This is a genomic window from Limibacillus sp. (assembly GCA_037379885.1).
Classification (GTDB): Bacteria; Pseudomonadota; Alphaproteobacteria; order Kiloniellales; family CECT-8803; genus JARRJC01.
Window position 1 is genome coordinate 1 of record JARRJC010000010.1, and the last position, 55,800, is coordinate 55,800.

General features: G+C 67.1%; 50 protein-coding genes, 1 other RNA gene and 1 pseudogene (1 of these 52 only partly in view). 26 read left to right on the top strand and 26 right to left on the bottom strand.

Features of this window, described 5'->3' with window-relative positions:
- The 5 genes from P8X75_04945 to P8X75_04965 form a co-directional block, all read left to right on the top strand.
- A partial coding sequence (locus P8X75_04945) for an acyltransferase (protein MEJ1994549.1) occupies positions 1 to 888 on the top strand: 888 nt, incomplete at its 5' end.
- Between the two features lie 80 nt (positions 889 to 968).
- Entirely contained in the window at positions 969 to 2,126 is a 1,158-nt protein-coding gene (locus P8X75_04950; protein ID MEJ1994550.1) for a YbfB/YjiJ family MFS transporter, read from the top strand.
- An 82-nt stretch (positions 2,127 to 2,208) separates the two neighbouring features.
- Complete coding sequence (locus P8X75_04955; GenBank protein MEJ1994551.1) at positions 2,209 to 3,738, top strand: glycosyltransferase family 39 protein; 1,530 nt, start codon at positions 2,209 to 2,211, stop codon at positions 3,736 to 3,738.
- Positions 3,739 to 3,837: 99 nt separating this feature from the next.
- A complete protein-coding gene (locus tag P8X75_04960; protein MEJ1994552.1) occupies positions 3,838 to 5,478 on the top strand; it encodes a FumA C-terminus/TtdB family hydratase beta subunit in 1,641 nt (546 codons plus the stop codon).
- Positions 5,479 to 5,597: 119 nt separating this feature from the next.
- Entirely contained in the window at positions 5,598 to 5,828 is a 231-nt protein-coding gene (locus tag P8X75_04965) for a hypothetical protein (protein MEJ1994553.1), read from the top strand.
- Between the two features lie 13 nt (positions 5,829 to 5,841).
- Here the strand turns inward: P8X75_04965 and P8X75_04970 are convergent, their stop codons facing one another.
- Positions 5,842 to 6,318, bottom strand: coding sequence for a hypothetical protein (locus tag P8X75_04970; protein ID MEJ1994554.1), 477 nt, complete (start codon positions 6,316 to 6,318; stop codon positions 5,842 to 5,844).
- Positions 6,319 to 6,641: 323 nt separating this feature from the next.
- Here P8X75_04970 and P8X75_04975 point away from each other — a divergent pair, with 323 nt between their 5' ends.
- A complete protein-coding gene (locus P8X75_04975) occupies positions 6,642 to 7,829 on the top strand; it encodes an ABC transporter substrate-binding protein (protein ID MEJ1994555.1) in 1,188 nt (395 codons plus the stop codon).
- 23 nt (positions 7,830 to 7,852) lie between these two features.
- Positions 7,853 to 9,547, top strand: a complete 1,695-nt coding sequence (locus tag P8X75_04980) for an ABC transporter permease (GenBank protein ID MEJ1994556.1) — start codon at positions 7,853 to 7,855, stop codon at positions 9,545 to 9,547.
- A gap of 21 nt (positions 9,548 to 9,568) precedes the next feature.
- Here P8X75_04980 and P8X75_04985 read toward each other — a convergent pair whose 3' ends face one another.
- Complete coding sequence (locus tag P8X75_04985; protein MEJ1994557.1) at positions 9,569 to 11,107, bottom strand: long-chain fatty acid--CoA ligase; 1,539 nt, start codon at positions 11,105 to 11,107, stop codon at positions 9,569 to 9,571.
- A gap of 172 nt (positions 11,108 to 11,279) precedes the next feature.
- Between P8X75_04985 and P8X75_04990 the strand changes: the two genes are divergently transcribed.
- Entirely contained in the window at positions 11,280 to 12,413 is a 1,134-nt protein-coding gene (locus P8X75_04990) for a TAXI family TRAP transporter solute-binding subunit (GenBank protein ID MEJ1994558.1), read from the top strand.
- Positions 12,414 to 12,428: 15 nt separating this feature from the next.
- On the opposite strand, the gene P8X75_04995 is transcribed toward P8X75_04990, so the two are convergent.
- On the bottom strand, positions 12,429 to 13,076 hold the full coding sequence (locus P8X75_04995; protein ID MEJ1994559.1) for a glutathione S-transferase family protein: 648 nt from the start codon (positions 13,074 to 13,076) through the stop codon (positions 12,429 to 12,431).
- A gap of 179 nt (positions 13,077 to 13,255) precedes the next feature.
- Here P8X75_04995 and P8X75_05000 point away from each other — a divergent pair, with 179 nt between their 5' ends.
- Entirely contained in the window at positions 13,256 to 14,680 is a 1,425-nt protein-coding gene (locus P8X75_05000; protein MEJ1994560.1) for a leucyl aminopeptidase family protein, read from the top strand.
- A gap of 25 nt (positions 14,681 to 14,705) precedes the next feature.
- Here P8X75_05000 and P8X75_05005 read toward each other — a convergent pair whose 3' ends face one another.
- The 7 genes from P8X75_05005 to P8X75_05035 all read right to left on the bottom strand — a co-directional run bounded on the left by P8X75_05005 (position 14,706) and on the right by P8X75_05035 (position 24,013).
- On the bottom strand, positions 14,706 to 15,635 hold the full coding sequence (locus P8X75_05005) for a glyoxylate/hydroxypyruvate reductase A (protein MEJ1994561.1): 930 nt from the start codon (positions 15,633 to 15,635) through the stop codon (positions 14,706 to 14,708).
- A gap of 29 nt (positions 15,636 to 15,664) precedes the next feature.
- The gene (locus tag P8X75_05010; protein ID MEJ1994562.1) at positions 15,665 to 17,302 is read right to left on the bottom strand and encodes an ABC transporter ATP-binding protein; all 1,638 of its coding nucleotides are present in this window, start codon (positions 17,300 to 17,302) and stop codon (positions 15,665 to 15,667) included.
- A complete protein-coding gene (locus P8X75_05015) occupies positions 17,299 to 18,429 on the bottom strand; it encodes an ABC transporter permease (GenBank protein ID MEJ1994563.1) in 1,131 nt (376 codons plus the stop codon). Before P8X75_05015 ends, P8X75_05010 begins: the two co-directional genes overlap by 4 nt.
- Positions 18,430 to 18,433: 4 nt before the next feature.
- Complete coding sequence (locus tag P8X75_05020; protein ID MEJ1994564.1) at positions 18,434 to 19,546, bottom strand: microcin C ABC transporter permease YejB; 1,113 nt, start codon at positions 19,544 to 19,546, stop codon at positions 18,434 to 18,436.
- A 28-nt stretch (positions 19,547 to 19,574) separates the two neighbouring features.
- Entirely contained in the window at positions 19,575 to 21,473 is a 1,899-nt protein-coding gene (locus P8X75_05025) for an extracellular solute-binding protein (GenBank protein ID MEJ1994565.1), read from the bottom strand.
- 93 nt (positions 21,474 to 21,566) lie between these two features.
- Positions 21,567 to 22,376 carry a histidinol-phosphatase gene (hisN, locus tag P8X75_05030; GenBank protein MEJ1994566.1) on the bottom strand — a complete coding sequence of 270 codons (810 nt, stop codon included), beginning with the start codon at positions 22,374 to 22,376 and terminating at the stop codon, positions 21,567 to 21,569.
- A gap of 26 nt (positions 22,377 to 22,402) precedes the next feature.
- Positions 22,403 to 24,013, bottom strand: coding sequence for a c-type cytochrome (locus P8X75_05035; GenBank protein MEJ1994567.1), 1,611 nt, complete (start codon positions 24,011 to 24,013; stop codon positions 22,403 to 22,405).
- Positions 24,014 to 24,326: 313 nt separating this feature from the next.
- Between P8X75_05035 and P8X75_05040 the strand changes: the two genes are divergently transcribed.
- Both P8X75_05040 and P8X75_05045 read left to right on the top strand, forming a co-directional pair.
- Complete coding sequence (locus P8X75_05040; GenBank protein MEJ1994568.1) at positions 24,327 to 25,085, top strand: 3-deoxy-manno-octulosonate cytidylyltransferase; 759 nt, start codon at positions 24,327 to 24,329, stop codon at positions 25,083 to 25,085.
- 25 nt (positions 25,086 to 25,110) lie between these two features.
- Positions 25,111 to 25,995: a prephenate dehydratase gene (locus P8X75_05045; protein MEJ1994569.1), complete on the top strand. Its 885-nt coding sequence runs from the start codon at positions 25,111 to 25,113 to the stop codon at positions 25,993 to 25,995.
- A 7-nt stretch (positions 25,996 to 26,002) separates the two neighbouring features.
- Here P8X75_05045 and nudC read toward each other — a convergent pair whose 3' ends face one another.
- A complete protein-coding gene (gene nudC, locus P8X75_05050) occupies positions 26,003 to 26,905 on the bottom strand; it encodes an NAD(+) diphosphatase (protein ID MEJ1994570.1) in 903 nt (300 codons plus the stop codon).
- A gap of 137 nt (positions 26,906 to 27,042) precedes the next feature.
- Here nudC and ffs point away from each other — a divergent pair.
- The 9 genes and pseudogenes from ffs to P8X75_05095 all read left to right on the top strand — a co-directional run bounded on the left by ffs (position 27,043) and on the right by P8X75_05095 (position 34,621).
- Positions 27,043 to 27,139, top strand: an RNA gene (gene ffs, locus P8X75_05055) — signal recognition particle sRNA small type.
- A gap of 56 nt (positions 27,140 to 27,195) precedes the next feature.
- Positions 27,196 to 29,076: a DNA polymerase III subunit gamma/tau gene (locus P8X75_05060; protein ID MEJ1994571.1), complete on the top strand. Its 1,881-nt coding sequence runs from the start codon at positions 27,196 to 27,198 to the stop codon at positions 29,074 to 29,076.
- Positions 29,073 to 29,396 carry a YbaB/EbfC family nucleoid-associated protein gene (locus P8X75_05065; GenBank protein MEJ1994572.1) on the top strand — a complete coding sequence of 108 codons (324 nt, stop codon included), beginning with the start codon at positions 29,073 to 29,075 and terminating at the stop codon, positions 29,394 to 29,396. The genes P8X75_05060 and P8X75_05065 overlap by 4 nt, the downstream gene beginning before the upstream one ends.
- Before the next feature lie 18 nt (positions 29,397 to 29,414).
- On the top strand, positions 29,415 to 30,008 hold the full coding sequence (gene recR / locus P8X75_05070; protein ID MEJ1994573.1) for a recombination mediator RecR: 594 nt from the start codon (positions 29,415 to 29,417) through the stop codon (positions 30,006 to 30,008).
- A 121-nt stretch (positions 30,009 to 30,129) separates the two neighbouring features.
- Entirely contained in the window at positions 30,130 to 30,657 is a 528-nt protein-coding gene (locus P8X75_05075; protein MEJ1994574.1) for a hypothetical protein, read from the top strand.
- Positions 30,658 to 30,686: 29 nt separating this feature from the next.
- Positions 30,687 to 31,553, top strand: a complete 867-nt coding sequence (locus tag P8X75_05080) for a DUF4139 domain-containing protein (GenBank protein ID MEJ1994575.1) — start codon at positions 30,687 to 30,689, stop codon at positions 31,551 to 31,553.
- Between the two features lie 139 nt (positions 31,554 to 31,692).
- The gene (locus P8X75_05085) at positions 31,693 to 32,541 is read left to right on the top strand and encodes a chorismate mutase (protein ID MEJ1994576.1); all 849 of its coding nucleotides are present in this window, start codon (positions 31,693 to 31,695) and stop codon (positions 32,539 to 32,541) included.
- 51 nt (positions 32,542 to 32,592) lie between these two features.
- Positions 32,593 to 33,689, top strand: a pseudogene (gene hisC / locus P8X75_05090) (histidinol-phosphate transaminase).
- Positions 33,686 to 34,621 carry a prephenate/arogenate dehydrogenase family protein gene (locus P8X75_05095; protein MEJ1994577.1) on the top strand — a complete coding sequence of 312 codons (936 nt, stop codon included), beginning with the start codon at positions 33,686 to 33,688 and terminating at the stop codon, positions 34,619 to 34,621. The pseudogene hisC and the gene P8X75_05095 overlap by 4 nt, the downstream one beginning before the upstream one ends.
- Before the next feature lie 28 nt (positions 34,622 to 34,649).
- Here the strand turns inward: P8X75_05095 and P8X75_05100 are convergent, their stop codons facing one another.
- Positions 34,650 to 35,699 carry a DUF2125 domain-containing protein gene (locus P8X75_05100; protein ID MEJ1994578.1) on the bottom strand — a complete coding sequence of 350 codons (1,050 nt, stop codon included), beginning with the start codon at positions 35,697 to 35,699 and terminating at the stop codon, positions 34,650 to 34,652.
- Positions 35,700 to 35,817: 118 nt separating this feature from the next.
- Here P8X75_05100 and P8X75_05105 point away from each other — a divergent pair, with 118 nt between their 5' ends.
- Positions 35,818 to 36,429 carry a gamma-glutamylcyclotransferase gene (locus tag P8X75_05105; protein ID MEJ1994579.1) on the top strand — a complete coding sequence of 204 codons (612 nt, stop codon included), beginning with the start codon at positions 35,818 to 35,820 and terminating at the stop codon, positions 36,427 to 36,429.
- Between the two features lie 82 nt (positions 36,430 to 36,511).
- Positions 36,512 to 37,789, top strand: a complete 1,278-nt coding sequence (locus tag P8X75_05110; GenBank protein ID MEJ1994580.1) for a DUF4010 domain-containing protein — start codon at positions 36,512 to 36,514, stop codon at positions 37,787 to 37,789.
- Positions 37,790 to 37,793: 4 nt separating this feature from the next.
- Here P8X75_05110 and P8X75_05115 read toward each other — a convergent pair whose 3' ends face one another.
- The 5 genes from P8X75_05115 to ftsE form a co-directional block, all read right to left on the bottom strand.
- Complete coding sequence (locus P8X75_05115; GenBank protein ID MEJ1994581.1) at positions 37,794 to 40,082, bottom strand: adenosylcobalamin-dependent ribonucleoside-diphosphate reductase; 2,289 nt, start codon at positions 40,080 to 40,082, stop codon at positions 37,794 to 37,796.
- 92 nt (positions 40,083 to 40,174) lie between these two features.
- Positions 40,175 to 40,909, bottom strand: a complete 735-nt coding sequence (locus P8X75_05120) for a lysophospholipid acyltransferase family protein (GenBank protein MEJ1994582.1) — start codon at positions 40,907 to 40,909, stop codon at positions 40,175 to 40,177.
- Between the two features lie 7 nt (positions 40,910 to 40,916).
- Positions 40,917 to 41,558, bottom strand: coding sequence for a YdcF family protein (locus P8X75_05125; GenBank protein MEJ1994583.1), 642 nt, complete (start codon positions 41,556 to 41,558; stop codon positions 40,917 to 40,919).
- A 29-nt stretch (positions 41,559 to 41,587) separates the two neighbouring features.
- Positions 41,588 to 42,475, bottom strand: a complete 888-nt coding sequence (locus P8X75_05130; GenBank protein MEJ1994584.1) for a hypothetical protein — start codon at positions 42,473 to 42,475, stop codon at positions 41,588 to 41,590.
- 10 nt (positions 42,476 to 42,485) lie between these two features.
- On the bottom strand, positions 42,486 to 43,154 hold the full coding sequence (gene ftsE / locus P8X75_05135) for a cell division ATP-binding protein FtsE (GenBank protein ID MEJ1994585.1): 669 nt from the start codon (positions 43,152 to 43,154) through the stop codon (positions 42,486 to 42,488).
- Positions 43,155 to 43,354: 200 nt separating this feature from the next.
- Here ftsE and P8X75_05140 point away from each other — a divergent pair, with 200 nt between their 5' ends.
- On the top strand, positions 43,355 to 44,179 hold the full coding sequence (locus P8X75_05140) for a DUF3426 domain-containing protein (GenBank protein ID MEJ1994586.1): 825 nt from the start codon (positions 43,355 to 43,357) through the stop codon (positions 44,177 to 44,179).
- 27 nt (positions 44,180 to 44,206) lie between these two features.
- On the opposite strand, the gene P8X75_05145 is transcribed toward P8X75_05140, so the two are convergent.
- The 4 genes from P8X75_05145 to argH all read right to left on the bottom strand — a co-directional run bounded on the left by P8X75_05145 (position 44,207) and on the right by argH (position 49,867).
- Positions 44,207 to 46,768 carry a TIGR02302 family protein gene (locus tag P8X75_05145; protein MEJ1994587.1) on the bottom strand — a complete coding sequence of 854 codons (2,562 nt, stop codon included), beginning with the start codon at positions 46,766 to 46,768 and terminating at the stop codon, positions 44,207 to 44,209.
- A gap of 74 nt (positions 46,769 to 46,842) precedes the next feature.
- On the bottom strand, positions 46,843 to 48,147 hold the full coding sequence (gene lysA / locus P8X75_05150) for a diaminopimelate decarboxylase (GenBank protein ID MEJ1994588.1): 1,305 nt from the start codon (positions 48,145 to 48,147) through the stop codon (positions 46,843 to 46,845).
- Positions 48,144 to 48,434 carry a hypothetical protein gene (locus tag P8X75_05155; GenBank protein ID MEJ1994589.1) on the bottom strand — a complete coding sequence of 97 codons (291 nt, stop codon included), beginning with the start codon at positions 48,432 to 48,434 and terminating at the stop codon, positions 48,144 to 48,146. The genes lysA and P8X75_05155 overlap by 4 nt, the downstream gene beginning before the upstream one ends.
- On the bottom strand, positions 48,431 to 49,867 hold the full coding sequence (gene argH / locus P8X75_05160) for an argininosuccinate lyase (GenBank protein ID MEJ1994590.1): 1,437 nt from the start codon (positions 49,865 to 49,867) through the stop codon (positions 48,431 to 48,433). The genes P8X75_05155 and argH overlap by 4 nt, the downstream gene beginning before the upstream one ends.
- A gap of 16 nt (positions 49,868 to 49,883) precedes the next feature.
- Here argH and P8X75_05165 point away from each other — a divergent pair, with 16 nt between their 5' ends.
- Together P8X75_05165 and P8X75_05170 are read left to right on the top strand one after the other, a co-directional pair.
- Positions 49,884 to 50,504, top strand: coding sequence for a TlpA disulfide reductase family protein (locus P8X75_05165; protein MEJ1994591.1), 621 nt, complete (start codon positions 49,884 to 49,886; stop codon positions 50,502 to 50,504).
- Between the two features lie 68 nt (positions 50,505 to 50,572).
- On the top strand, positions 50,573 to 51,208 hold the full coding sequence (locus tag P8X75_05170) for a DUF6134 family protein (GenBank protein ID MEJ1994592.1): 636 nt from the start codon (positions 50,573 to 50,575) through the stop codon (positions 51,206 to 51,208).
- A gap of 3 nt (positions 51,209 to 51,211) precedes the next feature.
- Here the strand turns inward: P8X75_05170 and P8X75_05175 are convergent, their stop codons facing one another.
- Positions 51,212 to 52,240, bottom strand: coding sequence for a permease (locus tag P8X75_05175; GenBank protein MEJ1994593.1), 1,029 nt, complete (start codon positions 52,238 to 52,240; stop codon positions 51,212 to 51,214).
- 64 nt (positions 52,241 to 52,304) lie between these two features.
- The gene (locus P8X75_05180; GenBank protein ID MEJ1994594.1) at positions 52,305 to 52,619 is read right to left on the bottom strand and encodes a metalloregulator ArsR/SmtB family transcription factor; all 315 of its coding nucleotides are present in this window, start codon (positions 52,617 to 52,619) and stop codon (positions 52,305 to 52,307) included.
- Between the two features lie 175 nt (positions 52,620 to 52,794).
- Here P8X75_05180 and P8X75_05185 point away from each other — a divergent pair, with 175 nt between their 5' ends.
- Positions 52,795 to 53,058, top strand: coding sequence for a DUF3892 domain-containing protein (locus P8X75_05185; GenBank protein MEJ1994595.1), 264 nt, complete (start codon positions 52,795 to 52,797; stop codon positions 53,056 to 53,058).
- A gap of 69 nt (positions 53,059 to 53,127) precedes the next feature.
- On the opposite strand, the gene P8X75_05190 is transcribed toward P8X75_05185, so the two are convergent.
- The 3 genes from P8X75_05190 to P8X75_05200 form a co-directional block, all read right to left on the bottom strand.
- Positions 53,128 to 54,021 carry a 3-hydroxybutyryl-CoA dehydrogenase gene (locus P8X75_05190; protein ID MEJ1994596.1) on the bottom strand — a complete coding sequence of 298 codons (894 nt, stop codon included), beginning with the start codon at positions 54,019 to 54,021 and terminating at the stop codon, positions 53,128 to 53,130.
- Between the two features lie 141 nt (positions 54,022 to 54,162).
- Positions 54,163 to 55,107, bottom strand: coding sequence for an FAD-binding protein (locus P8X75_05195; protein MEJ1994597.1), 945 nt, complete (start codon positions 55,105 to 55,107; stop codon positions 54,163 to 54,165).
- Between the two features lie 3 nt (positions 55,108 to 55,110).
- Positions 55,111 to 55,800: the 3' portion of an electron transfer flavoprotein subunit beta/FixA family protein gene (locus tag P8X75_05200; protein MEJ1994598.1), read on the bottom strand. It continues 60 nt past the right edge of the window; 690 of the gene's 750 nt are visible here — the last part of the coding sequence; the start codon falls outside the window, past its right edge — the gene reads right to left on this strand; the stop codon is at positions 55,111 to 55,113.

The window sequence follows — 55,800 nt, forward strand, 5'->3', positions numbered from 1 at the left end:
GTATGCTTCTTCTTCATTAGCGGGTTTCTTGTCGCGGGTCTCTTGAGGGAGACCTATGCCGGTCGCCCGGGGGCCTTTCTTTCGAACCGCTTTCTCCGCATCTTCCCGATCTATTGGGTCTGCCTTCTCTTTGCGCTGCCGATCGCGGGGCAGTTACCTTTCGAAAGCTATGAGATCGGGCGCCTGATGGGCTGGCCCGAGACCTCCGGGCAGTGGCTCTTCAACCTTGTGCTGATCGGCGAGGGCTGGGCCATGCCGAGGGTGATCGGAACGTCATGGTCGCTGGGTGTGGAGTTGGGCTTCTATGCCCTGCTGTTCTTCTTCTACACCCTCTTTCAGCGCTGGCGGATTCTGCTGCTCTTCTTGCTCTTCCTAGCCTCTTTCACCCCGCTTGCCGCTCTATCCGCGGTGCTCCACTTCGGATACGCGTTGGCCTTGGGCGCGCTTTGCTTTGAGGTGAAGCTAGCTCTGCCCCGGGCCGTGGCGGTGGTCTGCGCGCTCCTGCTCGCCGCAGCCATGCTGGTGGCGCCCGCGGCGATGGATCATCAGCGCTACGCACCGGAGTCCGCCGCCTACATGATCCTGGCGCCGCTTCTGCTCTTTGGAGCCTTCTCGCTCTTCACGGAGGTGCGCAGCGACAGCCGCTTCGCCGCCCTTTGCGGATCGATCAGCTATCCCCTGTTCCTGCTGCACATGCCGATCGCGGTTCTGCTGACCTGGCTTGGCATGCCCGAACAGGGCCCTGTCAGCTTCCTCCTCACGTCTCTTTGTTCCCTCGTGGCGTCCTATCTGGTCGTGCTCGCGGTCGAGCGTCCGCTGGTGCCCCTGCGCCGCGCGCTGAGGGAGAGGCGGGCGTCCGCCCGGAACGGCTTGAGCCGGGCCACCTAGGTAAATTCCTCCTCCAACAGGCGCCACTCTCCGGGACGGCCTTCCTGTCGCCGGCGACTTGCGTCTAAGCTGCCTGCGTCATGTCGGAAGCTTCCTCCCCACAAGGGTCGTTGCGCGCGCCGCTCATTCTGGTTCTGGCCGGGATGGCCGCCATGGCCGCCGCCATGGGGGTCGGACGGTTCCTCTACACGCCGGTCTTGCCTTACATGGAAGAGGCCCTGGGTCTGCCCAAGGACGAGGCGGGGCTGATCGCCTCCGCGAACTACCTGGGCTACCTGCTGGGCGCGCTCGCCGCGGCGAAGAGCCTGCTGCCCGGCAGCCGCCGCGCCTGGTTTCTTCTGGCGCTGCTGGTGAGCGCCGCCACCACGGCGGCGATGGGGCTCGTCGATAGCCTGACGCCCTTCCTGATCCTCCGGTTCCTTGGCGGCCTCGCCAGCGCCTTCGTCCTGGTCTTCTCCTCGGCGCTGATCCTGGAGCGCTTGGCCGCCGCCGGACGCCCTCAGCTCTCGGCCGTGCATTTCGGCGGTGTGGGGACCGGCATCGCACTCTCCGCCCTCATGGTCTGGTGGCTGGGTGCGAACGGCGCGGGCTGGCGCGAGCTCTGGTTCGGCGGGGCCGTGCTGACGCTTCTGGCGTTGCTGCTCTGCTGGCGGGCCGTGCCGTCCGCGCCCGAAGCCCCGCCGCCGCCAAAGGGCGCGGGCGGCCTGTCCCGGGCCTTGCGCGCGCTGATCCTCGCTTACGGCCTGTTCGGCTTCGGTTACGTCATCACGGCGACTTTCCTCTCGACGCTGGTGCGCGAGGAGATCGCCGTCGAGGGCGCGGGCGCGCTGGTCTGGGCGGTGGTCGGCCTGACGGCGGCGCCCTCGGTGGCCTTCTGGGCCTGGCTGGCGCGCAGACTGGGGGCGGACAGGGCCTTCTCCCTTGCCTGCCTGGTCGAGGCGGCGGGCGTCGCCCTTTCGGTCGTCGCGGGCGGCCTCCCGGGTCTGGTCCTGTCAGCCGTTCTGCTGGGCGGCACCTTCATGGGCATCACCGCGCTCGGGCTGATCCACGCCCGGCAGCTTTCCAGCGGCGATCCCCGCCGGAGTCTGGCGCTGATGACCGCCGCTTTCGGTCTCGGGCAGATGATCGGGCCGGTATTCGCGGGCTATCTCTACAGCCTGCAAGGGGACTTCACGGCGGCCACCTTGACCGCCACCGGGCTGCTTCTGGTCGCGGCTTTGCTGTTACGCCGTTCGTGATTTTCTGTTAGGAGAACCAAAGACCAAGGGCGCCGAAAGGCGCTGGCGCTTCGTCGCTTCATCGGGGGGAATCGAACGCGGCATGACCATCAAAGCCACCCTGGCGCAGCCCGGCGGCTCGCTGCTGCTTACCTATGCCGGGATTCAGGTCGCGCTCTGGACGCTGGTTCCCGGCCTGACCCACATCAACCCGCCTCTGGACGTGGTCGAGCTCTACGCCTGGGGCAACAACCTCCAGTGGGGCTACGCCAAGCACCCGCCGCTGCCCTCCCTTCTGATCGAGGGAGTCTACTGGCTGACGGGCTCGGCCAGTTGGTCGGCCTATCTTCTAAGCCAGGTCTCCATCGCCCTTACCTTTTGGGCGGTATGGCTGCTGGGCTTGCGGTTGACGACACCCTTCTGGGCGGCGTTGGGCGCCATGTTCCTGGGCGGCCTCACCTACTTTCAGTTCCCCACGCCCGAGTTCAACCACAACGTCCTTCAGATGCCGCTTTGGGCCTGGGCCTTCTATCTGCTGCACCGCTGCTGGCGGGAAGATGGCTTTGGATCCTGGATCGGATTGGCGCTGATCCTCGCCGCCGGCTTCTACACCAAGTACTCGGTTGCGCTGGTCCCCGCCGTGGCGCTGGTCTTCTTCCTGATCGACCCGCTGGGGCGAGAGCGCCTCAAGGGCTGGAAGCCCTGGGCGGCGGGCGCGCTGGCCCTGGCGCTGATCCTGCCGCACCTGATCTGGCTGGTGCAGCACGACTTCGCGCCCTTGACCTATGCCCGCGAGCGGGGTGGAGAGGTGGCGGGTCTCGGCCAGCGTTTCCTCAACCCCCTGGACTTCGCTCTGAACGAGCTGCTGGATCACCTGCCCTTGCTGCTGGCGTTGATCCTGCTGCTTTTCTGGCCGTTCCGGCGCAAGCGCTCCGAGGCGGAGGCGGCGCTTCAGAGGGCCGAGGTCTCCGACCGGCGGTTCCTGCTCTTCTTCGGGCTCGGGCCCCTCGCGCTCATCCTGGCTCTCTCCCTGGCCATGGGGTTCGACCCCAAGTCCGCCTGGGGTGCGCCGCTGTTCTGCCTGAGCGGGCTGCTGGCGATAAGCCTTACGCGGCCAAGACCCCGCGCCGCCGGGGTGCGCGCCGCCGTGGTCTGGCTTTTCGCGGTCACCTTTCTGACGGTCACGGCCTTCGGGCTGCACCACCTTTTCGGCTCCGACCTGCGCGGCAAGGCGACCAAGGGTGTCTTTCCGGGACCCGAGCTGGCCGAACGCCTTTTGGAGAGTCTGCCGGGCGCGCCTGAGATCGTCTCCGGCCCCTATTGGGAGGCTGGCAATCTCTCCCTGAATCTGCCCGGACGGCCCGCTGTCCTGCTTGAAGGGGATCTTGGGCTTTCCCCCTGGATCACGCCCGAGCGGCTGCGTGAGGCGCGGGTTCTGCTGGTCTGGCCGGAAGGGCGGCGGAACCGCTGGATGCCGCCGCTTCTGGCGGAGAGAGCGCCGCTCACCGAGGGACAGGTGAGCCAGCCCTATCCGAGCGCGCCCTCTCTGCCGCCCCTGGTGCTCAACTACGCCTTTTACGGGCCGGAGGAGGCGGCGGCGCCTGCCTCCGGAGAGTCGTCAAACAGCAACTGACATGCTAATTCTGCGCAGGCCGCACGCCTCTCGGTCAGACGAAGCGAGGCGCGCGACCCCGTTTGCAGGAACCTCGATTGCAGGAATAGGAGAAGTCCGTTGAGCGCCGCCTCTGAACAGAAAGACGTTTCGGCCCCCTCGAACTACGAGAAACTTTTCCAGTATGGGCCGGACGAGACCGACTACCGCCTCATCAGCCGCGAGGGTGTCTCGGTCGAAAAGCTGGGAGAGCGGGAATTTCTGGTGGTGCAGCCCGAGGCCATCGCCAAGCTGGCCGAAGAGGCCTATGCGGATATCTCCCACCTTTTCCGTCCGGCGCATCTGGCGCAGCTGCGCCAGATCCTCGACGATCCCGAGGCATCGGACAACGATCACTTCGTGGCGCTGGAGCTTCTGAAGAACGCGGTGATTTCCTCGGCGCGCGAGTTCCCGAGTTGCCAGGACACCGGCACGGCGCTGATGGTCGGCAAGAAGGGCGAGCGCGTGCTGGTCGAGGGCGACGAGCGTGAGGCGGTGTCGCTTGGCGTTGAGCGGACCTACGCCACGCGCAATCTCCGCTTCTCGCAGATGGCGCCCTTGAGCTTCTTTGAAGAAAAGAACACCGGCACCAACCTGCCGGTCCAGATGGACATCGAGGCCGTGCCCGGCTCCGAGTACGAGTTTCTCTTCATCGCCAAGGGCGGCGGGTCGGCCAACAAGACCTTCCTGTTCCAGCAAACCCGCCGCACGCTCGATCCCGAGCGCCTGATGGAGTTCCTCGACGAGAAGATTCGCACCCTGGGGACCGCCGCCTGCCCGCCCTATCACCTGGCGCTGGTGATCGGCGGCCTGTCCGCCGAGCAAACCCTGAAGACCGTCAAGCTCGCCAGCACCAAGGCGCTGGACGGCTTGCCGACCAGCGGTTCGCCGGGCGGGCGCGCCTTCCGCGACCCGGAGCTTGAACAGAAGGTCCTGGAGCTGACCCGCGAGATGGGCATCGGCGCGCAGTTCGGCGGCAAGTACTTCTGCCACGACGTGCGGGTGGTGCGCCTGCCGCGCCACGGCGCTTCGCTTCCCATCGGCATGGCCGTCTCCTGTTCGGCCGACCGTCAGGTAAAGGCGAAGATCACCGCGGAGGGGCTGTTCCTGGAGCGGCTGGAGACCGACCCCTCCAAATACCTCCCGCAGGTGGAGTTCGAGACCGGGGGCGCGACGCGCATCGACCTCGATCAGCCGATGGACCGGATCCGCGCGGAGCTGTCCAAGCTGCCGGTCAAGGCGCCGCTTCTTCTGAGCGGCACCATGATCGTCGCGCGGGACATCGTGCACGCCGAGATTTCAAAACGTCTGGCGGCGGGAGAGGCCCTGCCGGACTACTTCAAGAACCACCCGATCTACTACGCCGGTCCGGCCAAGACGCCCGCCGGCTTCGCCTCCGGGTCCTTCGGGCCGACCACGGCTGCGCGCATGGACCCCTACGTGCCGGAGTTCCAGGCCGCCGGCGGCTCCCATGTCACGATCGCCAAGGGCAACCGCGCCAAGGACGTCGTGCGGAGCTGCAAGGAGCATGGCGGATTCTATCTGGGCTCCATCGGCGGGGCCGCGGCGACGCTGGGCCACGACTCCATCAAGGAGGTGGAGGTCCTGGACTTCCCTGAATTGGGCATGGAAGCGGTCTGGCGCATCCGGGTGGAGGACTTCCCGGCTTTCATCATCATCGATGACAAGGGCGGGGACTTCTTCGCCAAGATGCTGGGCTGAGCAGGCGGCTCCCGGTTTTTCGCGGCTTTAGGTATTTTTTAAAGGCCCGGCCCTGACCTTTGGCTCGCGACGCGTTATCTTTAGGGATGAAGGCTCGACGGTCCAGAGAACGGAAGGCCATGAGCGACCCGCAAAGAAAGGCAGAAGCGAAAGACACCGGCGCCAAGTCCGAGGAGGACCTGTCCTCGGAGTTCTCGCGCGAGCGTGACGCGGACCCCGATGAAGACCTCCAGGGCTGGGCCGACCACGGCTTTCCTGGAGGGTTCCTGGGTATTCTGCTGCTGCTGGGCGGCGCGTTCGGGGCCGGCTATCTGGCCTATTGGCTGGCCGGGCTCTTGATGTACCGCTAGGTCGCGCTGGGGATCAGCGGCACTCTTCGCCGAGCGTGATCAACTCGCGGGCCCTCGCGCTCTCAAGGGACGCAAAGCGCCCGCCGGACTGACTGGGACAGTCGAGCGCCGCGCCGGCTTTCACGACCAGGGCGCCCAACTCTCCCTCGCTCGTGATGCAACGGCCAATGCTCTGGCCCTGGGCATCGCTGCCCAGGAGTTCGCAACGCAGCTCGCGGCCTTCCAATACCTGCTCGGTGTAGACGCGCGCGGTATGGCCGAAGAGTTCGCCCGGCATCGGTGTGTAGACGCCCTCGATCCGGATCGGGATGCCGCCGACGACAATGGTATGACCGTTCACCACCTTCGTCGCCTCACCGATGATGTAGGCGGGCTGATTGGACGTCTGCGCCTTGGCCGCCGGCGCATCCAGCCCCATCAGGGCGGCCACGGCGAGCAGGCCCGCCACGGCCAGGCTTTTGGCGAAGGTGAAGTTCTGCGGTGCCCTCATGAAAGCTCTCCCTCTCTCGTCGGCGTCTCAAACCAGATTGTTATCAAATACATTAAACAGAATAATAATGCGCCGTCACCCCGCTCCACGGTCTCTTTTTGGAGTTTTCTAGCGGTTTTCCGCCCCTTTAGGTCTTTAGAAAGCGTTAGGAGTCGGCCCGCTATAGTCTACGTCAACTCCCAGTAATGTTCGCCGCTGGGGGGACCTTATGCGGGGGGGAGTCCCCCGCGGCCGCCGGCTCTTGTAGCCGGCGGTCTTGTTTCTGGCTGCCGGTCACAGGGGTTCGCCCGGGCGGTCGCACATTCTCCGTTCTGGCACCGGCGCTGGCGCTGATTTCGCTGTTGGTCACCGCGCCGCTTGGCGCGCAGGCCGCGGATCAAAGCTGGCAAGAGATCGTCGCCAAGGCCAAGGGCCAGACGGTCTACTGGAACGCCTGGGGCGGGGACGACCGCATCAACGCCTACATCGCCTGGGCGGGCGCTATGGTGGAGGAGCGCTACGGCGTCGAACTGGAGCATGTGAAGCTCTCCGATACCGCGGACGCCGTGGGCCGCGTTCTGGCCGAGAAGGCCGCCGGCAAGGACAGCGGCGGCAGCGTCGATCTCATCTGGATCAATGGCGAGAACTTCGCGGCCATGAAGCGCGAGGGGCTGCTGCTGGACCCCTGGACCCAGTCGCTGCCGAACTATGCGCTGGTCGATCTGGACGACAAGCCGACCACGCGGGTCGACTTCACCGTGCCGGTCGATAATCTCGAAGCGCCCTGGGGCATGGCGCAGATGGTCTTCATCCACGACAGCGCGCTGGTGCCCGAGCCGCCGCGGTCCATCGGGAAGCTTCTGGCCTGGAGCCAAGAGAACCCCGGACGCTTCAGCTACCCTCAGCCGCCCGACTTCCTGGGCAGCACCTTCCTGAAGCAGGCGCTGATCGAGTTGCTCGACGACCCCTCGATCCTCCAAGAGCCGGTCAACGCGGACTCGGCGGCCATGGCGACCGAGCCGCTCTGGTCCTTCCTGGACGCCCTGCACCCGACGCTCTGGCGTGGCGGTCAGGCCTTCCCGGCGAACGGGCCGGCGATGAAGCAGCTGCTGGGCGATGGGGAGATCGATATCGCCTTTTCCTTCTATCCCGCCGATGCGACCTCCTGGATCCAGCGCGGCGAAGTGTCCGACACGGTCCGGACCTTCATCATGGAGAAGGGCACCATCGGCAACACCCATTTCGTGGCGATCCCCTACAACGCTTCGGCGCCCGAGGGAGCCATGGTGCTGGCCAACTTCCTGATGTCCGCCGAGGCGCAGGCGCGCAAGCAGAACCCGGAATATTGGGGCGACTTCACCGTGCTCGACGTGGCGGAGCTGCCCGCCGAAGAGCGCGCCCGCTTCGAGGCCATCGACCTCGGCGTCGCCACGCTGACGCCCGAGCAGTTGTCGCCGACGCTCCTGGAGCCGCACCCCTCCTGGATGGAGTGGGTGGAGAGCGAGTGGCAGCGCCGCTACCTGGGCACCTGACCCGCCGCGGGGGCGCTTAAGCGATGCTGCGCAGGCTGCCCGCCCTCACCCTCGTCCTGATGCTGGGGCCGGTCCTGGCGGGTCTTCTGGGCACGCTGGCGCCGGCCTTCGGCTTTCTGCCCGCCCTGGGCGGCGAGGCCCTCTCGCTCGATCCCTGGCGCGCGCTCATGACCGCACCCGGTCTCTGGGGCTCGATCCGCCTCAGTCTTTCCACGGGTTTCCTCTCCACCCTGTTGGCCTTGGCCGTGGTGGTCGCCTTCTGCGCCGCCTGGCAGGGAACGCGGCCCTTCCGCTGGTTCCAGCGGCTGCTTTCCCCGCTGCTTTCCGTTCCCCATGTGACCGTCGCCTTCGGTCTGGCCTTCCTGCTGGCGCCTAGCGGCTGGCTCTTGCGTCTTTTCTCGCCCTGGGCGACCGGCCTGGAGCGGCCGCCCGACTACCTGTTTCCTCAAGACGGGTTCGGCCTCGCGCTGGTCCTGGGGCTTCTGCTCAAGGAAGCGCCCTTCCTTTTCCTGATGGTGCTGGCCGCCATGGGACAGGTGGACGCCGAGCGCGCGCACCGCGTGGCGCGTTCGCTCGGCTACCGGCCCATGACCGCCTGGATGAAGGCTGTCTTCCCGCGCATCTATCCGCAGATACGCCTGCCGGTCCTGGCGGTCCTCGCCTACAGCCTCTCCGTGGTCGACATGGCGCTGGTCCTGGGGCCGACGCGCCCGCCGACCCTGGCGGTCCAACTGCTGACCTGGTTCAGCGACGCGGACCTGGCGCTGCGCTTTCAGGCGGCTGCGGGCGCGGTGCTGCAGCTTCTGCTCGTGATCTTCGCCATCGGCCTTTGGCTCGTCTTGGAGCGCCTCGCCGTCACCCTGGGGCGGCGCTGGATCGCGGGGGGCGGGCGCGGCGCTGAACGCGGTCTGGGGGAGGGCTGGCTGCGGTTCCTGGCCGCGGCTCCCACGGTGCTGCTGACGACGGCGGTCTTTCTGGGTCTCGCCTCCCTCCTGGTCTGGTCGCTGGCCGGCCCCTGGCGTTTTCCCGATGCGCTGCCGTCATCCTGGACACTCAAGGTCTGGAGCGGGCAGGGCGCGATGCTGCTTCAGCCCAGCCTCACCACCGCGCTTCTGGCTTTGGGAGCGGCTGCGATCGCCGCCCTGCTCTGCCTCGGCTGCCTGGAGCAGGAGGTGCGCGGCGGCAAGCGGCTGACCACGCGAGCGCTCTGGCTGCTCTACCTGCCGCTCCTGGCCCCGCAGATCGGTTTTCTCTTCGGGTTGCAGGTGCTGTTCGTCTGGCTCGGGCTGGACGGGGTCTGGCCGGGACTGCTGTGGAGTCATCTGGTCTTCGTTCTGCCCTACGTCTTTCTTTCCCTGCGCGACCCCTACCGCGCCTGGGACCCGCGCTACGGGCGCAGCGCGCTATGCCTTGGCGCGTCGCCCTGGCGGGTTTTCTGGCGGATCAAGTTCCCGATGCTGCTGCGCCCGCTGCTGATCGCCAGCGCGGTGGGCTTCGCGGTCAGCGTGGCCCAGTACCTGCCGACCCTCTTCGCTGGGGCTGGACGGTTCCAGACCTTGACGACCGAAGCCGTGGCGCTTTCAGCCGGTGGCAACCGGCGGTTGATCGGTGCCTTCGGGGTGCTTCAGATGCTGCTGCCGCTGGCGGGTTTCGCGCTGGCGCTGGCTCTGCCCGCCTGGCTCTACCGCAACCGCAGAGGCATGGCCACAGAGCACTAGGGGTTAACACTAAGGGCGGCACTAAGCCTCGGAGGTTTCGGCCGCCAGCCGCCGCAGTTCGGTCTTCAGGATCTTGCCGTAGTTGTTCTTGGGCAGCGCCTCCAGGAAGCGGTAGCGCTTGGGCCGCTTGAAGCGCGCGATCTCTTCAAGACAGAGCCGGTCCAACTCCTCTTCGGTCACCGCCGCTCCCGGCTCCCGGGTGACGAAGGCCATGATCTCCTCGCCCCAGTCCGGATGGGGCACGCCGATCACCGAGACCTCTGCGACCCCCGGCGCGCGCAGCAGGACCTCCTCGACCTCGCGCGGGTAGATGTTGGAGCCGCCGGAAATGATGACGTCCTTCGAGCGGTCCTTGAGCGTCAGGTAGCCCTCCTCGTCCAGGGCGCCCATGTCGCCGGTGTGGAGCCATCCGCCGCGCAGGGTCTCCGCCGTGGCCTCGGGATTGTCCCAGTAGCCCAGCATCACCGAGCGTCCGCGCACCAGGATCTCTCCCACCTCGCCGGGCGGCAGCGGGTTGTCCTCCTCATCGGCGATCATGACCTCCACCGCGCTCTGCGCCTGCCCGGCGGAGGCGAGCCGCGCCTCGTGCCGGGGATGACCGGTGGCGGCGTGATCCTCGCGGGTCAGCGAGGTGATGGTCATGGGGCTCTCCCCTTGGCCGTAGATCTGAACGAAGGCCGTGCCGAAACGCGCCATGGCCTTCTTGAGATCGGCCACGTACATGGGCCCGCCGCCGTAGATCACCGTCTTGAGGTTCTCCGTGCGGACCTTCCGTTCCGGCGCCGCGGCGGTCAGGCGCGAGACCATGGTGGGGGCGGCGAAGAAGCAGAGGTTGGGGGTCGTGTCCAGGATGCCGAAGATCTCCTCGGGATCGAACTGACCGCTTTTCGCGATCATCTGGCAGGCGCCCTTGGCGATCATGGGAAAGCAATAGAGGCCGGAGCCGTGGGACATGGGGGCCGCGTGCAGCAGCGTGTCCTCCGGCGTCACCGCGTCCACGTCGATGAAGTAGCAGAGCGTCATGGTCAGCAGGTTCTCGTGACTTAGCATCGCGCCCTTGGGACGGCCCGTCGTGCCGCTGGTGTAAAACAGCCAGGCGAGGTCGTCCGGGGCGCAGGCTGAAGGCTCCATGCCCTGGCCCGCGAAGAGCGCCTCATAGTCCGCAGAGTCCGTGTCGACGAGGCGCTCCAGCGTTGCGATCTCTTCGGGGAAGGAGGCGAGCGCGGCTGCCAGCTCGCGGCTGGCGAAGAGCGCCTTCGCGCCGCTGTGCTCGACCATGTAGGCAAACTCCTTGGCGTGAAGCTTGGCGTTCATGGGGACAGCCGCCAGACCGGCGGTCCAGCAGGCGAACATCACCTCCAGATAGGCGGGGGAATTCTTCATGGCGATGGCGACGCGGTCGCCCGTCTGGAGGCCCAAGTCCTCCCGCAGTCCACGGGCGAGGCGGGCGCTGCGCGACCAGAAGCGCGCATAGTCGCTGTGCAGCTCTTCGCCCAGGCGGATTGCGGGTGCGCCGGGGCGGCGCTGGGCCGATCTGAGCAGAAGCCGTGCGAGGTTCATGGGGTGCCTATCGGATGGCCTGTTCACGTAAATTTGCCAAGGAATCAGTCTAACGGCCCGATCTTTTTACTGCCAGCAGAGGGATAATCGCGCTATCGTCTTCGTAGCAATCATTTATCAGCGATTTATCTATCCGCGATTCACCGCCCGAACGGGGATGCCGGCACAGCCCATGACCTCGCGCTTCATCGCCCTTTTCAGACCCGTCACGCGGCCTCTGCCGCTCCTGGCCCTGGCTCTTTCCTTCTCGCTTTCGGCACTGCTGTATCTGGGTGCGGCCACGGCCCAGGACATACGCTTCATGCGCATCGGGACAGGCTCGACCAGCGGCACCTACTTCCCGATCGGCAGCCTGATCTCCGCGGCGCTTTCAAACCCGCCGGGCAGCCGCCCCTGCGACCAGGGCGGATCCTGCGGCGTACCGGGTTTGATCCTGGTCGCGCAATCGACCAACGGCTCGGTCGCGAACGTGAAGGCGATCCAGGAAGGCACCATTGAATCCGGCTTCTCCCAGGCGGACATCGCCTATTGGGCCTACAGCGGCAAGGGGCGCTTCGAGGGGCAGGAGCCGATGAGCGACCTGCGCGCCATCGCCAACCTTTATCCGGAATCCATGCATCTGGTGGTCGACCAGAACGACGTGATCTTCTCCCCTGCCGATCTGAAGGGAAAACGGGTGTCGCTGGACCGCGAGGGGTCCGGCACGCGGGTCGGCGGACTGCTGGTGCTGGAGGCCTTCGGGCTGTCACCGGACGACGTCCAGATACTGGACCTGCCGCCGGGCGCCGCTGCCGATGCGCTGGCCGCTGACGAGTTGGACGCCTTCTTCCTGATCGCCGGCACGCCCGCCGAGGCGGTGCTTCAACTGGCGGCGGTCAAGCCGGTCTCGTTGCTGCCGATCACCGGCGAAGGCGCCAAGGAACTGATTGCGAAGTACCCCTACTTCACGCCGGACTACATCCCCTCGGGCGTCTATCCCAGCGTGGGCGCGGTCGAGACCTTGAGCGTGGGTGCGCAGTGGCTGGTGAACGCCGATGTGGACGAAGAACTGGTGTATCAGTTGACCCGCGCCCTGTGGCACGAGAACACCCGCAAGCTGCTGGACAGCGGCCATCCCAAGGGCAAGCTGATCCGGCTCGAAACGGCGCTGCTCGGCCTGACGGTGCCGCTGCATCCGGGCGCCGAGCGCTTCTACCGCGAGGCTGGGATCCTGGTGGACGGCAGAACGGCGGCGCAACCGGCCGGCGAAGCGATCCCGCAAAGCGAAGAAGCGGGTGAGGAACAGCCCGCGGAAGCCACGCAGTAGGGCGGCGTCCGGCGGTTAGTGGTCGGGCAGGTCCCACTGCTCCACTTCGGCATCGGCATACCATCGCTGATAGGGCGGATGGCTGCGCAGCGCCTCGCTGTAGGCCTGACTCGCCTCGGGCAGGGTGACGCCATAGGTCAGAAAGCGGCTCACCACCGGCGCGTAGAAGGCGTCGGCCAGCGAAAAGGCGCCCAGGAGGAACGGCCCCAGATGCGCATTGTTCGCCCGGCTCGTCTCCCACAACTCGACGATGCGCGCGATGTCGGCTTCGACGCCGGGCGTCATGCGCGCGGGCTTGTTGCGCTTGCGCATGTCCATGGAGAGCGCGCCGCGCAGGTCGGCGAAGCCGGAGTGCATCTCCGCCACGATCGAACGGCCCCAGGCCCGCAGCTCCCGGTCGTCGGGCCAGAGCTTCGCCTGAGGGAAGACTTCGGCCAGATACTCCCCGATCGCCAGGCTGTCCCAGATCAGAAGCGGACCGTGATAGAGCACCGGAACCCGCATCGTCGGCGACCACTTTGCCATCAGCTCGGGCGTTTCCGGCAGGTCCAGGGGAATGATCTGCTCGTTGAAGGGAACGCCGCAGGCCTCCATGGCCAGCCAGCCGCGAAGCGACCAGGAGGAGTAGTTCTTGTTGCCGATCACCAGGGTGAATTCGCTCATCGTCAGAGTGCCTTTCTCATCGCCGCGCTCGGGTTCCCGACGCCGCCGTAGGGTTCGACCGGAGAGTGTCCTTGTCTTGCAACAGGATGGTGGCAGAATGCACGGGCCATTGGCCGATCATCGCAGGGAGCCAATGGCGCCGCCAAGGCCAATCGCAGGCGCGTGGAGAGAATGCCGACATGACCAAGAACCTGACCGCGAGGGGTGGCGCCGGGACCGTCCCCATCGTTTGCCTGGACGCGGGCGAGATGAAGGAGTGGCTCGCCGAACAGAAGCCGGAGCGCCAGAGCTGGGTCGAGACCACCGGCTTCAAGGCCAAGCCCGGCCGGTTCCTGATGCTGCCTGGCGCACATGGCCAGTTGGACTGCGTGGTCTTCGGCCTTCCGGAGGAGCGGGACGCCTGGCTGCTCGCCTCGCTCGCGCAGCAGCTGCCGTCGGGCCGCTATAGCCTGGAGAGCAACCTCTCGGCGGCGGAGATCGACCAGGCGCTGCTGGGCTGGGCGCTCAGCGGCTACAGCTTCGACCGCTTTCAGTCCAAGAAGGACAGGAAGGAGGAGAAGGGAGCCGTCCTGGTCTGGCCCAAGCGCGCTGACCGCGCGCGGGTCGAGGCGCTCTACGACGCCATCGCCCTGACGCGCGACCTGATCAACACCCCCGCGAACCACATGGGCCCGGCGGAACTTGCCGAGGCCGTGCGCCTGCTCGCCAAGGAACACAAGGCCAAGGTGGAGGTGACCGAGGGCGAGCAGCTCCTGAAGAAGAACTATCCCTCGATCTACGAGGTCGGCAAGGCGAGCACGCGCGCACCGCGCCTGATCGACCTGACCTGGGGCAAGAAGGGCCCGCTGGTGACGCTGGTCGGAAAGGGTGTCTGCTTCGACAGCGGCGGGCTGGACCTGAAGCCCTCGGCCGGCATGCTGCTGATGAAGAAGGACATGGGCGGCTCCGCGCATGTCCTGGGGCTCGCCAGCTTCATCATGGCGCGCAAGCTGCCCTTGCGGCTGCGCGTTCTGATCCCGGCGGTGGAGAATTCCGTCTCGGGCAACGCCTTCCGCCCGCTGGACGTGATCCAGACCCGCAAGGGCATGACGGTCGAGGTCGGCAACACCGACGCCGAAGGGCGGCTGGTGCTCTCCGATGCGCTTACCGAGGCCTGCAGCGCCAAGCCCGACCTGCTGGTCGACTTCGCGACGCTCACCGGTGCGGCGCGGGTCGCGCTCGGCACCGATTTGCCCGCCCTCTTCTGCAACGACGAGGGCCTGGTGGCCTCGCTTCTGGAGCGAGCGGAAGATGAGGGCGACCCGCTCTGGCGTCTGCCCCTGCACAAGCCCTACCGCAAGAAGCTGGAAAGCAAGGTCGCCGACATCAACAACGTCTCGCCCGGCGGCTATGGCGGGGCGATCACGGCGGCGTTGTTCCTTCAGGAGTTCGTCGATCCGGGCGTGCCCTGGGCGCACATCGACCTAATGGCCTGGAACCTCTCGGCCCGTCCGGGGCGGCCCGTGGGGGGTGAAGCCATGGGCCTCAGGACCCTGGCGGCGCACATCGAAAGCCTCTGTGAAGACCCCAAGAAGAAGCGCAACAGCAAATCGAAAAGCGCCTGAGCGCCTGAGCGTCTGGCGCCCGGCCTCAGTATCCCTTGTCGAGATCGACCCGGTGTAGAGGCTCGGCCCCGCTCTGGATGCGGCGGATGTTCTCCACCACGGCCCCCACGGCGGTCACGGGATCGGTCATGGAGGCCACGTGCGGCAGCACGATCACCCTCTCATGCCCCCAGAAGGGACTGTCGGCGGGCAGCGGTTCCTCCCGGAAGACGTCCAGGATCGCGCCGCCGATCTGGCCGGAATCCAGGGCGGCCAACAGGTCCTCCTCGACCACCTGCTTGCCGCGCCCCGCGGAGATGAAGGCAGCACCCTTCGGCAGGCCCGCGAGCAGCTTTGCGTCGATCATGTCCTCGGTCTCCGCCGTCAGGGGCAGGAGGCTCACCAGGATGTCCGTGCGTCCCAGAAACTCGGCCAACTCCTCCTCCCCGGCGTAGGAGGTGACGCCCTCGATCTGCTTGCGGCTGCGGCTCCAGCCGGAAACCGGGAAGCCGAACGTGGTCAGCTTGCGCGCGGCGTCGCCGCCCAGATGCCCCAGGCCCAGAATGCCGATGCGCCGGTTTCCCGTGGAGCGCTGGCTGATCTCCTCCCAATGGCGGGCCAGTTGCTGGTTGCGGTAGTCGATCATGGAGCGGTGGATCATCAGGCAGGCCATGACCACGAACTGGGTCATGCCGGCGGTCAGGCCGGGCTCGACCATGCGGATCACCGGCACGTCGCGGGGCAGCTCCGGGTCGGCCAGGAGATGGTCGATGCCCGCGCCGATGGAGAAGATGCCCTTGAGGTTCGGCAGGCTGGCGAGAAAGCCCGCGGGCGGCTGCCAGACAACGGCGAACTCTATTTCCGATTTGTCGCCCACCTCCGGCCAGAGCCTCAGCTCCTGATCGGGGATCTGCTTGTTGAAGGCAGCGGCCCAAGCGCCGCCCCGGTCGATGTCCGCCTTGAAGAGCAGGGCCATGTCCTTCGGCTCCCTTTCCGCTTTGCTTTCTAGGTGCTGACCACGCCGTCCTCGACGGCTTCCAGGTCGAAGGCGGCCTTCATCAGGGCCTTGGTGTAATCGGCCTCGGGCTGATCGAAGATGCGCGCCGCTGCGCCTTGCTCGACCACCTGACCGTCCTTCATCACGATAACCTCGTCGGCGAGCGCGCGCACCACCCGAAGGTCGTGGCTGATGAAGAGGTAGGCGAGATCGAGGCGCTGCTGGATGTCGCGCAGCAGGTCGACGATCTGCGCCTGCACCGACATGTCCAGGGCCGAGGTCGGCTCGTCCAGGACCAGCAGCTTGGGTTTCAGCACGATGGCCCGCGCGATGGCGATGCGCTGGCGCTGTCCGCCGGAGAACTCGTGGGGATAGCGGTGGCGGCTCTCCGGGTCGAGGCCCACTTCCTTCAACGCCTCCACGATCATGGCTTCGCGCTCGGCGGCGCTGGCGTCGCGGCGGTGGACCAGCAGGCCTTCGCCCACGATCTGTCCGACCGAAAGACGCGGCGACAGGGAGCCGTAGGGGTCCTGGAAGACGATCTGCATCTCACTGCGCAGCGGCCGCAGGTCGGAGGAGGAGACGCCCTGGATGTCCCGGCCCTCGAAGCGGATCGCGCCCTGGCTCGAGATCAGGCGCAGCAGCGCCATGCCGAGCGTGGTCTTGCCGGAGCCGGACTCGCCCACGACCCCCAGGGTATGTCCCGCCTTCAGCTTCAGGGAGATGCCGTCGACCGCCTTCACGTAATCGACGGCGCGTTTCAAGATGCCCTTCCTGATGGGGAAGTGGACCTTGATCTCATCGCCCTCGACGATCAGCGGCGCGTCCTCGCTGCGCGTCGGCGGTTTGCCCTTGGGCTCGGCGGCCAGCAGGCGTTTCGTGTAGGGGTGTTGGGGCGCCTCGAAGATCGTCTTGGCCGAACCGGTCTCGACGGCCTCTCCGCCGGTCATCACCACCACCTTGTCGGCCATCTTGCGGACGATGTTGAGGTCGTGGGTGATGAGCAAGAGCGCCATGCCCAGCTTTTCCTGCAACTCCTTCAGCAGTTTCAGGATCTGCGCCTGGATGGTGACGTCCAGCGCCGTGGTGGGCTCGTCGGCGATCAGCAGGTCGGGCTCGTTGGCGAGCGCCATGGCGATCATGACGCGCTGGCGCTGCCCGCCGGACAGCTCGTGCGGATAGGCCGACAGGCGGCGCGCCGCCTCCGGAATTCCGACCAGCTTCAAAAGCTCCAGCGTGCGCTTGCGCGCGGCGTCCCGGTCCATGCCCTTGTGCAGGATCAGCGTCTCGTTGATCTGCTTTTCGATGGTGTGGAGCGGGTTGAGCGAGGTCATGGGCTCCTGAAAGATCATGGCGATCTTGTCGCCACGGATCTGCCGCAGCTCCTTCTCCGGCGCGCCCACCAGCTCGCGTCCATCGAAGCGGATCGAAGAGCCCTTCGGGTGGTGGGCCAGCGGATAGGGCAGGAGTTGCAGGATCGAGAGCGCGGAGACCGACTTGCCGGAGCCCGACTCGCCCACCAGCGCCAGCGTCTCGCCCTTGTCCAGAGTGAAGCTCAGGTTCTTGACTGCCTCCACCCGGCGCTGGGGCAGGCGGAACTCGACCGAGAGGTTGGAAATCTGGAGCAGCGGTTGGCCCTGGGTCATCGTGCGGCTCCGGTGGCTGGTGCGGGGGTGGGGTCGCTGGCCGCGGTTTCCGGCGGCGGCTCATCGCCCGCGAAGAGTTTCCTGGGGTCGAAGGCGTCGCGCACACCCTCCCCGATGAAGATCAGAAGGCTGAGGAGCACGGCGATGGAGACGAACCCGGTGATACCCAGCCAGGGCGCCTGCAGGTTCGCCTTGCCCTGGGCCAGCAACTCGCCGAGGGAGGCGGAGCCGGGCGGCAAGCCAATGCCCAGGAAGTCCAGCGCCGTCAAGGTGGTGACTGAGCCCGAAAGGATGAAGGGCATGAAGGTGAGCGTCGCGACCATGGCGTTGGGCAGCACGTGGCGGAACATGATGGCGCCGTTACTGACGCCGAGCGCGCGGGCCGCCCGCACATAGTCGAAGTTGCGCACCTTCAGGAACTCCGCGCGCACCACGCCGACCAGTCCCATCCAGGAGAAGAGCAGCATCAGCCCGAGGAGCCACCAGAAGTTCGGTTGGATGAGGCTGGCCAGGATGATCAGCAGATAGAGCACCGGCAGGCCCGACCAGATCTCGATGAAGCGCTGGAACAGCAGGTCGGTCCAGCCGCCGAAGTAACCCTGAACCGCGCCCGCGACCACGCCGATGATCGAGGAGATGATAGTGAGCGTGAAGCCGAAGAGCACCGAGATGCGGAAGCCGTAGATCAGCCGCGCCGTCACGTCGCGCGCCTGATCGTCCGTGCCCAGCCAATGCTCCGCGCTGGGCGGCGAGGGGGCGGGCTGCGGCAGGTCCCAGGCGACGGTGCGGTGGTTGTAGGGGATGAGCGGCTCGATCATCCAGCCCTTCTCCGCGATCAGGGCGCGCACGTAGGGGTCCTTGTAGTCCGCCTCGGTCTCGAACTCGCCGCCGAAGGCGGTCTCCGGATAGGCCTGGACCACCGGCAGGTAGAAGGCCCCGTCGTAGCGCACCAGGATCGGCTTGTCGTTCGCCACGAACTCGGCGAAGAGCGCGATCAGGAAGAGCACCAGGAAGATCCAGAGCGACCAGACCGCGCGCCCGTTGGCGCGGAAGTTGCGCACGCGCCTCTCTGAGATCGGCGAGATCTTGAAGCCAAGGAAACGGGGCTGGGCGACGCTCTTTTCCATGGTCCTAAACCTCCCGCCCTTCGAAGTCGATCCGGGGGTCGATCAGCGTGTACATCAGGTCGCCCACCAGATTCATGATGAGGCCCAGGAGCGAGAAGAAGAACAGCGTGCCGAACATGACCGGATAGTCGCGGTTGAAGGCCGCCTCGAAGCCCAGCAATCCCAGTCCGTCCAGGGAGAAGATGACCTCGATCAGAAGCGCTCCTGTGAAGATCACCGAGATGAAGGCCCCCGGAAAGCCCGCGATCACGATCAGCATGGCGTTGCGGAAGACGTGCCCGTAAAGAACCCGGTTCTGGGTCAGTCCCTTGGCCTTGGCGGTGATCACGTACTGCTGGCCGATCTGGTCCATGAAGGAGTTCTTGGTGAGCATGGTCATGGTGGCGAAACTGCCGACCACCATCGCCGTGATGGGCAGCACGAGATGCCAGAAGTAATCGACGATCCTGGCGGGCCAGGACAGCGTCTCCCAGTCCGGCGAGGTGAGGCCGCGCAGCGGGAACCAATCGAGGTAGCTGCCGCCTGCGAAGAGGATGATCAGCAGGACCGCGAAAAGGAACGACGGGATCGCGTAGCCCACGATGATGAGGCCGGAGGTCCAGACGTCGAAGCGCGTGCCGTCCCGGACCGCCTTGGCGATGCCCAGCGGGATGGAGACCAGATACATCAGCAGGGTCGACCAGAGCCCGAGCGAGATAGAGACCGGCAGCTTGTCGATCACCAGGTCCACGACTGTCTGGTCGCGGAAGAAGGACTCGCCGAAATCGAAGGTCAGGTAGTTGCCGATCATCAGGAAGAAGCGTTCGTGCGGCGGTCTGTCGAAGCCGAACTGCTTTTCCAGCTGGGCGATGAACTCGGGCTCCAGGCCCTGCGCGCCGCGGTAGGCGCTCTCTCCGCCCTCTTGCGAGCTTCCGCCGCCCGCCCCGCCTTCGCCCAGCTCTCCCGTCGCGCTTTGCGTGGCGCGCTGGACGATGCTCTGACCTTCCCCGGTCAACTGCCCGATGAGCTGTTCGACCGGGCCGCCGGGGGCGGCCTGGATCACCACGAAGTTGATCACCATGATCCCGAAAAGTGTCGGGACGATCAGCGCCAGGCGTCGGAGGATATAGGCGAGCATCTGTGTTTTTATGCCTCTCGTTGCTTGCCTACTGGCCGCTGTCGGCGGACTGGGCGGGCAGCTTCAAGCCGCGTGCCTTGTCCGGGACGACCCACCAGGTGTCGAACTGCGTGCCGTTCTTGGGCGTGACCTCCGGCCGGGCGAACTTGTCCCAGTAGAGGATGCGGTCGACCTGAATGTGCCACTGGGGGATCACGTAGTGCCCCCAGAGCAGGACGCGGTCGAGGGCGCGGGTCCGCTGGATGAGGGACTCGCGGTCGGGCGCGGAGATGACCAGTTCGATCAACTCGTCCACGACCGGATCGCTGACGCCCACGTAGTTCCGGCTGCCTTCGCTCTGGGCCGACTCGCTGCCCCAGAAATCCCGCTGCTCATTGCCGGGGGAGTCCGACTGTCCCCAGGAGGCGACGATCATATCGAAGTCGAAGGAACGCACCCGCTTGATGTATTGCGGCGTATCGACGACGCGCGCCTCGGCTTCGATCCCCAGCCGCTTCAGGTTGCGGATGAAGGGTAGGGCGATACGGGAAAAGGCGGGGGAGGCCAGCAGGATCTCGAACTCGAAGGGCTCGCCGGTCTCTTCCTTCACCAGCTTCATGTCGCGCACCACCCAGCCGGCTTCGGCCAGAAGCTCGAAGGCGCGCCTCAGGTTCTCGCGCGGCCAGCCGCTGCCGTCGGTCGAGGGTGCGAAGTAGGGTTCCTCGAAGACCTCGGGCGGCAAGCGGTCGCGGTAGCGCTCCAGGATCTCCAGCTCTTCGCCCTGAGGCAGGCCGGAAGAGGCCAGCTCGGAGTTCGAGAAGTAGCTCTCCGTGCGGCTGTACTGCCCGAAGAAGAGATTCTGGTTGGTCCACTCGAAATCGAAGGCGTAGGCCAGCGCCCGGCGCACCAACGGGTCCTTGAAGGGTTCCCGCCGCGTATTCATGCCCCAGGACTGCATGCCGGTCGGCCGGCTGTTCTCCAGGGCGACCTTCTGAAGCCGCCCGTCGCGTACGGCGGGGACGTCATAGTCTGTCGCCCAGGCCTTGGCCTGGTTCTCCACCCGGTAATCGATCCGTCCGCTCTTCAGCGCTTCGCGCACGATGGTGTCGTCGCGGTAGTAGTCGTAGCGGATGCTGTCGAAGTTATCGCGGCCCACCATCGTCGGATGATCCCAGCCCCAGTAGTCCTCGACCCGCTCGTAGACCACATAGCGCCCTGGCTCGAAGTCGGCGACGCGGTAGGGGCCGCTGGCGGGCGGCGGGTCGAGCGAGGTGGCGCCGAACTCGCGGCCTTCATAGAAATGCTTGGGCAGCACCGTCAGTTGCCCGATGATGAGCGGCAGTTCGCGATTCTCGCTTTCGGAAAAGCTGAACTTGACCCGCCGCTCGCCGGTCTGGACCGCCTCCGTCACCGAGCCGTAGTAGAAGCGGAAGAAGGGGTGCCCTTCGGTCTTCAGGATGTTGAGCGAGAAGATCACGTCCTCGACCGTGATCGGCCTGCCGTCGTGCCAGATGATGTCGTCGCGCAACTCGAATTCAACCCAAGAGCGGTCGTCCGGCCAGATCACCTTCTCACAGAGCAGGCAGTACTCCGTGAAGGCCTCGTCGGCGCTGGAGACCATGAGACTCTGGTGGGTGTTCGCGATACCCGCCGCAGCTTCTCCCTTGATGATGAAGGGATTGAAGGAATCGAAGTTCCCGATGGCGGCCAGTTGTACCTCGCCGCCCTTGGGCGCTTCCGGGTTCACATAGTCGAAGTGCCTGAAATCGGGGCCGTACTTCGGCTCGCCGTGCATGGCGATGGCGTGGGATTCATGGATGACCTGACGACCCGCGCCGGCGTCTGAGCTGGCGACTGTGTTGGCATCCGACTGCGCATGCGCCGCGCCCGCCATGGAGAGCGAGAGCAGCAGCCCTGCGGTCAGCGTGAAAAGGCGAGGTCCGTTCATGAATCCCTTCGGTGAAGCCCTGTCCGTCGTTCGCATTCTTAATGGCTGCTTCGACCCAGCTTAATCTGTGCGCCCCGTCGCGCCGGATCAAGACTATGCGCTGGCACCCAGAATCGAAAGGGCTGCTTCGTGGCAGCGCTGGTCCCCGGCGGCGATGACGCAGTCGCCGCTCTCCAGGCTGACGGGCTCGCCCCGCCAGTTGGTGATGATGCCGCCCGCCTCCGTGATCACGGGAGCCAGGGCCATGAAGTCATAGACGCCGAGCGCCGCCTCGCAGACCAGGTCGATGAAGCCGCTGGCGAGCAGCCCAAAGCCGTAGCAGTCGTTGCCGTAGACGGTGAAACGCGCTTCCGCCGACAGCCGTTCGAAGGCCTCGCGCCGAGGGCCCGAGGCGAACATCTCCGGCGTCGTGGCGGTCAGCACCGCTTGGGAAAGCTCTGCGCAGGCGCGCACCTTGGCGGGCCGTTCGCCCCGCTGGTCGCGGAAGACGGCCCCGCGGCCGGCAAGGCCGATCCAGCGTTCGCGCTTCATGGGCATGTCGATCAGGCCCAGGACCGGCCTGCCGCGATGGGCCAGCGCGATCAGGCTGCCGTAGCCGACATTGCCGGTCACGAACTGCTTGGTGCCGTCGATGGGGTCGATGACCCAGACGAACTCGGCCTCCGGGTCCTTGCTGCCGTGCTCCTCGCCGATCACGCCGTGGTCGGGAAACTGAGATTCCAGCACGGCGCGCACGGCCAGCTCCGCCTCCCTGTCGGCCCGGGTCACGGGGCTCTCGTCTGACTTGCTGTCGACGGTGAGGTCTTGGCGGAAGTAACCGGTGGTGACCTTTCCCGCGGCCTCTGCCGCCGCTTCGGCGGCGGCGCGGCAACGCTCCAGGAATGCGGGGGAGGGCAGGCTCATGCGGGCGCGCCTCGCGAAACTAGGGGTCAGTTGATGCGATAGGGGCGCTCTGCTTGTAGGCGGAAGTAGGCGGCCAGGGCAAGGCGTTCCTCCGGCGCGGCGAACTCAGGATGCGACTGCTCGCAGCGGCCGTAGAAGGCCTGCGGGTTGTTCAGAAGGTCGTCGAAGAGCTGATAGCTCCAATAGCCCAGATGCCGGGGCTCCTCGGCCAGCGCCGCCGAGCAGTCCGAATAGGCATAGTCCTCCAGGCCCGCGATTCGCCGGCCGAGGACCCCAAAAAGATTAGGGCCGATCTTGTCGGCCCCGTTTTCGCTCCAGTCATGGCAGGTGGCGCAGGCTTGCGCCAAGAGTTTTCCCCGGTCGGGTTCCGCCTCCAGAACCCTGGCTTCGATCATCCTTTCACGCTCCATCATCCGGTTCTGCAGGGTGGCGAGTTCGGCCATGTTTTCCATGTGACGCTGAATCTTCTCAGCTTCGGCGAACACCATGGCCGTGCGCTCGGCGCTGCCGACCGGCGGCAGGGCGGCGGCCTTGTCCTCGGCCGCCGTCTCTTGCGCGGGCGCGCTCGGCTCCGGCGCCGCCGCGGCGTTGTCCGGCAGCGGCTCGGGATCGTTGGAGAGGCTGCGCAGGTAGGCGATCAGGTTGGCCAGCTCCTCATCCTTCTTGATGCCGGCGAAGGACATCTTGGTGCCCGGCGCCCAGCCCTTGGGGTCGGACAGGAAGCCCGCCAGGGCCGCATAGTCCCAGGTGCCGCCCTTATCCTTGAGCGCGGAGGAATAGCTGTAGCCCTCGTGGCTGGCGATCTCGCGCCCGACCACGTCCCAGAGACCGGGGCCGACCTTGTTCGGTCCGCCCTCGTCGAAGGAGTGGCAGGCCGCGCACTTCTTGACGACCTTCTCGCCAGCCGCGGCATCGGCGGAGGCCAGGAGCGCGATCACGCCGCTGGCCGGGCCTTCGGCCATCGCGCCGGCGGCGTCCGCCATGCTGTCGGCAGCGCCTTCCACGGCGTCCCCAGCGGCTTCCATCGCGCCCTCCACGGCGTCTCCGGCGGCCTCGGCCATGCCTTCGGCGCTGGCGGTCAAGGCGTTGATCTCGTCCTCGCTGGGCAGCGGTGCCGGGTCGTTGGAGAGACTGCGCAGGTAGGCGATCATGTCGGCGCGGTCCTCCACCTTGGCGATGCCCGCGAAGGACATCTTGGTGCCGGGCGCGTACTCGCCGGGGTTCGCGAGGAAGGCGTTCAGCGCGCTATAGCTCCAAGCCTCGTCCGGGGCGTTCTGCAGCGCGTCGGAGTAGCTGTATCCCTCGTGGCTGGCCATGGCGCGTCCCACGACGCCCCACAGGCCCGGGCCGACCTTGTTGGGGCCGCCCTCCTCGAAGGCGTGGCAGGCGGTGCACTTCTTGGCGAGCGACTCGCCGGACTCCACGCTGGCGGCAGCCAGAAGTGGCAGCACCGGCTCCAGGGCCGGGCCCTCGGCTTCGGCCATTTGCTCGCCGGAAGATTCCATGCCCGCAGGCTTGTAGACGGCTTCTTCCAAATGATCCTCGGACACCAGAAGGTGCGCGATGAAGCCGGACCCCATGGCGATGACGCCGCCGGTAAGGACGGCCGCGGCGATTTTGTTCAACTCGAGGGACATGCTTGCTTTCCCCTGACGGTATTAAGCGAAGGAACTCTAGCTCCGATGGCGCGCGACTTTAGTGCGAGCCGCAAGGATGATCAACTCATTGCCGAGCCGCAAAAGGCCTTTGCCGCGCCTCCTGCGGATCGCTACCCTTCTCCAGCGTCGCTTTCGCAGCCTTTCTACGGGCAGATTAGCGGAGAGGCTTGTCCGCTCCGCGCGTCACAAGGTCGCAGAGACGCTATAAAGGTCGCAGAGCCGGGCTTCCGCCGCAAGCAGGAAGCAAAAGAGGCAGGATCACCCCGCCAAACCGCTTGGAGCCCAGGAAAGCATGAACCGAAGCCCCCTGATCGTGATTCCCGCCCGCATGGCCTCGACCCGCTTGCCCGGCAAGCCGCTGGCCGACATCGCGGGCGCGCCGATGATCGTGCAAGTTTTGCGCCGCGCGCTGGAGGCGGATATCGGCCCCGCCATCGTGGCCGCCGCAGAACCCGAGATCGCCGAGGCCGTGGAGAAGGCCGGCGGGCGCGCGGTCCTGACCGACCCGGAGTTGCCCAGCGGCTCCGACCGGATTCATCAGGCCGTGCAGCGCATCGATCCGGAAGGCCTGCACGAGGTGGTGGTGAATCTCCAGGGCGACCTGCCGACCCTGGAGCCGGAGGCGCTGCGCGCCGTCCTGCTGCCGCTGGTCCACCCGGAGGTGGAGATCGCGACGCTCTGCGCGGAGATCACGGAGCCTGCCGAGCGCGCCAATCCCAACGTGGTTAAGATCGCCACCGCCTTTCCCGACCCGAACGAAGCGGCGCGGGCGCTCTATTTCTCGCGCGCGCCGATCCCCTGGGACCAGGGCGACGCCGCGCTGCCGCTCTATCATCACATCGGCATCTACGCTTACCGCCGCGCCGCGCTGGAACGTTTCGTGGCGTTGCAGCCCTCGCCCCTGGAAAAGCGCGAGCGGCTGGAGCAACTCCGCGCGCTGGAGGCCGGCATGAGGATCGACGCCGCCCTCGTTGACACCGTTCCGCTGGGTGTCGATACTCCCGCCGACCTTGAGCGGGCGCGCCAAATCCTGTCGGCCCGGCCTCAATAGAACCCCCGGATACCGGACCCCCGCCATGGCCGCAGACAGCAAGGCAGAGAGCAAGAAAAAGAAGATCGCCTTCCAGGGCGTGCCCGGCGCCAACTCGGACGTGGCCTGCCGCTCGGTCTTTCCGGATATGGAGCCGCTGGCCTGCGCGTCCTTCGCCGATGCCTTCGCGGCCGTTTCCGAGGGCGAGGCGGCGCTCGGCATGATCCCGATCGACAACTCCTCGGCCGGGCGCGTGGCGGACATCCACCACCTGCTGCCGGAATCCGGCCTGCACATCATCGGCGAGCACTTCCAGAAGATCGAACACCAGCTGGTGGCGCCCAAGGGCGTGGAGCTTTCCGACATCAAGCTGGTGCGCAGCCACGTGCATGCGCTCAGCCAGTGCCGCCGCTTCATCCGCGAACATGGCTGGCAGGCCGTCGTGCACGCCGACACCGCCGGCGCCGCCAAGGACCTGGCGGAGCGCAGGCCGCAAGGCGAAGCGGCGATCGCCAGCGCCCTGGCGGCTGAGATCTACGGTCTGGAGATTCTGGAGCGCAACGTCGAGGACGAGCACAACAACACCACGCGGTTCATCGTGATGGCGCGCGAGCCGATCCATCCCGAGCCGCACGAAGGCCCGGTGATCACCTCCTTCGTGTTCCGGGTGCGCTCGGTCCCGGCGGCGCTCTACAAGTCGCTCGGCGGCTTTGCGACCAACGGGGTCAACATCACCAAGCTTGAGAGCTACATCACCGACGGCTCCTTCACCGTGGCGCAGTTCTACGCGGATATCGAAGGGCACCCGGACGACCGTCTGGTGCGGCTGGCGCTGGAGGAGCTGAGCTTCTTCTCCCGCGAGGTGAAGATCCTGGGGGTGTATCCCGCCTCTCCCTTCCGCAAGCAGAACGCCGCGGGCGGCGGCCTCTAGGGCTTTCTCAGGCTTCTTCCAACCAGGAGAGAATCAACTGGCGGGCGATGGAATCCTCGCGCGGTAGCTGGAAGAGCGCGTCGCCGGGGGACTCCAGGATCGCCTTGCGCTCGAACCACTGCGCGCTTTCCAGTTCGTTGGGATCGACGGTCAGCGGGCCGTAGTCGGCGCGGGCGTGGAAACCCAGCATGATGGAGGAGGGGAAGGGCCAGGGCTGGCTGGAGTGGTAGGTCACGTCCCGCACGCGAATCCCGACCTCCTCGAAGACTTCGCGCGCCACCGCCTCCTCAAGGCTCTCGCCCGGTTCCACGAAGCCGGCGAGCGTGGAATGGCGGCCTTCCGGCCAGGCGGCCTGCCGGCCGAGGACGCAGCGGTCCCCGCCGTCGTGCACCAGCATGATCACCGCCGGATCGGTGCGCGGGAAGTGCGAGGCGCCGCATTCGGGATTCTCGCAGCGGCGCTGATGGCCGGCCATCTCCATGCGGGTGGGATGGCCGCAGACGCCGCAGAAGCGGTGGCGTGCATGCCACCAGGCGAGGCCGCGCGCGTAGGCGAGCACCGAGCCCTCCCAGCGTTCCAGAACCGGACCCACCTGGCGCAGGTCGGCGAACTCGCCCTCCAGGCGCGGCGGCTCCTCGTGATGGCTGAGATCGACGGAGAGGTAGACGGCCCCGCCGCGCCGCCCCAGCAGGATCGGCTCCGCCGACTGCTCGATCAGCACCGAGGCCTCCTGCAGGTCCAGGTAGCGGGCCGTGGGGTTCTCCAGGCTCGCCACCAGATTGCGGTAACGCCAGACCGCGACGACGCGGACCTCTTCGCCGTCCCCGATCTTGTCGAGCCATTGGGGGTCGCGGCGCAGCGGTTCTTCGCGTTCCAGACCGCCTTGGCTGTAGAAGTTGCGTATCGTCATGGGCGCTAAAGTGGCCCAAGCCGCGCGCGCTGGCAATCGGCCTTGCGTTGTGCGGGAATCCGGCTGGGTTCCGGTCCAAGTTTTTGGGGGCTTTACCCTTGCCCCGGACCGCCCTCTTGTGGCTATAGTGCGCCTCGGGAGGCTGGCGGCGGACGGGTCCCTCGCCAACCCGGTCAGGTCCGGAAGGAAGCAGCCGTAACGAGTTCGGCTCGGGTCGTCTGTCCAGCCTCCCACCGTTATTCGGTTCTATACCGTCTCAACCCCGCTCATGAAGGCAGCGCCGAGCCCGGATGGCAGAGACACCAGACGATCGCCCCGGCCAGGGGACTGACGACGCGCCCCAGGCGCCCTACCGCGTTCTCGCGCGGAAGTACCGGCCCGCCACCTTCTCCGAACTGATCGGCCAGGACGCCCTGGTCCGCACCCTGACCAACGCCATCGCGAACCAGCGTCTGGCGCACGCTTTCGTCCTGACCGGCGTACGCGGCGTCGGCAAGACCACGACGGCGCGCATCCTCGCCAAGGCGCTCAATTGCGTTGGGCCGGACGGCAAGGGCGGCGCGACCGTGGAGCCCTGCGGCCAGTGCCAGCACTGCACGGCCATCGCCGCGGACCGCGACGTCGATGTGATCGAGATGGACGCGGCCAGCCGCACCGGCGTCGACGACATGCGCGAACTGCTGGACGGGGTGCGCTACCGCCCGGTGGCCGCGCGCTACAAGGTCTACATCATCGACGAAGTGCACATGCTCTCGACCAACGCCTTCAACGCGCTGTTGAAGACCTTGGAAGAGCCGCCCGAACAGGTGATCTTCGTCTTCGCCACCACCGAGATCCGCAAGGTGCCGGTCACCGTCCTCTCGCGCTGCCAGCGCTTCGACCTGCGCCGGGTCGAGCAGGAGACGCTGGAGCGTCACTTCGCCGGAATCGCGGAGAAGGAGGGGATCGAGGCCGCGCCCGAGGCGCTCGCCATGATCGCCCGCGCCGCCGACGGGTCGGTGCGCGACGGCCTGTCGTTGATGGATCAGGCCATCGCGCTTGCCGGCGGGCGCATCGAGGCGGAGTTGGTCCGCCAGATGCTGGGTCTTGCCGACCGCATACAGATCTTCGACCTTCTGGACCACCTGCTGGCCGGGCGCGTGCAGGAAGCGCTGGAGGTCTTCTCCGACCTGCACGCCAAGGGCGCAGACCCGGCGATCGTGGTGCAGGACCTGCTCGACCTGACCCATTGGCTGACCCGCGCGAAGCTGGTGCCGCAGTCGGCCAACGAGGCCGGACTGCCCGAGGCCGAACGCACGCGGGGCCGGGAGATGGCGGGCAAGCTTTCCATGCAGGCGCTGGCCCGCGCCTGGCAGATTCTACTGAAGGGCTATCAGGAAACCCAGTCGGCGCCCTCACCGCAGAGCGCCGCTGAGATGGTGCTGATCCGCCTGGCGCACGCATCCAACCTGCCGCCGCCCGGCGATCTGATCAAAAGACTGACCGATGGCGAGGGCGCGGCGCCCGCTGCCTCCACGCAGGCCGCGCCCGCGTCCGGCGGCGGAGGCGATGCGAGCGCCCGGCTGGTCTCCCAAAATTCTGGCGGCGGGGCTGGCGGCGGGGAGCGTACCAGGGGCGATGGACCGCAGGCCGCCCGAAGCCAGCCGCAACCCCAGGCCTCGGCGCAAGCGGCGCAACCGCTTTCGCTTTCGAGCTTTGAGGAGGTCGTGGCGCTGGTCGGCGAGCGCAAGGAGGCGGTGCTCGCCTCCCAACTGGCTCAAGAGGTGCATCTGGTCCGCTTCGAGCCGGGGCGCATCGAGCTGCGCCCGACCGAGCGGGCGCCGCGCGATCTGACCGGGCGGCTGGGCCGGCTGCTGACCGAATGGACCGGACGGCGCTGGATGGTCTCCGTTTCCGGCGAGGAGGGACAGCCGACGCTGGCCGACCGCAAGGCCAGCCACGAGGCCGCCGCGCGCGATGCCCTTTTGCAGGAGCCCTTGGTCAAGGCGCTGCTGAACGCTTTCCCAGGCGCGGCGCTGGTCGGCCTCACCGGTGAGGAAGCGCGCGAGGAGCAGTTGCGCGAGGCGCTGAACGAGATGGGGCTGGGCGAAAGCGGTCTCGACGAGATCCCGGACGAGGTGGACCTCGACGCCCTGGAAGCCTTTTTGAACGAGGGAGAAGACCTGGAATGAAGAATCTGGCCAACATGATGAAGCAGGCCCAGGAGATGCAGACCAAGATGGCCGAGATGCAGGAGCAACTCGCCCAGGAAGAGGTCACGGGCGTTTCCGGCGGCGGCATGCTCGAAGTGCGCATGAACGGCAAGGGCGAGATGCGCGGCCTCAAAATCGACCCGTCGCTGGTCGACCCGAACGAGGTCGAGGTGCTGGAGGACCTGATCATGGCCGCGGCGAACGACGCCAAGGCCAAGGTCGAGGAGATGACCCGCGAGAAGATGCGCGAACTGACCGGCGGCCTGAACCTGCCGCCGGGAATGAGCCTGCCCTTCTAGGCGTCTTAAGGTCCCGCCATGGCCGCCCCTGAAATCGAACGTCTGATCCGCCTCTTGGCCCGCTTGCCGGGCCTCGGCCCGCGCTCGGCCCGCAGGGCGGCGCTGACCCTGCTTGAGCGGCGCGAACAGCTTTTGGAGCCTCTTGCCGCCGCGCTCACCGAAACCGCCGACCGGGTGACGGTCTGCGGGCGCTGCGGCAATCTCGACTCCAGCGATCCCTGCGGCGTCTGCCTCGACGTGAAGCGCGACCCCTCGATCCTCTGCGTGGTGGAGGACGTGGCGGATCTCTGGGCGCTGGACCGCTCCGGCGCCTTCGCCGGGCGCTATCACGTTCTGGGCGGCACGCTCTCCGCGCTCGACGGGCGCGGGCCCGAACAGCTGCGCATCGCCCCCCTGGTGGCGCGGGCGAGCGAGCCTGAGGTCAAGGAAGTGATCCTGGCGCTGGGCGCCACGGTCGAAGGACAGACGACCGCCCACTACATCGCCGATCGCCTGACCGCTGCGGAGGTGACCGTCACCTATCTGGCGCACGGCGTCCCGGTGGGCGGCGAGCTGGACTATCTGGACGACGGCACCCTGACCACGGCCCTGAAGGCCCGCCGTCCGGCGTGAGCAGCGCCCGGGGCGCCGGGAATCGCCTTTTGCCCACCACGCTTTTGCCCTATTCCTCCTGGAACCTTCGAAAAGCGATACTACCGAACCCTTTGATGCCTATTAGCCCGGAGGTGCCCCGATGGCCCGTTCGCCGCTCTTTCTCGCCGCCGCCTGTAGCGCGCTGATCGCCGGGAGCGCCCAGGCCGACAGTCCGATGCTGCCCAGCCAGAGTCTGGCCGCGGGCGAGCGCAGTCTTGCGATAACCCTCTACAACCAGGATCTCGCGTTCTTCCACGAGCTGCGCGACGCCGAGCTCCAGCGCGGCCCCAACCGCTTGGCGCTGGAGGGGGTCGCCTCCACGGTCATGCCGCAAAGCCTCTATCTGGAAGCGCCGGGCGTCGCCCTGCTGTCGCAGAGCTATCAGCCCGCGACCCTGTCGCGCGGGTCCCTGGCGGAGGCCTTCCTGGGCGAGAGCGTCGGCGTGCTGCTGCCCAGCGAGGAGCAGGCCGACAGGCTGGAGCGTCACGAAGGCCGGCTGGTCTCGCTGTCCGGCGGCCCGCTGGTCGAGGTCGGCGGTGATCTTCGCCTGGTCCCGTTGGAGATCTGCTGTTCCCGCGCACGCCCGCGGAGCTGCGCGGGGAAGACGCTCTGCTGGTCGACCTGCTGAGCGAGCCGGGCGGCGCGGCGAAGCTCGATATCGGGTACCTGGCGACCGGCTTTTCCTGGCAGGCGGACTATACCGCGCGCTATGACGAGGCCGCTGGGACGCTCTCGGTGGTGGCCCAGGCCAGTCTTTCCAATAACACGCCGGAGAGCTACCGGGGGGCGGCCATCAGTCTGGTGGCCGGAGAGATCAACCGCGCGCGGTCCGGCGTGCCGCTCCAGTCGATGCGCGGCGACGTCATGATGATGTCGGAGGCCGCGGCCGCGCCCATGCCCAAGCAGGAAGCCGCGGGCGACTATTACCGCTACGTCCTGCCCGGGCGCGTCGATCTGCCCTCCCAATCGCTGAAGCAGGTGACTTTTCTGGAGGCCGCGGACGTCCCGGTGGAGCGGAACTACCGGATCGAGGGGCTGATCATGCAGGGCGGCAACAGGGGCCAGGTCGCCGGGCCGGTCAACGCCACCACCCGCCTGATCTTCGACAACTCCGAGGAGGCGGGCTTGGGCCGTCCCCTGCCCGCCGGAACCTGGCGCGTCTACGGCGAGTCGGCAGAGGGCGGCCGTCTTCTGCTGGGCGAGGCGGGCGAGGGCCATACCCCGAAGGACGGAGAGCTGGAACTGGTGCTTGGGCGCTCCTTCGATGTTCGCGGAGAGGCCAAGGTGACCGACTTCAAGCGGCTTTCCAACCGTTCCTACGAGCTATCCCAGGAGGTCACGGTCACCAACGCCAAGGACGAGGCGGTGACGGTCGAGCTGGTCGGCGTCTTCCCGCCTGACCTGCGCGTGCTTTCGACCAGCCTTGAGGTCGAATCGGAAGCGGCCGGGCAGCTTGTTTGGACGCTGCCCGTTCCCGCCGAAGGTGAGGCCAGTTTCAGCTTCCGGATTCTGGTCAACTACTAGGGCCCGCCGCTACCGCTGCTCTAATTCGTCATCGGGAGGCGCACTGCGGCTTTGATTTTGCCGCCGCTTGTGACTATCAATCGAGTCCCTCGTCCACGCAGAATGGGCGCTCACGAAATATGGGACGGATAAGCGGGTCATGAACAAGCCGGACGCATCTTTGGAGGCTCTGCGCGCGCGCATCGACGAGATCGATGCGGCCTTGCACGACCTGTTGATGGAGCGGGCCCGCGTGGTGGAGGGCATCTCCCTGGCCAAGGGGCAGGGCCCTGTCTCCCGGCCCGGTCGGGAAGCCGTGGTGCTTCGCCGCATCGCCGAGCGCCATGGCGGCTCCTTTCCCCTGCCCGCCGCGCTGCGCATCTGGCGGGAGATCATCACGGCCTGCAGCTACATCCAGGGCGGCTTCAAGGTGGCATATTTTTCCGGCGACACCGGGATGGTGGTGCGCGCGCTGACCCGCGACCATTACGGCGTGATGGCTGGCCTGATCCCCTGTGGATCGGCCGCGCAGGTGCTCCAGAAGACCTCCGAGGACCCCAACATCATCGGCGTCCTGCCCTTCCCGGAATCCGGGGAGGCGGGCTGCTGGTGGCCTAATCTGGCCCGCAGCGGCGACAGCACGCCGCGCATCATCGCGCGGCTGCCCTTCGCCAACGCCGCCAAGGAGGGCGTCAGCGAAGCGCTGGCAATCTCTCTGATCGACCCGGAGCCGAGCGGAGACGACAGCAGCTTCCTGGTCCTGGAGTTGACCGAGCCCCTGTCGCGCGGCTCGCTGAAGACCCTGCTTGAGAAGGCCGGGCTCCCGGTGATCGCGTTGCAGAGCGGCGAGGGCAGCGAAGGGCTGCAACTCCTGGAAGTGGCCGGCTTCGTGACCCAGGACGATCCCGGGCTCCGGCGTCTGAAAGATCTGGAGGACAAGCGGATCGGCCAGTGCTGGGCGATCGGCGCGGCTGCCCGTCCCCTGACCCTCGGGGGCAGCGGCGGCTAGTCCGGCCCCGCTCTCAATCGCTCGCGTTACAAGCAAGGAAAGCAAAAGATCATGGCGCTCAAGCCCCGCCCCGGCATTCTCGACGTGAAGCCCTACGTTGGCGGCGAGTCCAAGGCCGAGGGCGCCAACCGTGTGGTGCGTCTGGCCTCCAACGAGAATCCGCTCGGTTGCAGCCCGAAGGCCGCCGAGGCCTACCGCGCGCTGTCCGGGGACCTGCATCGCTACCCCGACGGCGGCGCGGCGGCCCTGCGCGAAACCATCGCGCGCATCCATGGGCTGGAGGCCGGTCGCCTCGTTTGCGGCGCGGGCTCGGACGAGTTGATCGCGCTGCTGATCCGCGCCTACGCGGGCGAGGGCGACGAAGTGCTCTACAGCCGCCACGGTTTCCTGATGTACGACATCGCGGCGCGCACGGCGGGCGCGCGTCCGGTCAGCGCGCCGGAGACGGACCTGCGCGCGGACGTCGACAACCTGCTGGCGGCGGTCAGTCCGCTGACGCGCCTCGTCTTTCTCGCCAACCCGAACAACCCGACCGGCAGCTACCTGCCGGACGCCGAGGTGCGCCGCCTACGCGCCGGGCTGCCGGACGAAACCCTGCTGGTGATCGACGCCGCCTACGCCGAGTACGTGGAGGAGCCGGACTACGAGTCCGGGGCGCGGCTGGTCGAGCAGTTCGACAACGTCGTGATGACCCGCACCTTTTCCAAGATCTACGGGCTGGCGGCGCTGCGCCTGGGCTGGGCCTACTGCCCGCCCGCCGTGGCCGACGTCCTGAACCGTCTGCGCGGCCCCTTCAACGTCGCCCAGGCCGCCCAGGTGGCGGGCGTGCCGCGCTGGAGGATCAGAGCTTCGTCGAGCGGAGCCGGGCGGAAAATGCGCGGTTGCGGGCCTGGACGGCTGAGAAGCTGACCGGACTGGGGCTCACGGTGCATCCCAGCCACGGCAACTTCCTGCTGGTCGAATTCCCGGCCGAGGGCAAGACCGCCGAAGCGGCGCTGGCGGCCGCCAAGGCGCGCGGCGTCCTGCTGCGCGGCATGGCCTCCTACGGCCTGCCCAACTGTCTCAGGGTTTCCATCGGCACCGCCGAGGAGATGGAGATCGCCCTGGAAGCGCTGGCCGCCTTCCTGAAGGACGAGGTGACGGCATGAGCGGCGAGGGCTCCAACCAGCTCTTCGGCACGGTCTGCCTGATCGGCGTCGGGCTGGAGGGCGGGTCGCTCGCCCTCAACATCCGGCGGCACGGCCTTGCGCGGAAGGTGGTCGGCGTGGCGCGCCGGGCGGAGACGATCCAGCGCATCCGCGAGCTTGGCCTGACGGATGAGGTCACGGACGACGTCCGCGCCGCCGCCGCAGAAGCCGACCTGGTGGTCTTCTGCACGCCGATCGGCGCCTACGCCGAGCTCGCCGACAAGCTGCAAGACGTGTTCAAGCCGGGCGCCATCGTCACCGACGTCGGCTCGGTCAAGCAGGCGGCCATCCGCGACATCGGTCCGGCCATACCCGACAACGTACATTTCGTTCCGGGTCACCCCGTAGCGGGCACGGAGCATTCGGGTCCCGATGCGGCCTTCCTCGAGCTCTTCGAGGACCGCTACTGCATCCTGACTCCGCCACCGGGCACCGACGAGGCGGCCATAGCGAAGGTCAGGGCCTTGTGGGAAGCCTGCGGTTCCATGGTCGAGATCATGGAGCCCCACCATCACGACAAGGTGCTGGGCATCACCTCGCACCTGCCGCACCTGATCGCCTACACCATCGTGGCGACGGCGGCGGACCTGGAGGAATCGACGCGCCAGGAGGTGATCCGCTACTCCGCCTCCGGTTTCCGGGACTTCACCCGGATCGCGGCCTCCGACCCGGTCATGTGGCGCGACATCTTCCTCAACAACCGCGAGGCGGTGCTGGAGATCCTGCAGCGCTTCTCGGAGGACCTGACGGCGTTGCAGCGGGCCATCCGCTGGGGCGAGGGGGATACCCTGGAGAAGGTCTTCGCCCGAACCCGCGAGATTCGCCGGGGCGTGCTGGACCTGCATCAGGCCGGCAGCTTCGATCCGCGAGAAAAGAAATCCGAGGACGAGTAGCCGCAGGCGCCCGGCTAGCCGCAGGCGCTCAGCGGCCCAGATCGACCGGGTCCAGCCGGACCAGGGGCATGGGGCCGATCGGCGGGCCGATGGACAGCCAGCCGTCCTGAAGCGTCAGGGGCAGTGAAATCTCCCGCCGTCCATCGGAGGGATCGGTCTTGCCGATGGAAAGCGCCACCGCCTGAACCGTGAAGGCGACGCCGCTGTCGATCTGTCCGCGTCTGGCGAGCCGCTCGACCGTTTCCGGAAGCCCCTTGATCCGCAGAGAGAAGGCGCCCAAAGGGCGATCCTGTTCATCCAGGGTTACGCTGCCGTCGCCGCGCAGGGTGAGCGGCCCCCAATCGAGAGAGAGTTGATCGACATCCAGGATGCCGCCGCTTTCCGCCCAGGCCCGGAGCGCGGCGTTGTCCAGCGCACCGTCCTCGGGCAGCTGCCCGGTCAGCACGCCCGCCAGTTCCAGCAGCGTGACGGTCGGGCCCAGCAGCGGGTCCAGGCCCTCGGGAAGGGTCACTCCCGTCGCGCGCAGGCGGCCCTGCCCATCGACCGGAACATCGTAGCGCGCGGCGTCCTTTGGCGCGGTGACGTCGGCCTCGAGGGTCTGGGCGCTCACCCGCCGTCCGTCATAGGCGGCTTCGGCGTCGCGGGCGCGCAGGGCCAGAGTGGCCGGTCGGCCCCGCTCGTCGTAGGTCAGCACGGCGCGCTTCTCGGCGGCCTGCAACTCCGCCGGTCCTTTGGCAGCGGGCATCGCGGGCCAGAAGAAGCGTTGCAGGCCGAAACCTTCCAGTTCCACCCGGTTCCAGTCGGTCAGCTCGATGGTCGCCGCCAGGGCCTCGCCTTCCCAGCGCCAGCCCTTGGGGTCTTCCAGGTGCGGTTCCCGGAAGAGCCCGGTGACGGCAAGCGGAAAGCCGCTCCGCTCGCGCTCGCTCCATTGCACCTGCCAGCCTTCCTGGCGCCGTTCTTCGGCCCAGCGGTCGACGCCGGCCAGAAGACGGCTGCTCACCTCCAGCCAGGCTGCGACCAGCCCGCCTGTGAGCAGAGCGACCAGGACGACCCCGGCGATGACGAGACGGCGCTTCATCAAGTCTCCCATTGTTGCTTCCACGCCGTCTTCGCGGCGCTGATATTAGGCAGCGACGAGCCTAGACTTTCCGCCGCGGCTTGTCGCGCCCATCTAAGTCTCTATGATCCGCGAGATAATGACCTCAACCGCCAGAAACAAGATCGAAACGCTCGAAGCCCGGCTCGCCGCCGAGGGCATCGAGCGTCCCAAGATTCATCTGCCCGAGGATGATTTCTGGGTCTTCGGCTACGGCTCGCTCATGTGGAACCCGGGTTTTCCGCATCTGGACGTCAAGCCGGCGCGGCTCCACGGTTACCGCCGCCGCTTCTGCGTCTATTCCCATCGCTACCGGGGCACGCCGGAGACGCCCGGCCTGGTTTTGGGCCTGGACCGGGGCGGGTCCTGCTGGGGTCTCGCCTATCAGGTGCCGCAGCGGGAGGGGGAAGAGGTGCTGGCCTACCTCTACGAGCGGGAGATGGTGACGGGCGTCTACATTCCCCGTTGGCTGGACCTCCGGGTCTCCGGCCGGAAGCGGCCGCTAAAGGCGCTCTCCTTCGTGGTGGACCGGGGGCACAAGCAGTACGCGGGTCACCTCAGCGAACAGGAGACCGCGGCCCTGATCTGCCAGGGGGAGGGTCAGCGCGGCGCCTGCGTCGAATACCTCCGCAACACTGTCCGGCATCTGGACGCGCTGGGTCTGCACGACCGCAGCCTGCACCGGCTGCTCAAAGGCGTGGGGCGGAGCTAGGTGATCCACAGCGCCTTGCGCTTACTGACCGCCGCCCGCTAGCCTTATTTCAGATGGCGCTGATATTGAGCGGTTGCCCAGCATGACCTTCGAAGCCGATTTCGATCTTCTGATCCGCCTGACCGTGGCGCTGGCCGTCGGCCTTTTGATCGGCGCGGAGCGGGGCTGGGAGAACCGCAAGCTTGCCGAGGGGATGCGCGCGGCCGGCATCCGCACCTTCGGCCTCGTCTCGCTCTTCGGCGGGCTCTGCGTGCAGTTGGAGGACGCGGCGGGAGACTGGGTGACGGCCGCGGGCTTCGTCGCCCTTGCCGGGCTCGCCTGGTTGGCCTACCGGCAGAAGCTGGAGCAGAAGACCGACCTCAGCGCGACCTCCGGCGTGGCGCTCCTGACCGCTTACGGGCTGGGCGCTCTGGCCGGGGCGGGCGAGTTGGAGGTCGCCGGCGCCGCCGCCGTGGTGGTGACGGTGCTGCTGGGCAGCAAGCCGGAGCTGCACGGTCTTCTGGAGAGAGCCGACAGGTCGGAGATCGCGGCGGTCCTGAAGCTGCTGCTGATCTCCGTGGTTCTGCTGCCGATCCTGCCCGATCAGGGCTATGGCCCCTGGAACGCGCTCAACCCCTACAAGATCTGGTGGATGGTGGTGCTGATCGCCGGGCTCTCCTTCTCCGGCTATCTGGCGGTGCGCGCGCTGGGCTCTGAAAAGGGAGTGCTGCTGACCGCTCTCCTGGGCGGGCTCGCCAGTTCCACGGCGGTGGCTCTCAACCTTGCGCGCCTGGGCCGCAAGCGCAAACAGGGCCAGCGTCTGCTGGCCGCGGGCGTTCTGCTCGCCTCCGGCACCATGTTCGCGCGCATGCTGGTGGTGGCCACGGTGATCGATCCTCAGGTGGCGCTGCGCCTGGGACCGGCCCTGCTCGCCGCCTTGGCCGGCTGTTACGCCGTCGCCTTCGCCGCCTGGCGCGGCGCCAAACCGCAGGAGGGCGACGACAGCCTGCTGCCGCCCAATCCCTTCGAGTTCTGGGTCGCCGTGCAGTTCGGCGCCTTGCTGGCCGCGATCCTTTTACTGTCCCAGGCGCTGCGGGCCTGGCTGGGTTCGGCGGGGCTCTATCTTCTGGCTCTGGTGTCGGGCCTGGCCGATGTCGACGCCATCACGCTTTCCTACAGTTCGCTCGCAGGGGAGGGAGGCACCACCCTGGCGATCGCCGGGCTCGGCATGATGATCGCCGCCGCCTCCAACTCCCTGGTCAAGGCGGGGATGGTCCAGATCATCGCAGGCGGCGTCATGGCGCGCTGGACGGGGGCGGGCTTCGCCGCCGCCCTGATTCTAGGGTTCTCCGTTTACTGGTTGCCGATGCCCTGGCTCTAGAGCGTCAGGAGCAGCGGGAGTGGCCGCATGCGGTACAGAGGTCGCAGCCTTCCTGCTTGATGAGCGCCGCCGAGCCGCAGCGCGGGCACTGCGCGGGGCGTGCGGCGCCTTCGCCCGACGCCACGGCGCGCCGCGCCTCCTCCCCGATCTCGGCCGGTCCTGAGAGGAAGCCGATCTCGATCATGTGCTGCTCGATGACCTCGCCGATCGCGGCCAGGAGGGAGGGTAGGTAGCGCCCCTTCATCCAGGCGCCGCCGCGCGGGTCGAACACGGCCTTCAGCTCCTCCACGACGAAGGCGACGTCGCCGCCCCGGCGGAAGACCGCCGAGATCATGCGGGTCAGCGCCACGGTCCAGGCGTAGTGCTCCATGTTCTTCGAGTTGATGAAGATCTCGAAGGGCCGCCTGCGCCCGTCCTGCACGATGTCGTTCAGGGTGATGTAGATGGCGTGGTCGCTCTCGGGCCATTGAAGCTTGTAGGTCCTGCCGGGCAGCGCTTCGGGCCGGTCGAGCGGCTGGGACATGTAGACCACGCTCTCGTGCGGGCCGCCCTCGCCCGGTTCCTGATCGGCGGCGCTGGAGGGCGGGGTGGACTCGACCTCCAGGACCGCGCCGGTGACCTCGTTGGGCCGATAGGTCGTGCAGCCTTTGCAGCCCATGTCGTAGGCCTGCAGGTAGACCGACTTGAAGCCATCGAAGGAGATGTCCGCGGGCAGGTTAATGGTCTTGGAGACCGAGGAATCGATGTAGCGCTGCACCGTCGCCTGCATGACGAGATGCGCGCTGGGCTCCAGCCGCTGGGCGTCCACGAATGCCTCGGGCAGCGGTTCTTCCTTGCCCTTCAGCCGATGGAACAGTTGCTGGGCGTAGTCCTCCACCTTCTCCTGCTTGCGGCTGCCGTCGGGCAGCAGGATGTTGCGGCGGTAGGAAAAGGCGAAGACCGGCTCCAGGCCGGAGGACACGTTGCCCGCGAGCAGCGAGATGGTGCCGGTCGGCGCGACCGAGGTCACGAGCCCGTTGCGGATGCCCATGCGGGCGATGTCTTGCTTCAGATCTTCGGGCAGGGTCTTCACGCTCTCCGAGGCCAGGAACTTCTCGGAATCGAACAGCGGGAAGGCCCCCTTCTCGGTGGCGAGGTCCACCGAAGCCGCATAGGCCGCGTCGCGGAACACCGTCATCCAGCGCTCGGTCGCCGCGACGGCTTCGCGGCTGCCGTAGGTCAGGCCGCAGAGGATCAGCGCGTCGGCCAGCCCGGTGATGCCGAGGCCGATGCGCCGCTTGGTCTTGGCTTCCTCGGCCTGCTCGGGCAGGGGAAAGCGCGAGACCTCTATGGCGTTGTCGAGCATGCGCACGCCCAGGCGCGTCAGGCGCTCCAGCTCCTCAAGGTCGAGCTCCGCGTCGCCCTCGAAGGGCCGCTTGACCAGCCGCGCGAGATTGACCGAGCCCAGCAGGCAGGCGCCGTAAGGCGGCAGCGGCTGCTCACCGCAGGGGTTGGTCGCGAAGATCTCCTCGGCGTAGGAGAGGTTGTTCATCTGGTTGACGCGGTCGATGAAGATCACGCCGGGCTCGGCGTAGTCGTAGGTGGCCCGCATGATCTTGTCCCAGAGCTCGCGGGCCTTGACGCTGCGGAAGGTCTCTCCATTGAACTGGAGGTCCCAGTCCTTGTCCTCGCGCACCGCCTCGACGAAGGCGTCGGTGACCAGGACCGAGAGATTGAACATGCGCAGGCGGCTGGACTCCTGCTTGGCGGTGATGAAATCCTCGATGTCCGGATGGTCGCAGCGCAGCGTGCCCATCATCGCGCCGCGCCGGTGGCCCGCGCTCATGATGGTGCGGCACATGGAATCCCAGACGTCCATGAAGCTCAAGGGGCCCGAGGCGTCGGCGCCCACCCCCTTCACGGCGGCGCCGCGCGGGCGCAGGGTCGAAAAGTCGTAGCCGATGCCGCCGCCCATCTGGAGCGTCAGGGCGGCTTCGCGCAGGTTGGCGAAGATCTCGCCCATGGAATCGCCGATGCGGCCCATGACGAAGCAGTTGAAGAGCGTCACGTCCCGATCGCTGCCCGCGCCCGCCAGGATGCGCCCGGCGGGCAGGAACTTCAGCGCGGTCATGGCCCCGGCGAAGCGCTCCTCCCAGAGCGCCGGGTCGCGCTCGACGGCGGCCAGCGCCTTGGCGACGCGGGCAAAGGAATCCTCCGGGCCAGCTTCCGTGCTGGCGCCGTCCGCCGCCTTCAGACGGTACTTCATGTCCCAGATCTCGCGGGAGATCGCGGGGAGTTCCAAGGCTTCGCTCATGACTGCTTTCTGCTTGTTACGGCCGCCAGTGTCAGCCCTATAGAATAGGGCGGTAAGCGTTTGAAATCAAGGAATGTTCTATGAACGTTCGCTTAACGCCGCCGGCGGTCTTCGGCCTCGGCCAGGAGTCGTGCGCTGGCCGCCTCGATCTCCCGTTCCAGGCGTTCCATCACGGCATGGCGCTCAAGGCCGGGCGGGATCGGCGGGAGGACCTCCAGAACGATGGTCCCCGGGTTCTTGAGCCAGGCGTTGCGTCCCCAGAAGAGACCTGAGTTGAGAGCGATCGGCACGATCGGCAGGCCCGTCTCCCGGTAGATCGCCGCGACGCCGGGGTGGTAGGGCAGTTTCTTGCCGGGCTCGGTGCGGGTGCCTTCGGGATAGATCACGATGGAGCGCCCCTCCGCTGCGCGCTGCTTGGCCTCCGTCAGCATCGCCTTCAGCGCCTTCGCGCCGGCGGCGCGGTCCACCGCGATCATGCCGGAACCCTTGAGCAGGCGGCCGAACAGCGGGATCCGCGTCAGCTCGACCTTGAGCACGTAGGCCGGATAGAGCTTGGGCGTCAGGTGCGGCAGGACCAGGGTCTCCCAGGCGGACTGGTGCTTGCTGGCGATGATCGCCGGACCGTCTGGCAGGTTCTCCAGCCCCCGGTACTCCGCCTTCACACCGCAGAGCCAGCGCAGCAGGAAGAGCGTCACCGCCGTCCAGATCTTCCCCAGGATATAGGTCGCCCGGTGGTGGAGCAGCAGGCAGGGAAGCCCGCCGATGCTGATGATCGCCGACCAGATGAAGAAGAGGATGGTGAAGAGGAGTGAACCCAGGATACGCATCGCCGCCTCAGCCCGTCAGACCCTGCCAGAAGGCGCGCCAGGAAACGCGCACCCGCGCCACAAGGTACTTGCTGTACTCGGTGACGATAAGAGCGCTCGAACCCGGCCAGAGGTACCAGTTGCGCTGCCGGAAGCCCTGCGGGAAGACCGGGTGGGGCAGGATTTCCACCTGCGGCATGGCCGCGCGGAACAGCAGCAGGCTGCGCGGCATGTGATAGGCCGCCGTGACCAGCCGCAGGGAGGAGAAGCCTTCCTCGGCCATCCAGGCGGCGGTCTCGCTGGCGTTGCCCTCGGTGTCGTCCGCCTCGTAGCCGACAGCGATGCAGCAGGCCAGCTCCTCGGGCGCGTCCTGGGAGAGGCGCAGAAGCGCGCGCACGTCAACGCCACGATAGACGCCGGACACCAGCAGCTTTTCCGCCCGTCCCTCGGCGAGCAGGCGGAAGCCTTCGGAAAGCCGCTCGCTGCCGCCTGTCAGCACCACGATGGCGTCGCTTTCCCGCTCAGGCTCCTCGACGGCTTCGGGCATGGAGGCGACGAAGAGGAACAGACCCGAGAGCCACAACCCCAGCAGCAGAAGCAGCAGCAGAAGCAGGCGCCGCAGCCAGCGCCGCTTCCGGGTTTCCTTGAAAATCGGCTTGTCGCCGGGCATCTCCTGTCCCCTCGGCTCCGGTCAAAGCGTCAGGATAGATCGGTCAGACTTCTAAGCACCGTGCGCCGGGCGGTGACCATGGCGATCACCGCCGTCAGCACCGGCAGGGCGGCCATGAGGCCCCATTCAACGGGGCCGAAGCGCACTTGCGGGAAGATCGCCGTTTCCCCGCCCGCCAGCAGCGTCCCGATCAGCAGCACCACCGGCACGGCGATCAAAAGCCCGATGGCGCCGCCGGTCAATCCCATGGAGAGCGCCTGACGCTGGAACTGCCGGGCGACATAGGCGTCCTTGGCCCCGATGAGGTGCAATAGCTCGATGACCTCGTGATGGATGGCAAGGCCTGTGCGGGTCACGTAGACCACCGCCAGCATGGCCGAGACGCCGACCACGACCAGCAGGCCGAGCGCCAGAAGCTGCAGGCTCCGCAGATTGTTCAGGACCTCCCCCAGCCAGCGCTGATGATCGTCGATCACGGTGCCCGGCGCCGCCTCCTGAAGCTTGATCGAGATGGCCGTCAGGTCGGGATCGGCCTCATCGGACAGGGTGACGGCGATCAGGCTCGGCAGCGGCAGCTCCTGAAGGCTGGAGCCGCTGCCGAGCCAAGGCTCGATCAGCGCGCGGGTTTCCGCCTCGCTCAGCAGTTCGACCTCCTCGACGCCGCCCTGGGCGCGCAGCAGGTCCACCACGCTCTCGACCTGGGCGCGCTGCAGCTGGTCCCTCACGCCGCCTTCGTTGGGCACCTGAACGGTCAGCTTGCCGGTGAAGGCGCTGCGCCAGTCGGTGACCACGGCGTTCATGGAGAGCGCGCCGGCGAGGGCCAGGGCCGCCAGGAACACCATGAAGCCGATCAGGAGCGGCAGGAAGCGCGCGGAGGCGTCCTTCTTGAGCGGCAGGTCGGAGCCCATGAAGATCATCGCTCCCCCCTCACTCCGGCGGGGGCAGGATTTCAAGCCTGCCGTCGCCGAGTTGCATGAGCGGGTGGGGAAAGCGCCGGACCAGGCTCTCGTTGTGGGTCGCCACCACGACGGTCGTGCCGACCTTGTTCAACTCCTCGAACAGGTACATCAGCCGGATCGCCATGCGGTCGTCCACGTTGCCGGTCGGCTCGTCGGCGATGATGAGGTTGGGCCGCGTGATGACGGCGCGGGCGATGGCCACGCGCTGCTGCTCTCCGCCCGAAAGCGTCAGGGGGTCGGCCTCGATCTTGTCGCCCAGCCCGACCCATTCCAGCAGTTCGCGCACGTGGGCCTGCCACTTGGGTTCGCGCTTGCCGGTCACCTTCAAGGGCAGAGCCACGTTCTGAAAGACGTTGAGGTGGGCGAGCAGGCGGAATTCCTGGAACACCACGCCGATGCGCCGGCGCAGGATCGCCATGTCGTCGCGCGGCATGTCCGCGACCTCGCGCCCGAAGAGGCTGATTCGTCCGCGGGTCGGCATCATGGCGAGATACATCAGCTTCAGCAGCGATGACTTGCCCGCGCCGCTGGGACCCACGACGTAGTGGAAGCTGCCCGGCTCCAATTCGAAGGAGACGTCGCTCAGCGTCTCAGCGCCGCTGCCGTAGCGCAAAGCCACCTCATCGAAATGGATCAATCGGTCTCTCCCAAGGGAAGTCGTTCGTCCCGCTCCGCATGACTGTAGCCCCCGCCGGGGGGTTTCGCAAAGTTGCTTGCGGGCTTGTCACAGGAATGCCCCCTTGCGCGCCTTGCACGGCGCGAATCGCCTACCTAAAGTAGGGACCGCCCTTCTCCTGACGCCCCTTTTTGTGTTTGCGCCGGATTGCCGCTGTTCCCATGCTTTTGACCTGCCCAGCCTGCGATACCCAGTACAAGGTCGACGATGGGGCCGTCGCGCCGGGCGGATCGCGCGTGCGCTGTTTCCGGTGCAGCTACACCTGGACCGCCAAGCCGGAAAAACAGGAGGTGGAGCCGGCGCAGGCCGAGGCGGAGTTGACGCCGAAACCCGCAGAGGGCGCGAAATCCGCAGAGGGCGCGAAACCAGAGGGCGCGAAACCAGAGGGCGCAAAGCCTGCGGCCCCGCCTCCCGAGGAGCCTTCGGCGGCGAAGCCCGAAGCGGCGTCCAAGCCCGCCGCCAAACCCGCTGAGAGCGCCGCTCCAGGCGTCAGCGACGACGACCTGCGCGAAAAGCTGCGTCAGGGCGTCGAGGAGGAGGCGGAGCGGTCGCTTTGGCCCTACTACCTTCTGATCCTTGTGCTTTCGATCACCCTGGCCGTGGTGGTCTGGACAAACCGTGAGACCCTGGCGACGGCGCACCCCATCGCGACCAAGGCCTTCAGCCTTTTCGGCTATGACGCGGTCCTGGTGGGAGAGGGCCTGAAGCTGGACTCGATTCGATCGGTCCGGCGGCAGACCGGGGATCAGCGTGAACTGCGTGTCGAGGGTGAGGTCGTGAACGTCTCCGATCAGGTGCGCGCGGTCCCTGCGCTCCGGATCCGTCTGCTCGACGAATCCGGCGCGGAGCTGGCGAGCTGGACCGAACAGCTCCGCGAGGAGAGCTTGCAGCCCGAAGAGCGCGCTCTCTTCTCTTTCTCGCGCGCCAATCCGCCGGAAGAAGCAGCCGACATCGGCATCGACTTCGTGCCGTTGCCCGCGGAATAGCGCCGGGCTCTCTCAGATGCTGAAAAATCAGAAGGGGCGCAGGAGCCGGTCGAGGTAGTTGCGCTCGACCTCGGGCCGCGTGCGCTCGCCCGAGCGCCGTTGCAGCTCTCGCAACAGTTCCTGGGCCCGCTGGCGGTCCGAGACCTCGGGAACGCCGACATCGCCCATCTCGCCCATGCCGCGGCCCGGCGGATTTCGGCCGAGCGGATCGCGGGAGGTGCCGGCGTCCTCGCCGAAGGTGCCGGCCTGGCCGCCCTGTCCTTCGCCCATCTGCTCCATGAAGCGCTCCACCAGGGACTGGGCGCCCTGTTGCAACTCGCTGAGGGCGTCCCGCTGGTTCTGGTTCGCAGCGCCAGGATTGTCGCCCCGGAGCTGGGACTCGGCGTTGCCCATCTCGCGTTGCGCTTCGCCGAGGGAAGGCGGCACCTGACCCGGCATCATCTGACCCAACTCGTCCATCAGGCGACCCAGTTCCTGGCGCAGACGCGCCTGGGCTTCCGCATCGGCCTGATTGTTGCCGTTGGGCGAACCCTGACCCTGTTGCGGTCCCTGCTGGCCTTGCTGTCCCTCTTGCCCCTGTTCGCCCTGCTGCCCTTCCTGAGAGCGCCGGAAGCTGCGGTCCATCAGGTCGCGCTGGCGCTGAAGCATGGAGTTCATGTCATCCATCATCTCCATGCCGCGCTGGCCTTCGCCGTTCTGCGCCTGGGCCTGGGCGGTCTGCATGTTCTCCAGCATGTTGCGAAGCTGGGACAGCAGTTCCTGCGCGGTCTGGCGGGACCCGGCCTCGCTCATCTCCCGCGCGGCGTCCAGAAGGTCCTGAAGGTCCTGCCGGTTCAGGCTCTGCATATCCTGCGGGTTCAGCTCCTGCATCGGCCCGCCCTGCTCCATGTTCTGCAAAGCCTGACGCGTCAGTTCGTCGAGGTAGCGGTCCATGGCCGCCTGCAACTGCTCCATCAGCTTCTCGATCACCTCGTCCGGCGCGCCCTCGGCCAGCGCGCGCTGCAGCTGGTCCATCAGGGACATGAGGTCGCGCTGTGAGAGGTTGAGCTCGCCCTCCTCGATCCTGAGGGCCGTCTTCCAGAGCGTGTCCTGCACCTGACGGACCGAGTCCAGGTCTTCGTTGAACAGCAGGCGGCGCTGCGAGCTGTGGATCGCCAGCGCGACCACCACGTCGCCGAAGAAGTGCTCGGGCTGCTGGTAGATGCGCGAAAGCGCGCGCGCCACCGGGAAGCGGCGCGTCGGGTCCTGCGTCAACTGCTTACGCAGATCGACCAGCGCGCGCGCGACCGGATGCTGAAAGATGCGCTCGGGCAGGATGGTCTCGACGGCGTCGCTCTCGCCGGTCTGTCCGGCGGCGTCCTCGGCCAGCAGGGTGATGCTGACCGGCAGGCCCGCCCAGGGGTGCGGGGTGAAATCGTGGAAGGCCGACTGCTCGACCGTCGCCAATCCGCCCGAGGGCAGCAGAAGCTCCAGTTCGATCGGCGTTGCGTCCGGCCGGTCCACAAGACGGATCTCGGCACTGACGCGGGTCACGCCGTAGTCGTCCTCCGCGATGTAATCCAGGCGCAGCGCGGCGCGTTCGCTGCGCGACGGGGCGCTGGCGAACTCGATGGCCGGGGGCGCGTCCGGCAGGGCGTCGATGATCCAGGAACCAAGGGAGCGCGAGCCTTGCGTCACCTCAAGGGTGCCGCCGGCTTCAAGAAAGCCGACCGCCCGCTGGGCGTCGGCCGCGATGCCCTGGAACTCGGCCAGCGCCTCCCCATCCAGGGTGACGCTGGGCGTGCCGCTGCCGCCTTGAAGCTGCACCAGCACTTCGCTGCCGACGGGCAGGCTGAGCGCCGGAAGCGGCTGAGCCTCTTCAGACTCGTCTGCGCCTTGAGGGTTCTTGGCAGCCGCCGCCTGGGCGTCGTCCTGGCGCGAGGCGGAGGCGAGCACGGCGGGCGGCAGGCCGGTATAGCTGGGCGGCGTGATCCAGAGGTCGAGCTTGGCGACGGGGGCTTCAGGCCCGGTTATCTGGGGCGTCACGGCGCGCGCCAGGTTGCCGCGCCAATCCGTGCCGGCGCTGACCAGCGCCACGACCAGCAGCAGACCGAGCGCGGCGCGCAGCGCCAAGGGATCGACCCGCTCAAGTCCCGTGCGCGGCGGTCCCAGGCGCAAGCTCCTGACCTGCCGCGCGAGGCGGCGCTGATGGGCGGCCCAGAGGCTGCGGCTCTGCGCATCGCTGCCGTCGAACAGCTGTTCATCCCAGGAGGAGAGGGGCCGGTGCTTCAGCCCGCTGTCCTGCTCAAGCCGCCGCAGTCCTTCGCGGCGGTCCGGCAGAACCAATCCCTTGAAGCCCCGAAGGCCGGTCCAGAGGAAGACGCCCGCGAGCGCAGCCAGAACCACGAGATGCAGCCAGCCGGGCAGCAGGGGAAGCAGATCGAAGAAGGCCAGAATGAAGAAGACCAGCAGCGTTGCCAGGGCGGGCCAGAGACGCGGCCAGAGCTTTTCCCAAAGGACCACGAACTGCGCCAGAGGCAGCAGAGCCTCGCCCGGATTGCTGCCGCCGGGAAGGGGGTCTTTGCGCTCTTTCGTCTCGTTCGGTTCCAAGGGCCCTCTTGCGCCTTTCCAGCCTGTCGAAACAGCCCCGGCGGACCCTGTCAATCGAATGCGGTCCTGTGGTGCTACCCCTTATGATCTGGCTTCTTGAGCCAGTCAGGCAAGCTATCCTGGGCAATCATTGTGGCATAATCCTGGCGCGCCCGCACCACGGCCATCTCGCCCTCCTTGACCATCACTTCGGGGGGCAGCGGGCGGGTGTTGTAGTTCGAAGACATGACCGCGCCATAGGCCCCGGCATGCGACAGAGCCAGCAAATCCCCGGCCTTCACCGGCGGCAGCTTGCGGTCGCGCGCGAAGTAATCCCCCGACTCGCAGACCGGGCCGACCAGGTCCGCCTCCTCGAAGCGCCAGCTGTCCTTCGGCGCCTCGGCGGTCAAAACCTCGTGATAGGCCTCATAGAGCGTCGGGCGGATCAGGTCGTTCATGGCGCCATCCACGATCAGGAAGCGCCTGCCGCGCTCTTCCTTCACATAGATCACCCGCGTCACGAAGAGTCCGGCGGCGGCCACCAGGTAGCGCCCCGGCTCGAAAGCCAGTTCGGCGTCCAGGCCTTCGGCCACCTCGCGCACGATCGCGGCGTAACTCTCCAGGTCCGGTCCGGCGCCCTGGTAGCCGACACCCAGTCCGCCGCCCAGGTCCAGCCGCGTTAGCGGCACGCCGGCGGCCTGCATCTCGCGGTAGAAGGCGGCGGTGCGCGAGAAGGCCTCGCGGAAGGGCGCGACGTCGGTCAGTTGCGAGCCGATGTGAACCGCCAGACCTTCCAGCGCGATCCCCGGCAGCTTCATGGCCGCCTGATAGATCTCCCGCGCGTGGTCCAGGTCGATGCCGAACTTGTCGGCCCGGCGGCCCGTGGCGATCTTCGTGTGGGTCTTGGCGTCCACGTTCGGATTGACCCGGATCGCGACCGGCGCGACCTTTCCGAGCGCACGGGCCACGGCGTCCAGGCGCTCCAGCTCTGGCCAGGATTCGGCGTTGAACTGTAGGATCCCGGCCTCCAGCGCGAAGGTCATCTCGCGCTCGGTCTTGCCGACCCCGGCGAAAACGATCTTCTCCGCGGGGATGCCGGCGGCCAGCGCGCGGCGCAGTTCACCTTCGGAGACCACGTCGGCGCCCGCACCCAGGTCGGCGAAGCAGCGGATCACCGCTTGATTCCCGTTGGCCTTCATGGCGTAGAAGACCTGGGCGTTCAATCCCTCGAGAGCGGCGGTGAAACGGCGGTAAGCGTCCTGCATGGCGCTGGCCGAATAGAGATAGAAAGGCGTGCCGACCCGCTCGGCGATCAGGGCGAGCGGCAGGCCCTCGGCCTCGAGGGCGCCGTTCCGGTAGGCGAACTCCGGAACCGCGGGCTGTGGGGCTGAATGGTTCACTGTGACAGCGGGTCCCTGACGGTGTCTTCTTCATCCTCGGCGAAGGGATCGTAGTAGGGGTCGCCTTCCTGCGGGTCGCTCGGCGCGGGTGCTGGGCCGGAATCGGGCGCAGTGGCGCCAGGGTTCACGCTGCTGGGCCGCGGATATTGGCGGGGGTAGGTCGCCTCACCCTGCCTTTCGTCCGGCAGGCGGACCCGGGCGCGCTTGCCGCAGGCCGAGAGCGCCGGCAGCGCCGCCAGGGCGGCGGCGCCCAGCAAGAGGCGGCGTCGGGTCAAGAAACGGCTCATAAAAAACGCTCCCGGGCGCGTTCGATCTGCTCGCGGACTTCCGAGGGCGAGGTTCCCCCATAACTGCGCCTCGACGCAACGGCCTTTTCAACCGAAAGGACCTGGAACACCCCCCCGGTGATCCCGGCATGGACCGCCTGCATGGCCTCCAGCGGCAGGTCGGCCAGATCGCAGCCCTGCTTCTCGGCCTCTGCGACCAGCGAACCGGTGATGTGGTGCGCCTCCCGGAACGGCAGGTTCAACTCGCGCACCAGCCAGTCGGCCAGATCGGTCGCGGTGATGAAGCCCGCCTGCGTCGCCTTCAGCAGGTTCTCGGGCACGGACCTCAGGTCCTCGATCATGCCGCGCATGGCGGTGGTCGAGAGGATCAGGGTCTCCGCCGCGTCGAAGACAGGCTCCTTGTCCTCCTGCATGTCCTTGCCGTAGGTCATGGGCAGGCCCTTCATGGTGATGAGGAGCGCGTTCAGCGAGCCGATCACCCGGCCGGTCTTGCCCCGGATCAGCTCGGCGGCGTCGGGGTTCTTCTTCTGCGGCATGATCGACGAGCCGGTGGTGAAGGCGTCGGACAGCACGACGAACCGGAAGCCCTGGTTGCACCAGAGCACCAGCTCCTCGGCCAGCCGCGAGAGATGCACGGCGAGGATCGACCCGGCGGAGAGGAACTCCAGGGCGAAGTCCCGGTCCGACACGGCGTCCAGCGAGTTGCACATGGGCCGGTCGAAGCCCAGGTCCTTGGCCGTCATGAAGCGGTCGATGGGAAAGGCGGTCCCGGCCAGAGCCGCCGCGCCCAGGGGACTCTCGTTCATGCGCCTGCGCGCATCGGACAGCCGCCCCCGGTCGCGGCCCAGCATCTCGACATAGGCCAGGAAGTGATGGCCCAGCGTCACCGGCTGCGCGGCCTGCAGGTGGGTATAGCCCGGCATGATGGTCTCGGCGTTGGCCTCGGCCTGATCGATCAGCGCGCCCTGCAGCTCCTTGACCGCCTGTTCCAGCGTGTCGAGGGCGTCGCGCACCCAGAGGCGGAAGTCCGTCGCCACCTGATCGTTGCGCGAGCGCGCGGTGTGCAGCCGCCCCGCGGGCGCGCCGATCAGTTCGCGCAAACGGTTCTCCACGTTCATGTGGATATCCTCCAGCGCGGCGGAGAAGGCGAACTCGCCTGCTTCGATTTCTCGCAGGATCGTGTCTAGACCTTCGGCGATCGCCTCGCCATCTTGTTTGGAGATGATCCCGGCGGAGACCAGCATGCGGGCGTGCGCCTTGGACCCCGCGATGTCCTGGGCGTAGAGCTTCTTGTCGAAGCCGATGGAGGCGTTGATCTTCTCCATCACCTCGGCAGGGCCCGCGGCGAAGCGCCCGCCCCACATCTGGTTGCTGGCGGGTTCTTTGCCGGTGTCGCTTTGGGGCCGGTTCTTGGACGTGTCGGAGTCGCTCATAACGGAGGTTTTCGCTTTGTCTGTTGCGCGTCGTCTTTTGGCCGCCCTTGTCCTGGCGTCCGGGATCGCGGTTGCGGTTTTCGGGCTGTCGGCCTCCCCGCTTCAGGCGGGAGAGCCGCCACTGGAAGGCCCGCTGGCCGGGAACTTTACTCTGCTCGCGCCGCCGGTGCCAGCGCCGGACATTCCCGTCACGGACGCCTTCGAAAAGCAGCGGCGGCTGGCGGACTATAAGGGCGGCGTTCTGCTGGTCAACTTCTGGGCCACCTGGTGCGCGCCCTGCGTCTACGAGATGCCCTCCCTGAACCGCCTCCAGGCCGATCTGGGCGACGAGGGCCTGACGGTGATGGCGGTCTCGGTCGACCGGCAGGGTCTCGCCGTGGTGCAGGGATTCTACGAGGACTACCGCCTGGACGCCCTGGACATCTTCCTCGACCCGCTGGGCGAACTGGCGACGGAATTGGGGGTCAAGGGCCTGCCGACCAGCTTCCTGCTGGACAAGCGGGGCCGCGTGGTGGGCAAGCTGCAAGGCTCGCTGGAATGGGATATCCCCGAGGTCAAGAAGCTGGTGCGCTACTACCTGAGCGAAGAGACGGGCACTGAGACGGGCGCAGAGACCATCAAGGCCTCCTTTCCTTGAGCGTCAGCTTTGCTAGTCTGGCAGGCAAGGGCCTCTCTCAAGAGGGGAGCAACAGGAGGAGCCGACCCATGAAGCCACGATATTCAGCCCTTTTGGCCTGCCTCACGCTCCTGCTGGGTCTGCCTTTCGCCGCGACGGGCGCTGCGGCTGAGACGCTCGTCTACGAGATCCAGCGCGATGGCGAGATCATCGGCGAGCAGCGCGTCGAGATCGAGGGGGACCGGGTGGAGATCACCCAGGAGATCGAGGTCAGCGCCCTATTCATCACGCTCTACAGCCGCAGCCACCGGCGCGTCGAGACCTGGTCGGAGGGGCGCATCCTGCGCATCGAGGCCACGACCGACGACGACGGCACGCCCTTCGAGCTTCTGATCGAGGCGGAGGGCGAGGGCTATCGCCGCACGGTCAACGGCGTGACCGAGAGCTTCGGAGCGGACTACGGCTTTGCGCCCGACTGGAATCTGGCGGTCGCCGACCGTCCCAAGGCGCTCTCCGCCCAGACCGACGAGATCTACGACCCGCTGATCATGGAGCGGCAGGGCCGCGACCTCGTGACCCTGGAACTCTCCTCGGGCAGCTACAGGACGCAGCGCTGGGAGGCCTCGGGCGCCTTCGAGCGCGACCTCTGGTACGACGAAGACGGTCGGCTGGTGCAGATGCTGTTCCAGAGCCGCGGCGCGCGCATCGAATACTTCCGTAAGTAGCGCCTAGAGCGGCAGCAGTCCGTAGGCGAGGCCCAGCAGAAGCGATCCGGCGAAGGCGAATCCCAGATAGGAGAGGAAGACCGGCAGGCGTGCCAGGGCGAAGACCGCGATGGCCGCCGGGATGGAACTGACCCCGCCGGCCAGCAGGAAGGCCATGCCGGCACCCGGCGCCATGCCCTGGGAGATCAGGCCCTCGACCAGCGGCAGGGCGGCATAGCCGTTCAGGTAGGCGGGCACGCCCACCATGACGGCCGCGAAGACCGGCCAGAAGTCCTCGCCCCCGATCAGGGCGGTCACGGTCTCCGCCGGGATATAGGCCAGCATCAGGCTTTCCAGCAGGAAGGCCAGCGCCAGCCACTTGCCCAGGAAGTAGGTGTTGGAGCCGAGGTTCTTCCAGAAGGTCTCCCGCCGCGCGCCCTCCGCCCAGAAGCGCCAGACCGGCGGCTGGCCGCTGCGCAGAGGAGCCGCGCCACAGCCGCCGTCGCCCACGCCCTCGCGCAAGGGATCGCCGAAACCGCCGAGCCGTTGTAGGAGGGCCGTCCCGAAGCCGCCCAGAAGGCCGAGCGCCACCGCCGAGAAGGTCTTGTAGAGCGCGAAGGTCAGCCCCAGCGTGCCGCTGGTCAGGACGAACATGGAGGGGTCCATGATGGGAGAGGAGAGCCAGAAGGCCATGACCGCGGGCAGCGGCACGCCCATGGCCAGCAGGGCCGCGATCAAGGGGATCACGCCGCAGGAGCAGAAGGGCGAGAGCGCGCCCATCAGCGCGGCCGCCGGGATCATCACGGCCAGCCGCCCGCTGAAGGCCTTGGCGATCAGCCGGTCCGAGCCGGAAGCCTTCGCGTAGGCCGCGATCAGGACGGAGACCGCCAGGAAGGGCGTGACCTCGAGCAGACTGCCGAGCGTGAAACCCAGGCTCGCCACCGCCTGCTCCGGCGCCATCAGCGCCAGGGCCGCCAGGATCGCCGCTATGGCCAAGAGCGCCGGATCGAGGCTCTTGAGGCTTCGGGAGAGCGAAAGGGCGAGGGCGGTCATGGCGTCACTCCTTGGAGCGTTATTTCGACAATCTTCGACATAGCAGCCCAAAAAAAGGGGCTGGTCAGGCCGCGCCCGCTTTCGGCAGGGGCTTGGCGTCGCTGCAGCATTCCTTCAGGAGGAACCCGAGGGTCTGCTCCATCACCTCGAACTGGGCGCGGCAGATCAGGGTGGTCGCCTGGCGCTCCTGCTCCACCAGCCCCACCGCGATCAGCTTATGGAGGTGATGCGATAGCGTGGAGCGCGGCACGCCGGTGCGCTGCTGCAGCTCGCCCACCGCCAAGCCCTCGCGCCCGGCGCGCACCAGCAGGCGATAGATCTCAAGCCGGGTCTCATTCCCCAGCGCTTCCAGACGTTTGGCTGTCTCTAAGAGGTTCATGAGAGGAAACATAGCGGCTCACAGGTGAAAATTCAACGATATTCCCGGGATTATCGAAATAACAGTCGAACGATCATTCAAAATAACCACCATAGTATGTTCAAAGATTCTTTTAGACAACTTATGCGAATCGTCTCATCCTTAGTGTCTCGCTAAAGGATGAGGAGGATCCGTCATGATCGATCGTTTGGTGACACAGAGCGGCAAGGACGCCGATGGCGACATCACGAAGCTTTGCAATCCGGGCGAGCACTGGTCGCCGGTTTCGAAGACCCAGGCGATTTCCCATATCGAGCAAGGCCTCTACCGCTACTACACGAGGGATTCCAACGGCAGGACGGCGGACGTCCAGGTCTACAAGCGCGACGGCGTGAAGCACCTGCGCACCGACTCGGATTCCTCCTCTGCGAATAACCTCGACAATCTGCCCGACTGCTAGGAAGGCAAAGAAAAAGCCCCCGGTCTGAGCGGGGGCTTGTTTCCTGTCGGCGCTGCTTGGCGCTATCCGTCACCGCGTGGGCGTCGGGACCTCGCCGGAGTAGTCGTAGAAGCCTCTGCCGGCCTTCTTGCCGACCCAGCCGGCCTCGACGTACTTCACCAGCAGCGGGCAGGGGCGGTACTTGGAGTCCGCAAGGCCCTCGTAGAGCACGTGCATGACGGCCAGACAGGTGTCCAGGCCGATGAAGTCGGCCAGTTCCAGCGGGCCCATGGGGTGGTTCGCGCCCAGCTTCATGGCGGTGTCGATCGCCTCGACCGAGCCGACGCCCTCGTAGAGCGTGTAGACCGCCTCGTTGATCATCGGCAGCAGGATGCGGTTGACGATGAAGGCCGGGAAGTCCTCGGCGGCGACGGAGGTCTTGCCCAGGCGGTCGGTGAGCTGGCGGACCGAATCGAAGGTTTCCTCGTCGGTCGCGATGCCGCGGATCAGCTCCACCAGCTGCATGACCGGCACGGGGTTCATGAAGTGCATGCCCATGAAGCGACCGGGGCGGTCGGTGGTGGAGGCGAGGCGGGTAATGGAAATGGAGGAGGTGTTGGAGGCGATCAGCGCGTTTTCCCGCAGGTGGGGACAGAGCTGTTTGAAGATCGAGCGCTTGACCTCCTCGTTCTCCGTGGCCGCCTCGACCACGAAATCGCAGTCGGAGAAGATCTTGTAGTCGACCCCGGTCTGGATGCGCTTCAGGGCCGCGTCGCGGTCCTCCTGGCTCACCTTGCCGCGCTGGACCTGGCGGTCGATGTTGTGGGTCAGGTGCTCCAGGCCCTTCTGGATCTGCTCTTCCCCGATGTCGGAAAGGCGGACCTCCAGGCCTGCGAGGGCGCAGACATGCGCGATGCCGCTGCCCATCTGCCCGGCGCCGATCACGCCGATGGTGTTGATCTCAGGAAGGCTCGATTCACTCATTTTTCATCCACCGCTTTGGGTCTTGTTATTGGTTTTCTTCAGGTTCGTTCTGGCGTGGGAGCCCTGGGCCCCCAGAATTCCCCGGAGGCGCTGAGGGCCTCCGGGGGGTCTTGGATCGTGCTGGTCCGGACAGGCTAAGGCTTAAAAGCCCGCCTTGCCCAGTTCTTCCTCCAGTTCCGGCACCGCCTGGAACAGGTCGGCGACCAGGCCGTAGTCGGCCACCTGGAAGATCGGCGCTTCGTCGTCCTTGTTGATGGCGACGATCACCTTGGAGTCCTTCATGCCGGCCAGATGCTGGATCGCACCGGAAATGCCGACCGCGATGTAGAGGTCTGGCGCGACCACCTTGCCGGTCTGGCCGACCTGATAGTCGTTGGGCACGAAACCGGCGTCGACCGCGGCGCGGCTGGCGCCGACGGCGGCGTTCAGCTTGTCGGCGATCTTCTCCAGCATGGCGAAGTTGTCGCCCGACTGCATGCCGCGCCCGCCCGAGATCACGATCTTCGCGGTGGTCAGCTCGGGCCGCTCGGACTTGGTCAGTTCCTGGCCCTTGAAGTCCACCAGGGACTGGGCCTCGGCCGCCGAACCATCCTCGACCGCTGCGCTGCCGCCCTCGGCGGCAACCGCCTCGAAGGAGGTGGAGCGCACGGTGATCAGCTTCACCGAATCGCCGGACTGCACGGTCGCCATGGCGTTGCCGGCGTAGATCGGGCGCACGAAGGTGTCCGCGCTCTCGACCCCGGAGATGTCGGAGATCTGCTGGACGTCCAGCAGGGCGGCCGCGCGCGGCAGCACGTTCTTGCCGAAGGTCGTGGCCGGGGCCAGGACGTGGCTGTAGTCGCCCGCCATCTTCACCAGCAGCGGCGCGATCGCCTCGGCCACCGAATGGGCGTAGGCCGCGTCGTCGACCTTGATGACCTTGGCGACGCCCTCGGCCTTCGCGGCCTCCTCGGCGACGCCGCCGACGCCTTCACCGGCGACCAGGACGTGGATGTCGCCGCCGATTTCCTTGGCGGCGCCCAGGGTGTTGAGCGTGGCCGGCGCCAGCGCCTGACCGTCGTGCTCTGCGAGAACAAGAATCGACATGGCTTAGATCACCTTCGCTTCGTTCTTCAGCTTGTCGACCAGTTCGCCGACGCTGCCGACCTTGACGCCCGCTTCACGCTTGGGCGGCTCGGTCACTTTCAGGACCTTGAGGCGCGGAGCCGTGTCCACGCCCAGGTCGCCCGGGGTCATGGTGTCGATCGGCTTCTTCTTGGCCTTCATGATGTTGGGGAGCGAGGCGTAGCGCGGCTCGTTGAGGCGCAGGTCCACGGAGATGACCGCGGGCATCTTGACCTCCAGGGTCTCCAGCCCGCCGTCGACTTCGCGGGTCACCTTGGCGCTGTCGCTGCCGACCTCCAGCTTGGAGGCGAAGGTGCCCTGGGCCCAGCCCAGGAGCGCGGCCAGCATCTGGCCGGTCTGGTTGGCGTCGTCGTCGATGGCCTGCTTGCCGCAGAGCACGAGGCCCGGGGCCTCCTTCTCGACCAGCGCCTTCAGCATCTTGGCGACGGCGAGCGGCTCCACCAGGTCGTCGGTCTGCACCAGGATGCCGCGGTCGGCGCCCATGGCGAGCGCGGTGCGGATCGTCTCCTGGGCCTGCTGCGGGCCGATGGAGACCGCGACGATCTCCTCGGCCTGGCCGGCCTCTTTCAGGCGGATGGCCTGCTCGACGGCGATTTCATCGAAGGGGTTCATGGCCATCTTGACGTTGGCCAGCTCAACGCCGGACTGGTCCGC

What these genes read in the sequence shown, in the direction of transcription:
- P8X75_04950 (MEJ1994550.1), top strand. Translation starts at nt 969, where the DNA reads ATGTCGGAAGCTTCCTCCCCACAAGGGTCGTTGCGCGCGCCGCTCATT.
- P8X75_04955 (MEJ1994551.1), top strand. Translation starts at nt 2,209, where the DNA reads ATGACCATCAAAGCCACCCTGGCGCAGCCCGGCGGCTCGCTGCTGCTT.
- P8X75_04965 (MEJ1994553.1), top strand. Translation starts at nt 5,598, where the DNA reads ATGAGCGACCCGCAAAGAAAGGCAGAAGCGAAAGACACCGGCGCCAAG.
- P8X75_04970 (MEJ1994554.1), bottom strand. Translation starts at nt 6,318, where the DNA reads ATGAGGGCACCGCAGAACTTCACCTTCGCCAAAAGCCTGGCCGTGGCG.
- P8X75_04980 (MEJ1994556.1), top strand. Translation starts at nt 7,853, where the DNA reads ATGCTGCGCAGGCTGCCCGCCCTCACCCTCGTCCTGATGCTGGGGCCG.
- P8X75_04985 (MEJ1994557.1), bottom strand. Translation starts at nt 11,107, where the DNA reads ATGAACCTCGCACGGCTTCTGCTCAGATCGGCCCAGCGCCGCCCCGGC.
- P8X75_04990 (MEJ1994558.1), top strand. Translation starts at nt 11,280, where the DNA reads ATGACCTCGCGCTTCATCGCCCTTTTCAGACCCGTCACGCGGCCTCTG.
- P8X75_04995 (MEJ1994559.1), bottom strand. Translation starts at nt 13,076, where the DNA reads ATGAGCGAATTCACCCTGGTGATCGGCAACAAGAACTACTCCTCCTGG.
- P8X75_05000 (MEJ1994560.1), top strand. Translation starts at nt 13,256, where the DNA reads ATGACCAAGAACCTGACCGCGAGGGGTGGCGCCGGGACCGTCCCCATC.
- P8X75_05005 (MEJ1994561.1), bottom strand. Translation starts at nt 15,635, where the DNA reads ATGGCCCTGCTCTTCAAGGCGGACATCGACCGGGGCGGCGCTTGGGCC.
- P8X75_05010 (MEJ1994562.1), bottom strand. Translation starts at nt 17,302, where the DNA reads ATGACCCAGGGCCAACCGCTGCTCCAGATTTCCAACCTCTCGGTCGAG.
- P8X75_05015 (MEJ1994563.1), bottom strand. Translation starts at nt 18,429, where the DNA reads ATGGAAAAGAGCGTCGCCCAGCCCCGTTTCCTTGGCTTCAAGATCTCG.
- P8X75_05020 (MEJ1994564.1), bottom strand. Translation starts at nt 19,546, where the DNA reads ATGCTCGCCTATATCCTCCGACGCCTGGCGCTGATCGTCCCGACACTT.
- P8X75_05025 (MEJ1994565.1), bottom strand. Translation starts at nt 21,473, where the DNA reads ATGAACGGACCTCGCCTTTTCACGCTGACCGCAGGGCTGCTGCTCTCG.
- hisN (MEJ1994566.1), bottom strand. Translation starts at nt 22,376, where the DNA reads ATGAGCCTGCCCTCCCCCGCATTCCTGGAGCGTTGCCGCGCCGCCGCC.
- P8X75_05035 (MEJ1994567.1), bottom strand. Translation starts at nt 24,013, where the DNA reads ATGTCCCTCGAGTTGAACAAAATCGCCGCGGCCGTCCTTACCGGCGGC.
- P8X75_05040 (MEJ1994568.1), top strand. Translation starts at nt 24,327, where the DNA reads ATGAACCGAAGCCCCCTGATCGTGATTCCCGCCCGCATGGCCTCGACC.
- P8X75_05045 (MEJ1994569.1), top strand. Translation starts at nt 25,111, where the DNA reads ATGGCCGCAGACAGCAAGGCAGAGAGCAAGAAAAAGAAGATCGCCTTC.
- nudC (MEJ1994570.1), bottom strand. Translation starts at nt 26,905, where the DNA reads ATGACGATACGCAACTTCTACAGCCAAGGCGGTCTGGAACGCGAAGAA.
- P8X75_05060 (MEJ1994571.1), top strand. Translation starts at nt 27,196, where the DNA reads ATGGCAGAGACACCAGACGATCGCCCCGGCCAGGGGACTGACGACGCG.
- P8X75_05065 (MEJ1994572.1), top strand. Translation starts at nt 29,073, where the DNA reads ATGAAGAATCTGGCCAACATGATGAAGCAGGCCCAGGAGATGCAGACC.
- recR (MEJ1994573.1), top strand. Translation starts at nt 29,415, where the DNA reads ATGGCCGCCCCTGAAATCGAACGTCTGATCCGCCTCTTGGCCCGCTTG.
- P8X75_05075 (MEJ1994574.1), top strand. Translation starts at nt 30,130, where the DNA reads ATGGCCCGTTCGCCGCTCTTTCTCGCCGCCGCCTGTAGCGCGCTGATC.
- P8X75_05085 (MEJ1994576.1), top strand. Translation starts at nt 31,693, where the DNA reads ATGAACAAGCCGGACGCATCTTTGGAGGCTCTGCGCGCGCGCATCGAC.
- P8X75_05095 (MEJ1994577.1), top strand. Translation starts at nt 33,686, where the DNA reads ATGAGCGGCGAGGGCTCCAACCAGCTCTTCGGCACGGTCTGCCTGATC.
- P8X75_05100 (MEJ1994578.1), bottom strand. Translation starts at nt 35,699, where the DNA reads ATGAAGCGCCGTCTCGTCATCGCCGGGGTCGTCCTGGTCGCTCTGCTC.
- P8X75_05105 (MEJ1994579.1), top strand. Translation starts at nt 35,818, where the DNA reads ATGACCTCAACCGCCAGAAACAAGATCGAAACGCTCGAAGCCCGGCTC.
- P8X75_05110 (MEJ1994580.1), top strand. Translation starts at nt 36,512, where the DNA reads ATGACCTTCGAAGCCGATTTCGATCTTCTGATCCGCCTGACCGTGGCG.
- P8X75_05115 (MEJ1994581.1), bottom strand. Translation starts at nt 40,082, where the DNA reads ATGAGCGAAGCCTTGGAACTCCCCGCGATCTCCCGCGAGATCTGGGAC.
- P8X75_05120 (MEJ1994582.1), bottom strand. Translation starts at nt 40,909, where the DNA reads ATGCGTATCCTGGGTTCACTCCTCTTCACCATCCTCTTCTTCATCTGG.
- P8X75_05125 (MEJ1994583.1), bottom strand. Translation starts at nt 41,558, where the DNA reads ATGCCCGGCGACAAGCCGATTTTCAAGGAAACCCGGAAGCGGCGCTGG.
- P8X75_05130 (MEJ1994584.1), bottom strand. Translation starts at nt 42,475, where the DNA reads ATGATCTTCATGGGCTCCGACCTGCCGCTCAAGAAGGACGCCTCCGCG.
- P8X75_05140 (MEJ1994586.1), top strand. Translation starts at nt 43,355, where the DNA reads ATGCTTTTGACCTGCCCAGCCTGCGATACCCAGTACAAGGTCGACGAT.
- P8X75_05155 (MEJ1994589.1), bottom strand. Translation starts at nt 48,434, where the DNA reads ATGAGCCGTTTCTTGACCCGACGCCGCCTCTTGCTGGGCGCCGCCGCC.
- argH (MEJ1994590.1), bottom strand. Translation starts at nt 49,867, where the DNA reads ATGAGCGACTCCGACACGTCCAAGAACCGGCCCCAAAGCGACACCGGC.
- P8X75_05170 (MEJ1994592.1), top strand. Translation starts at nt 50,573, where the DNA reads ATGAAGCCACGATATTCAGCCCTTTTGGCCTGCCTCACGCTCCTGCTG.
- P8X75_05175 (MEJ1994593.1), bottom strand. Translation starts at nt 52,240, where the DNA reads ATGACCGCCCTCGCCCTTTCGCTCTCCCGAAGCCTCAAGAGCCTCGAT.
- P8X75_05180 (MEJ1994594.1), bottom strand. Translation starts at nt 52,619, where the DNA reads ATGAACCTCTTAGAGACAGCCAAACGTCTGGAAGCGCTGGGGAATGAG.
- P8X75_05185 (MEJ1994595.1), top strand. Translation starts at nt 52,795, where the DNA reads ATGATCGATCGTTTGGTGACACAGAGCGGCAAGGACGCCGATGGCGAC.
- P8X75_05190 (MEJ1994596.1), bottom strand. Translation starts at nt 54,021, where the DNA reads ATGAGTGAATCGAGCCTTCCTGAGATCAACACCATCGGCGTGATCGGC.
- P8X75_05195 (MEJ1994597.1), bottom strand. Translation starts at nt 55,107, where the DNA reads ATGTCGATTCTTGTTCTCGCAGAGCACGACGGTCAGGCGCTGGCGCCG.